The organism is Thalassospira sp. ER-Se-21-Dark, from assembly GCF_017922435.1.
Lineage (GTDB): Bacteria > Pseudomonadota > Alphaproteobacteria > Rhodospirillales > Thalassospiraceae > Thalassospira.
The window spans coordinates 263,692-320,809 of record NZ_VDEZ01000005.1 but is presented as its reverse complement, the minus strand read 5'-3'; the positions used below and the strand labels follow the sequence as shown (position 1 = coordinate 320,809).

At 55.0% G+C, this 57,118-nt stretch carries 56 protein-coding genes (1 of these 56 cut by a window edge); 35 read left to right on the top strand and 21 right to left on the bottom strand.

The genetic code is table 11. The annotated features are described in order from the left end of the window. The 8 genes from FHI25_RS18340 to FHI25_RS18305 form a co-directional block, all read left to right on the top strand. Positions 1–61: the 3' portion of a hypothetical protein gene (locus tag FHI25_RS18340; protein ID WP_210520248.1), read on the top strand. The gene continues 674 nt to the left of window position 1, outside the view; the window shows 61 of its 735 coding nt (coding positions 675–735); its start codon lies off the left edge, out of view; the stop codon is at positions 59–61. A gap of 219 nt (positions 62–280) precedes the next feature. Further along, on the top strand, positions 281–667 hold the full coding sequence (locus FHI25_RS18335) for a response regulator (protein ID WP_008890394.1): 387 nt from the start codon (positions 281–283) through the stop codon (positions 665–667). Positions 668–702: 35 nt separating this feature from the next. Next, a complete protein-coding gene (locus FHI25_RS18330; RefSeq protein WP_063087517.1) occupies positions 703–1,344 on the top strand; it encodes a protein phosphatase CheZ in 642 nt (213 codons plus the stop codon). 11 nt (positions 1,345–1,355) lie between these two features. After that, on the top strand, positions 1,356–2,240 hold the full coding sequence (locus FHI25_RS18325) for a flagellar motor protein MotB (protein WP_231959694.1): 885 nt from the start codon (positions 1,356–1,358) through the stop codon (positions 2,238–2,240). Further along, positions 2,237–2,962: a flagellar motor protein MotB gene (locus FHI25_RS18320; RefSeq protein WP_008890391.1), complete on the top strand. Its 726-nt coding sequence runs from the start codon at positions 2,237–2,239 to the stop codon at positions 2,960–2,962. Before FHI25_RS18325 ends, FHI25_RS18320 begins: the two co-directional genes overlap by 4 nt. A 2-nt stretch (positions 2,963–2,964) precedes the next feature. Then, the gene (locus tag FHI25_RS18315; protein ID WP_210520246.1) at positions 2,965–6,435 is read left to right on the top strand and encodes a hypothetical protein; all 3,471 of its coding nucleotides are present in this window, start codon (positions 2,965–2,967) and stop codon (positions 6,433–6,435) included. 99 nt (positions 6,436–6,534) lie between these two features. Then, complete coding sequence (locus tag FHI25_RS18310; protein ID WP_008890389.1) at positions 6,535–7,854, top strand: tetratricopeptide repeat protein; 1,320 nt, start codon at positions 6,535–6,537, stop codon at positions 7,852–7,854. A gap of 239 nt (positions 7,855–8,093) precedes the next feature. After that, positions 8,094–9,362, top strand: coding sequence for an FAD-dependent oxidoreductase (locus FHI25_RS18305; protein WP_210520244.1), 1,269 nt, complete (start codon positions 8,094–8,096; stop codon positions 9,360–9,362). A 50-nt stretch (positions 9,363–9,412) separates the two neighbouring features. Here the strand turns inward: FHI25_RS18305 and fliP are convergent, their stop codons facing one another. The 5 genes from fliP to csrA all read right to left on the bottom strand — a co-directional run bounded on the left by fliP (position 9,413) and on the right by csrA (position 12,052). Beyond that, positions 9,413–10,237 carry a flagellar type III secretion system pore protein FliP gene (gene fliP, locus FHI25_RS18300; RefSeq protein WP_199679514.1) on the bottom strand — a complete coding sequence of 275 codons (825 nt, stop codon included), beginning with the start codon at positions 10,235–10,237 and terminating at the stop codon, positions 9,413–9,415. Beyond that, positions 10,234–10,620 (bottom strand): flagellar biosynthetic protein FliO, encoded by a 387-nt coding sequence (locus tag FHI25_RS18295; protein WP_210520242.1) that lies wholly within the window; start codon positions 10,618–10,620, stop codon positions 10,234–10,236. Before FHI25_RS18295 ends, fliP begins: the two co-directional genes overlap by 4 nt. 184 nt (positions 10,621–10,804) lie before the next feature. Beyond that, complete coding sequence (locus FHI25_RS18290) at positions 10,805–11,140, bottom strand: flagellar protein FliT (RefSeq protein WP_008890385.1); 336 nt, start codon at positions 11,138–11,140, stop codon at positions 10,805–10,807. Continuing rightward, positions 11,137–11,553 (bottom strand): EscU/YscU/HrcU family type III secretion system export apparatus switch protein, encoded by a 417-nt coding sequence (locus FHI25_RS18285; RefSeq protein WP_008890384.1) that lies wholly within the window; start codon positions 11,551–11,553, stop codon positions 11,137–11,139. The genes FHI25_RS18290 and FHI25_RS18285 overlap by 4 nt, the downstream gene beginning before the upstream one ends. 232 nt (positions 11,554–11,785) lie before the next feature. After that, on the bottom strand, positions 11,786–12,052 hold the full coding sequence (csrA, locus tag FHI25_RS18280) for a carbon storage regulator CsrA (RefSeq protein WP_008890383.1): 267 nt from the start codon (positions 12,050–12,052) through the stop codon (positions 11,786–11,788). A 285-nt stretch (positions 12,053–12,337) separates the two neighbouring features. Here csrA and flgB point away from each other — a divergent pair, with 285 nt between their 5' ends. The 7 genes from flgB to FHI25_RS18245 all read left to right on the top strand — a co-directional run bounded on the left by flgB (position 12,338) and on the right by FHI25_RS18245 (position 18,787). Further along, positions 12,338–12,739: a flagellar basal body rod protein FlgB gene (gene flgB / locus FHI25_RS18275; protein WP_008890382.1), complete on the top strand. Its 402-nt coding sequence runs from the start codon at positions 12,338–12,340 to the stop codon at positions 12,737–12,739. 23 nt (positions 12,740–12,762) lie between these two features. After that, the gene (gene flgC / locus FHI25_RS18270; protein ID WP_063087529.1) at positions 12,763–13,170 is read left to right on the top strand and encodes a flagellar basal body rod protein FlgC; all 408 of its coding nucleotides are present in this window, start codon (positions 12,763–12,765) and stop codon (positions 13,168–13,170) included. Positions 13,171–13,215: 45 nt separating this feature from the next. After that, entirely contained in the window at positions 13,216–13,542 is a 327-nt protein-coding gene (gene fliE, locus FHI25_RS18265) for a flagellar hook-basal body complex protein FliE (RefSeq protein ID WP_008890380.1), read from the top strand. 184 nt (positions 13,543–13,726) lie between these two features. Beyond that, entirely contained in the window at positions 13,727–13,996 is a 270-nt protein-coding gene (gene fliQ, locus FHI25_RS18260) for a flagellar biosynthesis protein FliQ (protein WP_063087530.1), read from the top strand. Positions 13,997–14,047: 51 nt separating this feature from the next. After that, positions 14,048–14,812 carry a flagellar biosynthetic protein FliR gene (gene fliR, locus FHI25_RS18255; RefSeq protein WP_008890378.1) on the top strand — a complete coding sequence of 255 codons (765 nt, stop codon included), beginning with the start codon at positions 14,048–14,050 and terminating at the stop codon, positions 14,810–14,812. A gap of 50 nt (positions 14,813–14,862) precedes the next feature. Beyond that, entirely contained in the window at positions 14,863–15,933 is a 1,071-nt protein-coding gene (gene flhB / locus FHI25_RS18250) for a flagellar biosynthesis protein FlhB (protein ID WP_210520240.1), read from the top strand. A gap of 229 nt (positions 15,934–16,162) precedes the next feature. Beyond that, complete coding sequence (locus tag FHI25_RS18245) at positions 16,163–18,787, top strand: PAS domain-containing sensor histidine kinase (RefSeq protein WP_210520239.1); 2,625 nt, start codon at positions 16,163–16,165, stop codon at positions 18,785–18,787. 17 nt (positions 18,788–18,804) lie between these two features. Here FHI25_RS18245 and FHI25_RS18240 read toward each other — a convergent pair whose 3' ends face one another. Beyond that, the gene (locus tag FHI25_RS18240) at positions 18,805–19,842 is read right to left on the bottom strand and encodes a sodium:calcium antiporter (protein WP_210520237.1); all 1,038 of its coding nucleotides are present in this window, start codon (positions 19,840–19,842) and stop codon (positions 18,805–18,807) included. Between the two features lie 87 nt (positions 19,843–19,929). After that, on the bottom strand, positions 19,930–20,829 hold the full coding sequence (locus FHI25_RS18235) for an EamA family transporter (RefSeq protein WP_210520236.1): 900 nt from the start codon (positions 20,827–20,829) through the stop codon (positions 19,930–19,932). A gap of 442 nt (positions 20,830–21,271) precedes the next feature. Between FHI25_RS18235 and FHI25_RS18230 the strand changes: the two genes are divergently transcribed. From FHI25_RS18230 to FHI25_RS18210, 5 genes are all read left to right on the top strand, one after another. Continuing rightward, positions 21,272–21,949 (top strand): hypothetical protein, encoded by a 678-nt coding sequence (locus FHI25_RS18230; protein ID WP_210520234.1) that lies wholly within the window; start codon positions 21,272–21,274, stop codon positions 21,947–21,949. 168 nt (positions 21,950–22,117) lie between these two features. Beyond that, a complete protein-coding gene (locus FHI25_RS18225; RefSeq protein WP_210520232.1) occupies positions 22,118–22,837 on the top strand; it encodes a hypothetical protein in 720 nt (239 codons plus the stop codon). 366 nt (positions 22,838–23,203) lie between these two features. Next, on the top strand, positions 23,204–23,893 hold the full coding sequence (locus FHI25_RS18220; RefSeq protein ID WP_210520230.1) for an ABC transporter substrate-binding protein: 690 nt from the start codon (positions 23,204–23,206) through the stop codon (positions 23,891–23,893). A gap of 77 nt (positions 23,894–23,970) precedes the next feature. After that, complete coding sequence (locus FHI25_RS18215; protein WP_210520228.1) at positions 23,971–24,648, top strand: ABC transporter substrate-binding protein; 678 nt, start codon at positions 23,971–23,973, stop codon at positions 24,646–24,648. Positions 24,649–24,887: 239 nt separating this feature from the next. Beyond that, positions 24,888–25,787, top strand: a complete 900-nt coding sequence (locus FHI25_RS18210) for a DMT family transporter (protein ID WP_210520226.1) — start codon at positions 24,888–24,890, stop codon at positions 25,785–25,787. Here the strand turns inward: FHI25_RS18210 and FHI25_RS18205 are convergent, their stop codons facing one another. Both FHI25_RS18205 and FHI25_RS18200 read right to left on the bottom strand, forming a co-directional pair. Next, complete coding sequence (locus tag FHI25_RS18205; RefSeq protein WP_210520225.1) at positions 25,788–26,342, bottom strand: hypothetical protein; 555 nt, start codon at positions 26,340–26,342, stop codon at positions 25,788–25,790. After that, positions 26,339–27,127: a DUF4198 domain-containing protein gene (locus tag FHI25_RS18200; RefSeq protein WP_210520223.1), complete on the bottom strand. Its 789-nt coding sequence runs from the start codon at positions 27,125–27,127 to the stop codon at positions 26,339–26,341. Before FHI25_RS18200 ends, FHI25_RS18205 begins: the two co-directional genes overlap by 4 nt. 105 nt (positions 27,128–27,232) lie before the next feature. Here FHI25_RS18200 and nikR point away from each other — a divergent pair, with 105 nt between their 5' ends. Together nikR and recA are read left to right on the top strand one after the other, a co-directional pair. Further along, positions 27,233–27,712: a nickel-responsive transcriptional regulator NikR gene (nikR, locus tag FHI25_RS18195; RefSeq protein ID WP_210520221.1), complete on the top strand. Its 480-nt coding sequence runs from the start codon at positions 27,233–27,235 to the stop codon at positions 27,710–27,712. Positions 27,713–27,997: 285 nt separating this feature from the next. Continuing rightward, complete coding sequence (gene recA, locus FHI25_RS18190; RefSeq protein ID WP_040823385.1) at positions 27,998–29,071, top strand: recombinase RecA; 1,074 nt, start codon at positions 27,998–28,000, stop codon at positions 29,069–29,071. Positions 29,072–29,175: 104 nt separating this feature from the next. On the opposite strand, the gene FHI25_RS18185 is transcribed toward recA, so the two are convergent. Further along, a complete protein-coding gene (locus tag FHI25_RS18185) occupies positions 29,176–30,177 on the bottom strand; it encodes a helix-turn-helix domain-containing protein (RefSeq protein ID WP_210520219.1) in 1,002 nt (333 codons plus the stop codon). A gap of 133 nt (positions 30,178–30,310) precedes the next feature. Here FHI25_RS18185 and FHI25_RS18180 point away from each other — a divergent pair, with 133 nt between their 5' ends. The 6 genes from FHI25_RS18180 to alaS all read left to right on the top strand — a co-directional run bounded on the left by FHI25_RS18180 (position 30,311) and on the right by alaS (position 35,661). Next, positions 30,311–31,363, top strand: coding sequence for a hypothetical protein (locus FHI25_RS18180; RefSeq protein ID WP_210520218.1), 1,053 nt, complete (start codon positions 30,311–30,313; stop codon positions 31,361–31,363). Between the two features lie 216 nt (positions 31,364–31,579). Then, entirely contained in the window at positions 31,580–31,720 is a 141-nt protein-coding gene (locus FHI25_RS18175; protein WP_008890360.1) for an entericidin A/B family lipoprotein, read from the top strand. 53 nt (positions 31,721–31,773) lie between these two features. Then, complete coding sequence (locus FHI25_RS18170) at positions 31,774–31,950, top strand: DUF1328 domain-containing protein (RefSeq protein WP_008890359.1); 177 nt, start codon at positions 31,774–31,776, stop codon at positions 31,948–31,950. A gap of 206 nt (positions 31,951–32,156) precedes the next feature. Further along, positions 32,157–32,300, top strand: a complete 144-nt coding sequence (locus tag FHI25_RS18165) for an entericidin A/B family lipoprotein (protein WP_008890358.1) — start codon at positions 32,157–32,159, stop codon at positions 32,298–32,300. Next, positions 32,287–32,826 carry a GNAT family N-acetyltransferase gene (locus tag FHI25_RS18160; protein WP_210520216.1) on the top strand — a complete coding sequence of 180 codons (540 nt, stop codon included), beginning with the start codon at positions 32,287–32,289 and terminating at the stop codon, positions 32,824–32,826. The genes FHI25_RS18165 and FHI25_RS18160 overlap by 14 nt, the downstream gene beginning before the upstream one ends. A 180-nt stretch (positions 32,827–33,006) precedes the next feature. Further along, complete coding sequence (alaS, locus tag FHI25_RS18155; protein ID WP_210520214.1) at positions 33,007–35,661, top strand: alanine--tRNA ligase; 2,655 nt, start codon at positions 33,007–33,009, stop codon at positions 35,659–35,661. 95 nt (positions 35,662–35,756) lie between these two features. Here alaS and FHI25_RS18150 read toward each other — a convergent pair whose 3' ends face one another. From FHI25_RS18150 to FHI25_RS18115, 8 genes are all read right to left on the bottom strand, one after another. Beyond that, positions 35,757–37,130: a DUF2254 domain-containing protein gene (locus FHI25_RS18150; RefSeq protein WP_210520212.1), complete on the bottom strand. Its 1,374-nt coding sequence runs from the start codon at positions 37,128–37,130 to the stop codon at positions 35,757–35,759. Between the two features lie 188 nt (positions 37,131–37,318). Beyond that, a complete protein-coding gene (locus FHI25_RS18145; protein WP_210520210.1) occupies positions 37,319–38,161 on the bottom strand; it encodes a tetratricopeptide repeat protein in 843 nt (280 codons plus the stop codon). 204 nt (positions 38,162–38,365) lie between these two features. Further along, positions 38,366–39,790: an aldehyde dehydrogenase family protein gene (locus tag FHI25_RS18140; protein ID WP_210520208.1), complete on the bottom strand. Its 1,425-nt coding sequence runs from the start codon at positions 39,788–39,790 to the stop codon at positions 38,366–38,368. Positions 39,791–39,875: 85 nt separating this feature from the next. Then, positions 39,876–40,607 carry an MBL fold metallo-hydrolase gene (locus FHI25_RS18135; RefSeq protein WP_210520206.1) on the bottom strand — a complete coding sequence of 244 codons (732 nt, stop codon included), beginning with the start codon at positions 40,605–40,607 and terminating at the stop codon, positions 39,876–39,878. After that, positions 40,604–41,716 (bottom strand): ABC transporter ATP-binding protein, encoded by a 1,113-nt coding sequence (locus FHI25_RS20820; RefSeq protein WP_210520204.1) that lies wholly within the window; start codon positions 41,714–41,716, stop codon positions 40,604–40,606. The genes FHI25_RS18135 and FHI25_RS20820 overlap by 4 nt, the downstream gene beginning before the upstream one ends. Then, positions 41,713–42,504 carry an ABC transporter permease gene (locus FHI25_RS18125; protein WP_062955517.1) on the bottom strand — a complete coding sequence of 264 codons (792 nt, stop codon included), beginning with the start codon at positions 42,502–42,504 and terminating at the stop codon, positions 41,713–41,715. Before FHI25_RS18125 ends, FHI25_RS20820 begins: the two co-directional genes overlap by 4 nt. A gap of 1 nt (position 42,505) precedes the next feature. Further along, positions 42,506–43,369, bottom strand: a complete 864-nt coding sequence (locus FHI25_RS18120; RefSeq protein WP_210520202.1) for an ABC transporter permease — start codon at positions 43,367–43,369, stop codon at positions 42,506–42,508. Between the two features lie 161 nt (positions 43,370–43,530). After that, positions 43,531–44,619: an extracellular solute-binding protein gene (locus FHI25_RS18115; protein WP_210520200.1), complete on the bottom strand. Its 1,089-nt coding sequence runs from the start codon at positions 44,617–44,619 to the stop codon at positions 43,531–43,533. A 142-nt stretch (positions 44,620–44,761) separates the two neighbouring features. Here FHI25_RS18115 and FHI25_RS18110 point away from each other — a divergent pair, with 142 nt between their 5' ends. From FHI25_RS18110 to FHI25_RS18100, 3 genes are all read left to right on the top strand, one after another. Continuing rightward, positions 44,762–45,385, top strand: a complete 624-nt coding sequence (locus tag FHI25_RS18110; RefSeq protein WP_210520198.1) for a TetR/AcrR family transcriptional regulator — start codon at positions 44,762–44,764, stop codon at positions 45,383–45,385. 208 nt (positions 45,386–45,593) lie between these two features. After that, a complete protein-coding gene (locus tag FHI25_RS18105) occupies positions 45,594–46,589 on the top strand; it encodes an AraC family transcriptional regulator (protein ID WP_210520196.1) in 996 nt (331 codons plus the stop codon). A gap of 82 nt (positions 46,590–46,671) precedes the next feature. Next, complete coding sequence (locus FHI25_RS18100; protein ID WP_008890344.1) at positions 46,672–47,520, top strand: MoxR family ATPase; 849 nt, start codon at positions 46,672–46,674, stop codon at positions 47,518–47,520. A gap of 7 nt (positions 47,521–47,527) precedes the next feature. On the opposite strand, the gene FHI25_RS18095 is transcribed toward FHI25_RS18100, so the two are convergent. Then, on the bottom strand, positions 47,528–48,052 hold the full coding sequence (locus tag FHI25_RS18095) for an isoprenylcysteine carboxylmethyltransferase family protein (RefSeq protein ID WP_210520194.1): 525 nt from the start codon (positions 48,050–48,052) through the stop codon (positions 47,528–47,530). Between the two features lie 176 nt (positions 48,053–48,228). On the opposite strand from FHI25_RS18095, the gene FHI25_RS18090 reads away from it, so the two are divergent. The 4 genes from FHI25_RS18090 (at position 48,229) to FHI25_RS18075 (ending at position 52,375) form a co-directional block, all read left to right on the top strand. Beyond that, a complete protein-coding gene (locus FHI25_RS18090; RefSeq protein ID WP_210520192.1) occupies positions 48,229–49,416 on the top strand; it encodes a VWA domain-containing protein in 1,188 nt (395 codons plus the stop codon). A gap of 125 nt (positions 49,417–49,541) precedes the next feature. After that, entirely contained in the window at positions 49,542–50,612 is a 1,071-nt protein-coding gene (gene glpQ / locus FHI25_RS18085; RefSeq protein ID WP_210520190.1) for a glycerophosphodiester phosphodiesterase, read from the top strand. A gap of 120 nt (positions 50,613–50,732) precedes the next feature. Next, complete coding sequence (wrbA, locus tag FHI25_RS18080) at positions 50,733–51,335, top strand: NAD(P)H:quinone oxidoreductase (protein ID WP_210520188.1); 603 nt, start codon at positions 50,733–50,735, stop codon at positions 51,333–51,335. A gap of 176 nt (positions 51,336–51,511) precedes the next feature. After that, positions 51,512–52,375 (top strand): pirin family protein, encoded by an 864-nt coding sequence (locus FHI25_RS18075; RefSeq protein ID WP_210520186.1) that lies wholly within the window; start codon positions 51,512–51,514, stop codon positions 52,373–52,375. A 113-nt stretch (positions 52,376–52,488) separates the two neighbouring features. On the opposite strand, the gene FHI25_RS18070 is transcribed toward FHI25_RS18075, so the two are convergent. Together FHI25_RS18070 and FHI25_RS18065 are read right to left on the bottom strand one after the other, a co-directional pair. Further along, entirely contained in the window at positions 52,489–55,104 is a 2,616-nt protein-coding gene (locus FHI25_RS18070; RefSeq protein ID WP_210520184.1) for a tectonin domain-containing protein, read from the bottom strand. A 23-nt stretch (positions 55,105–55,127) separates the two neighbouring features. Beyond that, positions 55,128–57,044: a hypothetical protein gene (locus FHI25_RS18065; protein WP_210520182.1), complete on the bottom strand. Its 1,917-nt coding sequence runs from the start codon at positions 57,042–57,044 to the stop codon at positions 55,128–55,130. Between the last annotated feature and the right edge of the window lie 74 nt (positions 57,045–57,118).

Sequence of the window (57,118 nt, the reverse complement as noted above, 5' to 3'; positions counted from 1 at the left end):
GCGCGCGCTGACGTCCGAGCTGGCCTACAAGCAGGATATCAATATGTTACCGCTTCAATAGCGGAATGCTGCAAAGGATTGACCGCACGGCCCGAATGGGAAAGAGTGGCCGTTGGGGGATAATTTTTGAGCGAAGACAACGTGGTGGCGAATTTAATCGTGGGTTAAACATCTTGATTAACCAATATTAAATAGGTACATCACGATTATTAGGGGCCTTGTTACTATGCGGAAGTATGGTAGGCAAGGGTGGGAGATCAGATAGCTGATGGAGTTGTGAATGGCCGTCGATCCGAATATGCCGATCCTGATTGTGGATGATTACAAAACCATGTTGCGTATCATCCGTAACCTTCTGCGGCAGCTCAACTTTACGAATATTGAAGAAGCGACCGATGGTAGCATGGCGCTTCGCAAACTGCGTGAGGCTCCGTTCAGCCTCGTGATTTCCGACTGGAACATGGAGCCGATGACCGGTCTTCAGCTTCTGAAGGAAGTCCGCGCAGACGCAAAACTGAAGGATATGCCCTTCATCATGATCACCGCTGAAGCCAAGACCGAGAACGTGGTCATGGCGAAAAAGGCAGGCGTCTCCAACTATATCGTCAAGCCGTTCAACGCAGAGACGTTGAAAGGCAAGATGAAGACTGTCATTGGTGATTTCTGATCAGGAGCGCGGGGCAGGTGTCCCGCGATACCGCTATGTCTAAGGCGACCAAAGACGAGCTACGTCAGTTGTTGAATGATCTTCAGGCTCGCCTTGACGGTGATGACCTGAAGGTCGAACAATTGTCCGATCTGATGGATCAGTTGTCGCGCTTTATGGGCGATAAACCGACCGATGATCAGAAACGTTTGTTTGGCGAGCTCGATGAGCTTTCCGGCATCATTCGCAAGATGAAATCGGAGATCGCCTCGCTTCGTCCGGACGATATCAAGGCCGAGTATATTCCCAACGCAACCGACGAGCTTGATGCCATCGTCGATGCGACTGCCGGGGCAACGCACGAAATCCTTGATGCCATGGACACGCTTGAAGAATTCGCAAGCACCTTGCCGCCAGAACAGGCCGAAATCGTGACCAGTGCAACGATGCGCGTTTACGAAGCCTGCAACTTCCAGGATATCACCGGCCAGCGCACCACCAAGGTGATCAAAGCCCTGAAATCCATCGAAGAACGGGTTGAAGGGCTTGTGACGGCATTTGGTGATGAAATTGCCAAATATGCTGCTGCCAACCCGCGGAAGAAAAAAGAACCGGAAGGCGAAGAGGCTTTGCTGAACGGTCCGCAGCTTGAAGGAAAAGGCGTAACGCAGGCCGACATCGACGCGATGTTTAACTAAGTGGCGTTATCATGGCGGAGATAGAGGACGATGGACCGACACCACCTTCCCCCCCTACAAACGGGGCAGTGGCGTTGTTTCTGGCGCTCTATCTTCTTCTGCTAGCCTTTTTCATTCTGCTCAATACCATTTCGACCTTTGAAGAGGTCAAAACCCGCGAAGTGCAGGAAAGTCTTTCCTCGGCATTTGCGGCCATTCTCCCGCCGACAACCAGTCTGCAGACCGTGACCTCCATCGAGGGGCCAACGGTATCAGCACAGGAAACCCAGGACAAGCTGGGGCATCTTTTCGAGACAGCCATCAAAGTGGTCCGGGTTGAAGTCATTCAGCCGGGCAAGCTGATGGAGGTCATCATGCATGTCGATCAGCTGTTTGATACCAATTCCATTCTGGTCCGCGAAAGACAGGCCGATTTCATGCGCCAGCTTGCCGAAGTGCTGGCTGATGATGATGGGTATGCCTCCTACGAGATGGAAATGGTCATGGGCAGCCAGATCGAAGACAAAGGCACGATCCAGATTGAAAACAATCTTCAGATCGCCCAGGCTGGATCATTTGCCCGCGAACTGACCGATGTCGGCGCACCCGAAGACCGTTTCTTTGTCGGGATTGATCCGGGTGCCGACCCGTTCATCGTGACGTTCCGCTTTTTCTGGAATTTCGGTCCCAAGGAAGCACCGGAACCGATCAATCGTAACGGCAACGGAAATGAAACGCCCGCCGCAACGCCGACCTCCACGACGCCGGATTCTGGCGCAAATGGCGGTGGTTCGGGCGGGCAGACGGGTGCTGTCGCGCCACAACAATTCATGATCCCGCCGGCAAATGGTGGCGCGCAGCCCTCCATTTCCCAGCCGATCCCGCTTGGACCGCAAGCATCGGGAGGTGGCGGATGAGCGAAGACGCACCACGCAAGCCTGAGGTCAAGGGCCCACCGCCCTGGATGCTTAGTCTGGCGGATCTGATTTCGCTGCTGCTGACTTTCTTTGTCATGCTGTTTGCCATGTCCAAGGTCAAGATCGATCGCTGGGACGAGGTCGTTGATGCCTTGTCGCAATCGATCAAACCTTCGCCGGTTGAAGATACCGACGAGCCGATGGCGAACATGAACATTCCGCGTGTGTATCGCAAACCGGCAATGAACCTTGATTATCTCAGTGCCGTGATTGACGACGCGATTGATGACAACCCGGTGCTGGGGGATGCGCGCATGTCGCGCGAAGCCGACAAACTGGTGATTTCCCTGCCGGGTGATATTCTGTTTGTTGCCGGTAGTTCGGATATGACACCCAAGGCGCAGCAGGCGCTGTTTGTGCTTGGCGGGGTGTTGCGCAATATCGGTAACCGTATCGGTGTTCAGGGGCATACCGATCCGCGGCCGCTTAGCGGGCGCGGGCAATATGCATCGAACTGGGAACTTTCGCTGGCCCGTGCCGGGGCTGTTGCCAACGAGTTAAAGCAATCCGGTTACACAGATTACATAAATATTTACGGATTTGCGGCATCAAGATACGACCAGCTTCCCAAACTCTTGGATGAGGAGGCGCGATTTGCAATGGCGCGCCGGGTCGACATTGTAATCGAGCCTCACGGGGGAAGCGGGATCGGAGGCACGTAAGTATGGCGAAACTTGCCGTGCGCATCCTGCTGGCGGTTGCAATTGCGACCACCACGGCAATGGTTTTGCCTTATAGCGGAATGCGCCCTGCAATAGCCCAGGTGGCGGACCCTGTTATCATCCGCTCCGGGCTTCATAACGGGTATGGCCGAATTGTTCTGCAATGGAACGAGCCGGTCAATTACACCGCCGAGATCATCGGCGACCAGTTGGTCGTGCGGTTCGATCAGCCATTGGTGGCTTCGTTGCGCGGTGTTCTGACGCCGGTTTCACGCTATATTTCCGATGCATTCTTTGATCCCGATGGTCGCACAATCGCCTTTGTGCTGAGTGACGATTACGAAGTGCGCGCGTTTAACGTCGGCAGCAACGTCGTCCTCGATATCCTCGATAAACCTGACGCACCGGCACCCTCCGTACCAACACCCCCGGCGCGTCCTGCACAGGATGACCAAACCCCTGAAATAACCCCGGCGCCGACAACACCTGTTGAAACCGTTGCCGATAACCCGGCAGAACTGGCGGAGCTTGACGTGCGGGTCGGACGCCATCCGACCTTCTATCGACTGGTGTTTGACTGGCCAAACCGCACCGATTACGTCCTTGAAGGGACACAAGGCGCGCAAACCATTGCGTTTGATGCGCCAGCCCGGATCAATGCCAACGATATTTCAAGACGCCTGCCCGAAGGTGTGCGTGTGCGCCAGGGCGATACCAATCCGCTGGATGTCGTTGTCGAAACGACCCCGGCGCGGCAATTGCGGCATTTCCGGTCTGGCAACAAGGTCGTGGTTGATATCATGGGCGTGCAGCGTGCCCCGGCAACGACCACCGCGCAAACCCGCACGACAGACACACCAGAGGCCGGGGTGACAACCCCAGCCCCGCCTGCGCCTGCAACCCGGTCTGCGACTGCGCAGAACGAAGAAGCGGCGCCGGACGTTCCCGATGCAGGCGAACCAACGTCCGAAGAGGGCGCGCTTGACCCCAACTCGCCCGAAGCCCTTGCACAGGCCGCGCAGAACGCTGGCAATACTGTTCGAACCAACGGGCAGGCACCGATCGAACGGCAAAGCATTGGCGATCTTGTTGTCACCGTTGATCAGACCGCGACCGAACTGACGCTTGGTTTCCCGTTCGGTCAGCCGGGCGGGGCGGCGGTATGGTCGCGCGCCGGGTTCTTGTGGTTGGCGTTTGATGTACGTGCCAATCTCAATCTTGATAACGTGCGCCAACAGGCTGCCCAGATCGTCGGCGTTGTCGAACAGATCGAAAGCCCATACGCAACGATTGTCCGCATGACAATCCCCGAGGGCATCGGCCTTTATACCGGCCGGAGTGAAACGGGCGATTGGCGCATCACCATGCAGCAAGGCATCATGCAGCCGGTTGAAAAGCTGGGGCCGTCGATTGAGTTGGATGAACAGACCCGTGCGCGCCTGATCGTACCCCTTGAGGATGTCGGACCGATTATCCCGATTGATGATCCCGAAGTCGGCGACACCCTGCGTGTGACTACGACAACCCAGAACGGCTATGGCATCGAGGTTGCGCTGCGCTATCCGGAATTTGAAGTTCTTCCTTCTGTTCAGGGCGTGGTTGTTGCCCCGATGAATGACAGCGTGCAGGTCGCAGGGCGCGATGATGGGCAGGCGGTGATTGTTACCGCCGAAGATGGCCTTAACATTTCACCGGAAGGCGCACGGTTGCTGGCCTCGGCAACCGGGGTGCGCGCGCAAACAGGTGATGGCCGTGAGGGGCTTATTTTCGAGCTGGATGACTGGCGGCGCGGTGGTCTGGATCAATACAATAAAACCATCCGTGGGCTGCGCCGGAAGATTGCAGAATCCGGTGACGAGCATCGCAACAAGGCGCGCCTTGATCTGGCCCAGTATTATCTGGCCAACGGATTGGGACCCGAAGCCGATGCGGTGATTTCCGCCATGGAACACGATGATCCGCTGATTGCCCAGCGATTGCAGTTCCGTGCCCTTAAGGCAGCGGTCAAGTTCCTGAACCGGGAATACGAAGAGGCCGAACGCCTGCTTGAAGATGAACGTCTGCGCAAGATCCCCGAGATGCAGCTTTGGCGGGCAGTGACCCTGGCGGCGCGCGGGCGTCCGAACGAAGGTGCGCGCGATCTTCTTGAAAGTGTTCATATCCTTGATTACTACCCGCCGGAATTGCTGTCGCGTCTGGTGCCGATTGCGACCGAACAGGCCTTGATCGTTGGCAACCCCGAAGCGGGCATGGATATGATCGAAAAGATGCTGGTGACCCCGGGTCTTTCCGAAAGCAAGATCATGGATATCCAGTACCTCAAGGGTATTTTCGAAGAAGAAGCCGGCGAGCTTGAACAGGCTGTCGCGACCTGGGATCAGGTGGCAGAGGGTGAAAACCGCAAGGCGCGTGCTCACGCGATCTTTGATCGCACCGAACTTCTGATGCGGCTTGAACGCCTGACGGTCGAAGATGCGATCGAACAGCTTCAGAAACTGCGTTTTGCATGGCGCGGTGATGCGTTCGAGATGGCGTTGCTTAAACGTATTGGCGAACTGCAGATCGAGAACAAGGATTTCCGCGAAGGGCTTAATACCCTGCGTCAGGTTGCGATCTTCTTCCCGAATATGCCGGTGGCGACCGAGGCGACCGACATGATGCACAAGACTTTCGAAAACCTGTATCTCGGCGATGAAATCAATAATATCTCGGCGATCAAGGCGGTTGCGCTGTATGACGAGTTCCGCGAACTGACCCCGGCGGGTGACAAGGGCGACGAACTTATTCGCCGTCTTGCCGACCGCATGGTTGATGTCGAACTGTTTGAACGCGCCGAGGAACTCCTTGAACATCAGGTCGACTTCCGTCTGACCGGGGTGGAAAAGGCCCGGGTCGGGGCGCGACTAGCCTTGGTTTATCTTCTTGATAGCAAGCCCGAGGAAACCATCCGCATCATCGACGAGACCGAAGTGCCGGGCGTTTCCGATGAACTTGCCACCCAGCGTCGACATCTTCGGGCGCGTGCCCTGCTTGATACGGATCGCGGGGTTGAGGCAATTGCATCGCTTGAAGGCGACTATTCGCGCAATGCCGAATTGTTGCGGATCGACCATTATCGCAATACCCGCGATTACATGTCCGCCGCCGAGACGTTCCAGCGTCTGGTCGGTGAAGAACCGTTCGATGAAAACGGTATCTCGGATGAGCGTGGCCGATACATGCTCAATTGGGCGGTCAACCTAGCAATGGCCGGGCAGGAACGCACCCTTAACATGCTCAAGCGGCGCTATGGCGAAGTCATGGCCCAAAGCCCCTATGCCGAGGCCTTCAGCCTGATCACGTCTTCGCCGACCCAAGGGTTGATCGATTACCGGACGCTTGCCGATCGCGTCGACGAAGTAGAAGAGTTCCAAGGTTTCCTTGCAACCTATCGAGACCAGTTGGAAAAGTCGCAGCTTAGTGCTATAAATTAACGTTCAATAACTATATCTTGGCGCCTTTTTCGCCCAAAGTGGGTGTAAGCGCTATGATTCTGTTGGGTTTTTTTGAGCGGTGAAGAGTGTAGTGCTGTGATGGATCGTGCACTTAAAATGGTCTATTACGATGAGGCGAATGTCGAAAAGGACATTTTCGCCCAGCTTTCGCTTGCCCAAAAGCATTATCTGGGCGACGGCATGCCGCGTGATGAGTCCGCGACCCGCCGCATCCTTGACCAAATTCACAGACAGAGCCGTGCTTTTGCGGCCGTTTGCTATGGCTATATGCGCAGCAAGGGACTCGGCGTTGCCGAGGATCTTGGCGAAGGCCAGCAGTGGTACCGCGAAGCGGCGTACTGGTTTAACGAAGAAGCTGCCGCTGGTGGTCCGGTATCGGCAAACAACCTTGGTTATCTCTATGCCAAGGGGCTTGGCGTTCAGGAAAATGCCGAAACGGCGGCGCACTGGTTTGAAGAGGCGATCGAGTTCGGCTCTGTCGCAGCACTTTACAACCTTGGTGTTTGCTATCTGAACGGTTGGGGCGTGCCGCAGGACGACGAAAAGGCTGTCTCCTATTTCGAACGCGCAAGCGAACTGAATGACCCGTCTGCTGCCAGCGTTCTGGCATATCTTTACCTTGAAGGCCGCGGTGTTCGTCGCGATCCTTCGAAATCGTTCGAGTTTAACATGCGCGCTGCACGCGCCGGCAGTGTCGAGGCCGCATCGGCCCTTGGCTATGCACTTGGTGTCGGGCTTGGTGCGGAACGCAATATCGCCGAAAGCATCAGCTGGTTTGAACTCGCCGCGAGCGAAGGCGATGCCTATGCCCAGGCCAACCTTGCGATGTATTTCTGCCATTCATCGGATTTGAAGCTGTTTGACCGTGGCTGGAAGATGTTGAGCCATGCGGTTAATCAGGGGGATGCATCTGCAAAATATCAGATGACCCAGATCCAGATTTTCGGTGTGCCGCACCGCGAACCCGATTACGCCAATGCGCTGGACCTTGCTATGGATCTGGCTGAGCTTGGCCATCCGGGCGGCTATCACCTGATCGGTGTAATGTACGAACATGGCCTCGGCGTGCCGGTTGATATGGTGCGCGCGGCAACCTGGTATGAACGTGCCGCCCGCAAGGGATCGGCAAATGGTCAGGCAGCACTTGGACGCCTTTATGCGATTGGCAGTGGCGTCGAACAGGACAATATTCTGGCCTATTACTGGCTGAAAATGTCGGCACCGACCGAAGGCAGTCAGGCGCAGCGCGAAATGGGGGCAATCCATGCCCGCATGAGCGAGGACGAACGCAAGGTGGCCGAAAAATACGTGGCGGAAAATCCCGGTCCGCGTCGCGGCAGCTTTGGCCTCAAGCCGCTTGAACAGGATGTTTTCAAATCCGGCCGCCGCCAAGGTTAGGACCGGATATCCGTTGGGCGCCAAAGCCCAAGTCTAGGGAAGACCAAAAGCCGTCCTGCGCTGCAGGCGGCTTTTTTATTTGCCGATCGGGTTCGAGGGATGGTGTTGTTACCAATGGCGCTGGATACAGGAAAACTAATCCATTGATGCCATCTGAATTTGAGTTATGGTTTTAAAATCAGTTCGTTAACCCCATTAATTTCCGAGTTCCGCCGCAACACCCGGTGACCGAGGTCCAAATGCAAGATGATCTGACGTCGGTCTGGGAAACGACCGCGAATAACGCCCCCGAAACGCAAAAGCCGGAAGGTGACTACGCTTGCGATGTCTTGGTTATCGGTGGCGGTTTCACCGGGATGTCCTGCGCGCTTCAGCTTGCCAAGGGCGGTGCGTCGGTGATTGTGGTCGATACCATCCGGCCGGGGTTTGGCGCGTCCGGGCGCAATGGCGGGCAGGTGATCCCGGGGCTTAAACACGATCCGGACAAGATAGACCGGCTTTATGGCGAATTCTCAACCGCGTTTGCCGGTAAAACCGCCGAGACAACATTCAACCTGATCAAGGAAAACGACATCGACTGCGATGCCACACCAAGTGGCTGGATACAGGGTTCGGTCAAGCGCGATCACCTTGGCTGGTTGGAAACCCGCATGCGCGAATGGCAGACGCGCGGTGCGGATGTCAAAATGCTCGATACCGCCGAAATTCAGGCCCTTACGGGAAGCCAGCGCCTTGTCGGTGGCTGGCTCGATAACCGGGCAGGCCAGCTTCATCCGTTAAAGTATATCCGCGGTCTGACGAGGGCCGCACAGGCGGCAGGGTGTCAGGTATTTGCACCGGCACCGGTTCAGCGCGTTAAAAGCATTTCCGGGAAATGGCATGCCGAGATTGGTGATGGCGCGGCATCGATAACAAGCGACCATCTGGTGGTTGCGACAAACGCCTATTCCGGTGCCCTGTTTCCGAAATTGCGCAAAAGCCTGATCCCGGTAAACAGCTTCCAGGTGGCAACAGCGCCACTCAGTGAAGAGCAGCTTGCGACAGTGCTGCCAACCAAAACCCCCGTTTCCGACAGCCGCCGAATTGGCAATTATTTCCGCATTGGACCGGGCGGACGCCTGATGATCGGGGGGCGGGGATCCTTTGCTGATCCCGTCAGTCGCGCGGCCTTCAGGGGGATCGTCTCGGAACTTCACGCCTATTATTCGTGGACGAAGTCAGTTCCGATTGAGTTTTGCTGGTCGGGCCGTCTTGCCATGACTTATGACCATTTGCCGCATATTCATCGCCCGATGGACAATATGACGATGGCGGTTGGCTATAACGGGCGCGGCGTGGCTTTGTCGACGTCACTGGGCAAGGCAATTGCCGATAACCTGTTGGCACCCGATACGCCTTTGCCCCTGCGTTTTAGTGACATCAGTCCGTTGATTGCCCATGACATGCACCGTGCCTATGCGACGATTGCGATCTGGTATTATCGCCTGCGCGATTATCTCGAAAGCTGAGATAAGCTGTTTTTCTGTTGTCTGGGATGCGACGTTTTTGGCCCGTCGGCCTAACCGCCGAAGCTTTCCACGAGTGACCCGGCAATCAGATACCAGCCATCGACCATGACAAAGAAGATCAGTTTGAACGGCAGGGAAATGATGACTGGCGGCAGCATCATCATACCCATCGACATCAGGATGCTGGCGACAACCATGTCGATGATCAAAAACGGAATAAACAGCAAAAAGCCGATTTCGAACGCACGGCGCAATTCACTGATCATGAAGGCCGGGATCAGCGAGCGCAGCGGGATGTCATCAGGGGATGTGATTTCCTCGATCCCCGCCAGATTGACGAACAGCTGAAGATCACGTTCGCGGACCTGGGTCATCATGAAATCATGAACCGGTTTGACGGACCGTTCGAACCCTTCGAATTCGTCAATGTTGCCATTGATCATCGGCTCCAGCCCCTCGTCCCAGACGCGTTCCAGGGTCGGCATCATGATAAACAGGGTCAGGAACATCGCCAGACTGATCAGAACCTGGTTTGGCGGCGATTGCTGAATGCCAAGGGCGGTTCGAAGCAGGCTGAGAACCACGATAATACGGGTAAAGGAAGTCACCATCATCAGGATGGCCGGCGCGATGGACAGAACTGTGATCAGGCCGATCAACTGGATCAGACGTCCCGATGATGTCACCCCGGGGCCGTCGCCAAGATCAAAGTTGAATGATTGCGCATGAACGGTATCGCCGCCGGCCATGATGGCGATCAGCGGGATCAGCGACCAGATTGCGCAAAGCGTTAACCAGCGCGGCGCGCGCCAACCAGTTTTGGCCGGTTTCACATCCTGAGTGCGTGCTGATGGTGATGGGATGTCACGGTTCATGCAGGCGCATTCCTGTCAGTCTGATCGATGTCTTTTGGGCTGTCGGCCGTGATCGTGCTACCCGAAGATGCGGGGACTTCATCGGCACGGCTCTGATTACCAAGGATTTCGCTGAATTGTGTGCCGATATTACGTTCGATCACGGTGTCGCCATTCGGGCCAAGCATGACAAGATGTTCGGTATCATCACGTTTGAGCAGAACCAGACGGCGTTTGGTATCGACCGGGACAACTTCAACAACGGACAGGCGTCTTTTCACACCACGGCGGTTGATGTTGCGCGCACCGGGTACAAACCGTCGTGCCAGAAGGGCAAACACGCCAATAATCCCCAGCACAAAAAGCAGGGCGGCCACAAACCGGAAATAGGCGCTTAGTTCCATCAGGCAGTTTTCCCCGTCGACAACCTGTGACGCTCAGTTGGCAGGTTGACCTTGAAACGATCACCTGTCTTCGTGTTTCTGTTTACCGTGCCGTGCAAGGTCAGGCAAGGCAGCATCCACATGCGCTGCCCTCAAAGGTCAGTTTCAAGGGCCGGTTTTAAATCAGCACCTTAGTGGGCAGGACCTATTTCGTGCGGGCGGCCTGCGCATAGGCATTTGTTGCCTGTGCGGTGTTGCTGATGCCGCGCAGCTGGCGCTGGATGTCGCTATATTCCTGCTGCATGCGGGTTTCGAACTCTGCCAGTTCCTCGCTCAGTGCAGCAAGCAACGGCGCAACATCCTGGCGCTGGTCCGGGGCCATGGTGCGGGCCTTCTCGCACAAATCGGCAATGCGGCTTTCAAGGGCAGCCAGTTCAACCACCTTGCCGTCTTCAAGGTATCGCTGTCCGGTGCGGATCAATGACAGGACGCGCTTCAGGTCGTTCTTGAACTGATCGGGCTTGTACTGTTCTGGGCTCATGATGGGCCTTCCCCGTTTACGTCATTATTTGGTGTGGCCATGATCTGATCTTCGGGATCGGACTGGCTGCGCGACGGACCGCCATAGATGCGATTGATCCGGTATATATAGTTCAAAATCTCGGCGACGGCTGCAAAGGCTTCAAGCGGGATTTCGCTTTCAACATCCACAGCCATCAGAATTTCGGTCAGGTCACTGTCCTTGCGGACCTTGATGCCGTTGGCAAAGGCGACCTGCAATATCTGTTCCGCAACGCTGCCTTCGCCTTTGGCACTTAATGTCGGGGCATTATCCTTTCCATGCCGATACCGTAGCGCGACCGCCTTTTGGTCATGCGCACCCGGTGCGGCAAGATTTTCCGTCCTGCTTGCCGGGGTGTCGGTAATGTCATAGGTGGGCTTTTTCCCGCTCATTCGGTTCTTCAACTCAGGACGGTTTGCCGTGCCAGTCTGCGGCGATCAACCTCAATAGCGTCGACCATAGACCCAAGATGGTCAACAAATCGTTGTCGCCGACAACTGTGATGTGTCGTCGGGCAAACGACAGTCAGATGACACAGTCGATAATCATCGGGCTGAGATGTTCTGGATGCGGGATGTCAGTGGGGGCGGGATTTAAGGGATAAGCGGGGCGGAGGCATAGTGCCTAATCGTCGCTGGAATCGCTCTTTTTCTCGGACGCAGTCTTGTCGGATGATCCGACAGTGCCGAGATGGCGAATAAGATCTTCGCTGACCGCTGCCGAGCGGTTTTCTTCCTGAATGCGGTCATACAGCTCACGGCGGAGGACCTGCACATCTTCGGGGAAGGTGAAGCCGAGCTTTACGGTCTTGCCGCGCACCTCAACGACAGTGACTTCAATATTGTCATCAATGACAACGGAGTCGCCAACTTTTCGTGTGAGATAGAGCATGCAATGTCCCGGTTTCGATAGATAGATGACAAATATAATTCGTCAGATGCGCTCAATATGCCCGGTTTCATACTCGGGGTCTAGTACCCGCAGTGATTAGAACGAAATGCGGGCAAATTCAACGCTGTTTTTATGTTTGGCACGCTACGTGCATTTGTATTGGCAGGATTTATCGGGGCGGCAAAAACGGCCCTTCGAACGATCCGGGTCCGATCAGGGCGTGATGTTAACTTCGGCTTTACCCGCGTACTCAATACTGCAAGACGCGCAGACAAGGAGCAGGAAATGGATATCGGCAAACTTGGCATGTTCGCCAACCTCAAAGAGAAGATGGACTGGCTGACGCAGCGTCAGGAAGTCATCGCGCAGAATATTGCCAACTCCGATACGCCAAACTACCGCGCCAACGATCTTAAGGAATTCGACCCGAAGAATATCGGCCGCGACCGTCAGTTCATCCTTGCGATGCAGGCGACCACGCCGGGCCATAGTCAGGGTCTTAACAAACCGCAGAACTTCAAGGACGAGGAAGTGCGCAAGAACTATGAAGTCGCACCGGGCAAAAACGCCGTGATCCTTGAAGAACAGATGGTCAAGATGAACGAAAACCAGGTCGATTATCAGACCATGACCCGTCTGTATGCCAAACAGAAATCAATGTTCATTTCGGCCCTTGGCCGCATTTAACCTGTCGTTAGAGAGTAAGAACCATGGAACTTTACAAGGCTTTTAAAATCTCGGCTGCCGGTATGCGCGCACAGGGCACCCGTCTTCGTGTTGCGGCTGAAAACGTTGCCAACGCAGACAGCCTTGCAACGGCACCCGGGCAGGAGCCCTATCGCCGCAAGCTTCTGACGTTTAAAAACGTCATGGACCGCGAAGTCGGCGTCGAGATGGTCAAGGTCAATAAGGTGATGCCGGATCGCTCTGATTTTGGTATGAGATATGAACCAAGCCATCCGGCCGCAAACGATCAGGGCTATGTTCAGACCCCGAACGTTGAAACGCTGGTCGAAATGATGGATATGCGCGAAGCACAGCGTTCATACGAGGCCAACCTCAATGTGATCCAGTCATCGCGCAGTATGTTGCTCAAGACCCTTGATATCCTGCAATAGGCAGTCGATATAACGGGACAAGAACACGCTTAAGGATTGATACCCATGGTCGCAAGCTTCAACGATGCTATTTCTGCCTACCGCAATGCGGCCGCTGGCAAGACCAACACCGTTACGGAAACCGTAACCGGTTCGGGCCAGTCCGTGAATCCGGGGGAAAGTTTTGCCGACATGGTCAAGGGGGCGGCATATGATGCCCGCGATACCATGAAAGTCAGCGAACAGATGACCCAAAAGGCCATTACCGGTGATGCCGAACTGCACGAAGTGGTGACTGCGGTGTCCGCCGCTGAAGTTACCCTGCGTACCGTTGTCTCGGTTCGTGACAAGGCCGTTGAAGCCTATCAGAGCATTCTAAACATGCCGGTTTGATCGGCATTTTCAGACGCCCGTGATAAAACCGCGCGATCATTCGTGCGGTTTTTGTGTTTTTGGGAAATCCGCAAGGAAGCGTTTGATAAGTCAGGAAATCATGGCAAAACCCGTGATAAATCCTGTATGAAGGATAAAGGCCCGAAGCGGCCCGCATGACAAGACGGCGAAACAGGAAGACCCGATGGATCAAGCTGAAATCATGGACGTGGCCTATGACGCGGTGTGGACACTGCTGAAAGTCACCACGCCGTTGATGCTGATTGCACTTGGGGTTGGCCTGATCATCGCCCTGTTTCAGGCCCTGACGCAAATTCAGGAAATGACACTGACCTTCGTGCCCAAAATTCTGGTCATCTTCATCGCCCTTCTGGTTTTGCTGCCGTGGATGATGACCGAGATGGTTGAATTTATGGGCCGAATGGTTGACCACTTTATCGGGCTACCGAATTAGCGTTAAACCCGCCGCCCGCCAGCGTGGATGAATAAGGCAGTCGAAGACGACATGGATCTTCAAGAACTTCTTACGCTGAATGTTTACGTCGTCCTGATGACTTTCGCCAGGGTGGGGGCGGCCTTTGCCTTTATGCCGGGTATAGGGGCGCGTTCAGTTCCGGCACGCGCGCGCCTGTTGTTTGCCTTTTGGGTGGCGGTTGTCATTTCCCCGTTGGCCGGGCCGCTTTTCCCGCCACAGCCCGCTGATGCGCCGTCGCTTCTGGTGGGTATCGGATATGAAGTCACGGTGGGATTGTTCTTTGCCCTGTTTGCCCAGGTCATGATGGCCGGAATCCAGACTGCCGGGTCGATTATTGCCTATCTGTCATCGATGGCGAACGCCTTTACCGCCGATCCGTTGTCCGGGGCACAAAGTGCTGTGACGGGTAATTTCCTGATGCAGGTCGGGTTGGTGTTGTTGTTTGCCACCGGGATGGATCACCTGATGATCCAGGCGGTGTTTGAAAGCTATACCCTGTTTCCGCCGGGCGGTGTTTTGCCGGTGGGCGATATGAGCGAGTTTTTTGCAAGGGCGCTGAATGACAGTTTCGCGATTGCAATGCAGATGTCGGCACCGTTTCTGGTGGTCGCAATCTGTTTGCAGATTGCGTTGGGTCTGCTCAACAAGCTGATGCCGCAATTGCCGGTGTTCTTTGTCGCGATGCCGGTCCAGATCGCGATCGCACTGCTTTTGTTGACCTTGGCCCTGCCATCCATGATGATGGTTTATCTTGCATATTTCGAGAACGGGCTTGAGGCGTTTCTTAGTCCGTAAGGCAATGAGGGGCAGCATTTTCCCCCGCATTGCCAAGCATGGGTTTGCCAATGGCAGAAGAAGACGACAGCCAAAAGACAGAAGACCCCACAAGTAAAAAGCTTGAGGACGCGCGAAAGAAAGGTCAGGTGCCGGTTTCCAAGGAAGTCGGCAACTTCATGATCCTGTTCGGCGGTGGTCTGGTCATGACGATGCTCGGGCCGAGCATGGCCGCAAGCGTGCGCGATCTTGCTGTCGGTTTCCTTGAACATCCGCACCGATTTGACGTCACCCAGGCGGGCATTCCCGGTCTGTTTGAAGACGTGATTTTGGGCATGCTTTGGGTGCTGGGCATTCCGTTTGTGCTGTTGATGTTTTTTGCCGCAGCCGGACACATTGTTCAGAACGGTATCGTCGTTGCGGTGGAGCGGATCGAACCCAAGCCCGACAAACTGAACCCGCTGACCGGGCTCAAGAACCTGTTTTCGATGAAAAGCATGGTCGAGTTTGTCAAAAACGTCAGCAAGATCATCCTTGTTGGCGTTGTGCTTGGCCTCGTGATTGTGCCGGAACTGATGGACGTTGAACTCTATCCGCAACTGTCACTCGGCCTGACGCTGGAACGTCTGTACGACATGATCGTGATCCTGCTGATTGCGACGATCTCGCTCACCGCTGTGATTGCCGGGCTCGACTTTGCCTATCAGAAGTACGAGTTCAATCAGAAAATGAAAATGTCCAAGCAGGAGATCAAGGACGAATACAAACAGACCGAGGGTAGCCCCGAGATCAAGGCAAAGGTCCGCCAGATCAGGATGGAACGCGCCCAGCAGCGCATGATGTCAAACGTACCCAAGGCCGACGTGGTGATCACCAACCCGACGCACTTTGCCGTCGCCCTGCAATATGACATCGATACCATGGGGGCACCGGTTTGTATCGCCAAGGGGCAGGACAATGTCGCGCTTAAAATTCGTGAAGTTGCCGAGGAACACAACATCACGATCATGGAAAACCCGCCGGTTGCGCGCGCCTTGTTTGCCACCGTCGAAATCGATCAGGAAATTCCGCCAGAACACTACAAGGCGGTTGCCGAGATCATCTCGTTCGTGTTCCGTCAGCGCGGCAAGAAACTCGGATAATTATTACGTGTCATTTGATCACAAAAATGACGCGTTCAGAGGACAACATTGTTTGAAAGGCAGGGCCGGATTTGGTTCCTGCCTTTGGCATATCTTGTGGGAACTGCGTTCTGTTTGTCGTGATTGCCGGGCAGTCTTATCGACGATAAACTTGCCGGTAGCCAGTCGGGCGATAAGCAGCTAAAAGTATAGACTATTTTGTTAAGTTATTGTCGTTAAAGGCGGTCGCGTGCTGTTTCGGGGGCTTATCCTTGCTGTAAGTGTCGCATTCGTTGCGTTTGTCTTCGTCCTGATGGACGTCTTGGCAAAGGCGGGGCTTGACGCGCGTCTGATGTGGATCATCGGTGCGATGGTCACCGGTGTTGCGGTGGTCGCGGTTGCGTCATTGTCGCTGTCTGCAAAGCTGCGCAATGGCGGGCATGATGGGCTTGGCCCGCTGATTTCCGGCTTCGCCAAATCCGATATTGGCGTTGCGCTGATCGATGCCTATGGCCGCACCCTTTACGCCAACCCGGCCTTTTCATCCAAGCTCGGCATTGAAGCCGGATCGGACATGTTGTCCGCGCTTGAGGCGCGCCTGTCCTTCCTTGGCATTGGCAGTGACGAACTGGCCGAATTGCGCACCCGTGCGATGCGCGGTGAGGGCGGGCAGATGTTTGTCGATCTGTCGCGTTCTGAAAAGTATCAGGCACATATCGCCCCTTCGGATGCGGATGACGAAACCCCCGAAGAAACCAAAGACGGCGAAGAGGCAGACAAAGAAGCCGACGGCACGCCTGATACGAACAACGCCGCCAATGGTGCCTGTCTTCGCATTTCTGTCACCGCGGCCGATGCGCGTGCGGGTAAGATGCTGTGGACTGTTGACGGTGTCGACAGCGCTGTGATGGCCGATGGCGGATCTTCGTTGCTGTTACCGGCCGAAGAGACCGAGAAACGCTTTGCCCTGTCGGGGCCGCAGGCCAGTGAAATGGTCGCCAACCTCCCGGTCGCCGAGGCGCAAGGTGGCTTTGAACATGCCGATCAGATGATCGAACGCCTGCCGGTCGGGGTGTGTGGTCTGGATGAAGAAGGCCGCATTCTTTACCTCAACCGCCGTCTGGCGAGCTGGCTGGGTGGGGAGCCCGAAGACTTCAACAACGGGTTGGTCGAGCTTGCCGATCTGATCGTTGGTGATGGCGTTAATGGCGAGGTCAAATTCAAGGTCGCCGGTGGTGAGCCCATTCGTTGTTTCGTGACACATTCAATCAATGCACCGGGCACCGGGCCTGTGCGCAGTCAGGCCGTGATCTTCCCCGATCCGATGCCGGCCCACGAATGGGAACATGCACTGGCGGAAACCGAACGTCGGGTGCGCTGGTTCTTTGATGAAAGCCCGCTTTCGATCGTTCTGGCCGATATGTCTGGCACAGTTACGGATGCCAACCGTGCCTTTATCGATACGGCCGGTCAGATGCATCACAAGGTGGTTGGTCGTTCGATCCTGGAGCTGATCGTGCCCGAAGACCGTGATGAAGTAGCGCGTTACCTGTCCAAGGCCGTGATGGGCATGGGCAAAGGGGGGCAGATCGAAGCCCGCCTTTCCGGATCTCGCGGGGTTGCCGCCCAGATTTATCTGCAACGTGTGGCGGGCCGATCGGGCGAAGCCGGTGCGTTGCTGTTGAACTTCCTTGATACGACCGAACAGAAGAACCTTGAGGAACAATTTGCCCAGTCCCAGAAAATGCAGGCTGTTGGTCAGCTTGCCGGTGGGGTGGCGCATGACTTCAATAACCTTCTGACCGCGATGATCGGTTTCTGCGATCTGTTGCTGTCGCGTCACGGGCCGGGTGACCCGAGCTTTGCCGACATCATGCAGATCAAACAGAATGCCAACCGTGCGGCCAATCTTGTCCGGCAGCTGTTGGCGTTCTCGCGCCGTCAGACATTGCAGCCGAAAATCATCAATATCACTGATGCGCTGGCGGAAATGTCCAACCTGCTGCGCCGCCTGATCGGCGAGAAGATCGATCTTAAGGTCAGCCACGGTCGCGACATCGGTCTTGTAAAGGTCGATCCGGGTCAGCTTGATCAGGTGATTATCAACCTTGTCGTCAATGCGCGCGATGCCATGGCGGGCGAGGGCGGGACACTTACGGTTCAGACCAGCACCGAAATTATCGACGAGCCGACCGCAACCGGCACCGAGGTCATCCCGCCGGGCGATTATATCGGCATCAAGGTGACCGATACCGGCATTGGCATTCCCAAGGACAATCTGACCCGCATTTTCGAGCCCTTCTTCTCGACCAAACAACGCGGCGAGGGGACGGGTCTTGGGCTTTCGACCGTCTATGGCATCGTCAAACAGACCGGCGGCTTTATCGCGGTCAACAGCGAAGAGGGCAAAGGGACGACCTTTACCATCTATCTGCCGCGCTATGAGGCGTCCGAGGCCGAACTTGCCGAAACGCAGGCCGTTGTCGAAGAAACCCCGTCGCGCGATCTGACCGGCACCGGCGCGATTTTGCTGGTCGAGGATGAGGACGCAGTGCGGACCTTTGGCGCGCGCGCCCTTCGCAGCAAGGGCTATGACGTGCTTGAGGCCAATAACGGTGACAACGCGCTTGAGGTGTTAAATAACACCGACAAGGTCATTGATCTGGTGATTTCGGACGTGGTCATGCCGGGCATTGATGGCCCGACCCTGATCCGCATGCTGCGAGAGAAAAAGCCGGAACTGAAGGTCATCTTCATCTCTGGCTATGCCGAGGATACCTATCGCGACGAGCTTGATGAAGAAAACGGCGTGCACTTCCTGCCCAAGCCGTTCTCACTCAAAGACCTCGCGACCAAGGTCAAGGAAGTGCTTTGAGGCGTTTGCGCCGCAGACTAGCCCGCCAAATAGAATATTGATCCACCATAAAGTGCCAGCATCGCGAAGCTTTCCCACCCGATATTGCCAATGCCGCGGCGTTCGCGGTTGAGCATGCCTAACAGCAATACCCCGCTCATCAGGATGACCAGCGCGATGGTGAAGATGTGCTGATCGGTAAAGGCGGCGTAGATCGACCCCTCGCGATAGGCAAAGTCAGATGCAGCCAAAAATAGCACATCAAAGGCATTGCCGCCGATGATGTCGCCAACCGCCAGATTGACCGCCCCCATCCGTACCGCTGCAATGGCCGAAACAAATTCCGGGAAGGATGTTGAAATCGCAGTCAGGAAGGTACCGACGGCGGTTTCACTGATCCCGGTCACTGCAACGATTGCAAGGCCAGCTTGCCCAATGACGTGACCTGCAATGGCGGTCAAAAGCGCGAAGGCCAGAAATTCAACCCATAGCCGAGCGGAGCTTTCCGGGTGGGTGTCGGCTTCGTCATGTTTGGCGTCCTCTTCGGTCAGGTCGGTTTTCTTGGGATGCCACATCGGTTCATCGCGGATTTCCGACAAAAGGTTCAGACCAAACGCATAAATGATGAACAAAAGGATCGATGCCGGGTGAATATGAAAAATCATCCATTCCGGCCCGGCATAGGCCAGAAGCGGCACGGACAGCATGCTTAAAAGAAGGGTGGTTTGCGCAAGGCCCGTCGCACTTGCTGCGGCATGTTCGAGATTGCCCTTGCGATAAACCAGATCGGCAATGGCCAGAAAGGTTGTCTGGGCGGCGATCCCGCCAAGGGCGTTGCCAATCGCAAGGTCGGTATGGCCCTGCCATGCGGTAGTGACCGACAGGACACTGCCCGGCAGGCTTGTCGACATGCCGACAAACAGTGCGCCGGCGATGATTTGCCCCATGCCGGTGCGCTCGGCCAGTTTGACGGCAATCCCTGCAAGTCGGGTCCCGGCAAAACCGATAATCAGTGTGCAGACCGCAAAGGTCATCACAATTATGCCGAGCGACTGCTGGCCAAGGTCAAAGGGCATGCGCTGCTTTCTGTCATAAAAGAAGACTACCTAGTCTAACTTCCGGCAGACGTGCATGTTCCCGAGTTGGAATGTTTTCTGAGGTGTTCAGGGGATTTCAGGGGCGCTCGGACGCGGACGCATCCACGCAGGCACAAGGTTCAAAACCAGCGCACAGCCGACCATGATTGTGATACCGCCAATGAACTGCATGGCAGAAAGTTTTTCACCCAGAACGGTCGCACCGATAAAGACGGCTATCACGGTGACCAGAAATTCAACACTGATCGCGCGCGTCGGCCCGATGGAGGCAACCAGTCGGAAATAGGCGATATAGGTACATACACTCATCAACACAGCGGCGATGATCAGATAAAGGTAATCCATCGCAACCGGTGTGCGTTCCAGCGGCACGGCAAAGATCAGCGGCAAGGTCATCAATCCACCAAACAGAAACGCCCCGATGGTTGTTTCCCAGTTGCCACTGTTGCACAGATGGCGGCTGGCATAGTTGCTGCCAAAGGCCGCACACAGGGCGGCAAGGATTGATGCCACACAGCCAAGAGCAAATTCGAATGTGACCGGGACGGCGGGGAACCCGACCAGCAACACAATGCCACTGATGCCAAGCACCAAGCCGGCAAAGCCCTGTCTTGTGGTGCGTTCAAGGCCCCAGAGTTGGCTGATGATCATGGAAAACAATGGAATGGCTGCAACAAAAATGGCGGCCATTGCGGTCCCGATCCGCGGTGCGGCATAGGAAAGGCCGATCAGTTGCCCGGCAACCGTGGTGGCACCGACAATGGCAAAGGGACGCCAACCTGCAGAAAAATCAAGGTTGCGGCGAAACAACCGGGCAAGAAAGTAAAGCGATCCCGCAGCAATTAGGGCGCGGAAGGTGACGGCACCGACCCAGCCAAAGGCCTCAACAATTTTAACAACAACGAGGAATGACAGTCCCCACACGATGGCGAGGAACAGGTAGCGGGCGATATCCCCTGGTTTCATCGAGGGTGTCCGGAATATGGGGCGTCGTGCATCCATTCGGGATGCAGGGCGGCACGGTTGAAAACTTTGGTGGCTTGGTGGCGCTGCTTTCCCGATTTCCGGGCCAGCCGCGCGCAGATGGTGCGCGCCATTTTTTCATCGGTCAAGCGCGGAATGCTTGTAATTCCAAAACATCGGGGGTTGCAGGATGTTGCTCTCGGGACAAGATGTATCGATGCGATGAAGGATATGCGCATTCGGCGCTGGTCACATCATACAATAAGACGTATCGTTTGGTCTGTTGCGGTGCAAACGCCAGAACAAACAAGTTCCAGAGCATTCCGAATTTGTGGAACCTCGGCGAACATAAAAGAAAATAGACCAACGCCTCTTGGGAGTATGTATGGCCCGCTATTCAAGCCACAGGTTTGCCCGAAACTGTGTTTTTGCAACGATATGTTTTATGGCTGTTGTGGTGTCTTTCGGGGTGTTGCCGTCTGCCAAGGCCGATGAGAAATGCCTTCGTATCGCCATGCCTGAACTCCAATCCAGTCCGCAAAAACTCGATCTTTATCGTCATGTGATGAAAGATGAGGGGTTATGTGTATCACCTGTGGCATTGCCGCAAACACGCGCGGTTGTCGCACTGCGTTCCGGGCGGCTTGATGGTGTTTTTGCAGCACGCGATGACCTGCCGGAGCTTGTAAACCTGCCGCTGGTTTCCGGTGATGTCCTTCTTGGGTCGCTGGCAGGATATCTGGTGGTGCGCGAAGGGCCGGTAAATAAGATCGCCGATCTTACCACCGAAGTGGTCGGGGTGCCGCTTGGCGCGACCTGGTGCCCCAAGCTTGTTGAGCAATACGCAAACGTGATCAGGGTGCCGCGCGGTACGGCGATGCTAAAGGAAATGCTGGCCGAAGGACGCATTGATGCCATGCTGGCTGATGCCTATTCGCTTGGTCTTGCGGGCGGGGTGCCCGAAGGATACAAGGCGATTGAGGTTGATCATTTTGATGTGCATAGCTGGCTGACAGCCGAGTTTGCCGATATCAAACCGCAATTTGACCGCGCCACGCGCGCCTTTCTGGCAAAACTTGGTATTATGATATCCTGTTGCGACAAAGCGGCGCCTCCGAATTGAAACCCCCTAAGGCTGATAACTCGCCGCTAGGCAATCAGCAGGTTAGAATATATCTTTTCAATCAACGGATTAAAAAATCTGGAACGACAGAACTTGCCAACCAAGCGCAAGCTGAACTTCCCGGGATACGGTTACTCAACAAACAGTTGGTGCCGTGGGAGACTGAAAATGGCTAGCTTTCAATTGCACACGTTCTTACGAAGCTTTGCTCTGACACTGATCTGTTTGGCGGCGCTTTTGCTTTCCTTTGCCATGCTGCCCGGCGCAAAGGCAAAGCAACCATGCCTGCGCATTGCCATCCCCGAAGCCACAATTGGCGATACCGGACACGACATTTATCAGGCGGCAATGAATGATGCCGGTCTTTGTGTCGAACCTGTTTTGATGCCCCATGCGCGGACGTTCATGGCAATGCGCCATAAACAGATTGATGGCGTCTTTGCCATGCTTGAAACATATGGAAAGACGACCGAAACGCCTGTGATCCGCGGCAGTGTTATTTTGGGGAAACCCGATGGTATGTTTGTCGTTAAAAACGATGGCCCCAAAACCCTGTCAGAGCTTACGTCTGAACAGATCGGTGTCTGGTTGGGAACGGGCTGGTCAGAAAATCTTCTTGAACATTATGACCACGTTGTGCGTATCGCCGGTGGTCCAGAGTTGATGATGGAGATGCTTGTGAAAGGGCGTCTGGATGGTATTTTGCTCAATGACTATTCATTGCGTAGCCAGGGTGGTGCGCCGGAAGGGTTTGTTGCGATCCCTGTTGCCAATCTCGCCGTCTATAGCTTCCTTCGGGCCGAACATGCCGAACAGATGGCGAAATTTGATAATGGCACCGTCCTCTTCCGGGAAAAGATAGCGGCCTTGCGCAAGGACCCCTCCTGAGCCGCATCAAACTTTGGGCCAAAGGGCGTTTCCGCCTTTGCGGCTGAGTGCTGCAATGCGCTGTCAAATCGGCTTTGGCGCCCCGCCAGCTTGGCTTTGTTTCTGTCGCATAATGCTGCAGTGCGACCTATACGTTTGCCTTAAACGATCGGCAAACAGGCGCTTGCACGCGCTTTTGGATTGCACTTATAGTTTTCCCTAACGGCAAAAGCCGAAACCAAAGAACAATGAAAATGACCCGACCGCAATTAATGACGGCGGGCAGATCAGGTAGGCTCGCAACATGTCCCGCAAACACCGGGAAGATGTTGCCTTGGGGGTGATATTATGGCGCTTCGCAAGCCCAATGCGATCGTTCGATCGTGTATGTTCGCTGTCATTTTTCTGGCAGCACTTTTCCTGTCATTTGAATTGCTGCCCTCGGCAAAGGCAGACGAAGAAATTTGTCTCAAGATTGCCTTGCCGGAGATGGCCGATCATGTCCGCTCTGCCGAACGCTACCGTGCCGCCATGGCAGAGGCCGGGTTATGTGTGCAGCCCGTCTGGTTGCCAAACAAACGCACCGCTGTTTCGCTTAAACGGGGCGAAATCGATGGTGTCTTTGCCAGCGGCGAAACCATTCGACAATCGGCTGGTGTGCCGCTTGTTTCCGGGGCGGTGGTTGTTGGACGTCCCAAAAGCCTTTTGATCACGGCTGACGACACCGTGAAATCACTCAGTGATCTTAAAAACAAGGAAATCGGCGTTTGGCTGGGCGATGACCACGGCAAACAGGAACTGGTAGGTCTTGCTGATATCGTCACCGTACCCGGGGGTGCCGGGATGATGTTGCGCATGCTCCGTCTTGGGCGGCTGGATGGTCTGTTGATTGACGATTTCTCGCTTAATCAGACCGAAGGGGTGCCGGATGGCTATCGCACCATCGAACTGGAAACCCTTACGACCTATAGCTGGCTGCGCAAGGAATACGAGGCCCTGTTGCCGCAATTCGATCGGGGAACATACCTTTTTCGGGCTGCACTTGAGCCGGAAATGGAAACCGAAACAAAATCGTGAATTTCGCGAGCTGAACTGATAGGTTGAAGTTATATAATCTTTTCTAATGTATCCAGATCAGGCTTGGAGTCCGCTGTATGCGGTTGTTCGGTACCGCCAGTGTATTGATTGCTCTTGTGATAGTCATATGGCAGCCAATTTCAGTAAGAGCACTACCGTGCTTGCAATTGGCTGGTCTTGAAGACGCCATCGGCAGAGAAGTCGGTGAAAAGCTCGAACACATCTTTGCCGGTCATGACCCCTGCCTTTCAGTACAATATATGCCTGCAAGTCGTTCAGAGGCGCTGCTTCTGAGTGGTCAGATTGATGGTGATTTTCCAAGGTTGCCGGAGTTTGCGCCTTATGTTGGCGCCAAGGCAGTGATGGTTCCGGTCCCGCTTATCTCTGGTGAGGGGGTGTTGGTAACCTCTGACCCGGCGATCAACTCCGTTGATGATCTTGGTGCCGTGACATTGGGCCTTCGTCGTGGCACCAAATGGTCCTCGGAGGCTGCCGGCGGGCATATCAACCGGATATTTTTGCCATCATACGACATTGTCGTTGATATGTTTTTAAGGCGTCGTCTTGATGCGTTTCTGATCGAAAGCAACAACCTGAAACATTATGAAGCGCAATTGGCGTCTGCGACAAAAACGGTGGTCAGGCAGGGGCACGCCTATCTTTGGCTTTCGAAGAAGAACGAAAAATATTTGCCAGAGATCACCCGTGTGCTGACTCAATCTGATTTTCAGACTCTTAATGCCTACGATCAATGAAGATCAAACGTGTCCCGCCTGCCTTGTGTTCTTAAGACAATAATCTGATCTGTCCGTCTGCCATTTTGTGGACGGAAAACGTGTGGGCTTAAGGGCGCTTGCGTCTTTGTAAGGTAATAAAAGCCATTGCAAATGACGTAAAACTCCGCTGTATGACGGAGGCAGGTATGCGCTACCACGACCTGCACTCATAACTGGTGTTAAAGCCAGACAGACAAACTCTCTCGGAAACGCGCCCCATGATTTCCCTTTTTGGCGAGGCTGCTGCCTTTAGTGCTGCGCTCTGTTGGGCGAGTTCCAGCATGATCTTCTCCAATATCGGCGGCAAGGCAGGGGCGCAGACGGTCAATCGCGGGCGTCTGGCCTGTTCGATCTTTTGTCTGACTATTTTGCATTGGATCCTTCAGGGCCAGCCATGGCCGAATGCCGTGACGTGGGAACAGCTTGGCTGGTTGTCGCTTTCGTCTGTATTGGGGCTGGTGATTGGCGATGCCATGCTTTTTCAGGCTTTTGTTCTGATCGGTGCGCGGCTTTCGATGTTGCTGATGTCGACCGTTCCGATCATGGGCGCGGTTCTGGCCTGGGTCCTGTTTGATGAAACGCTGCGCCCGATTGAAATCACTGGGATCGCCTGTGGTGTGGGTGGTGTTTTGATTGTCATTCTTGGCAAAAAAGGCCGCCCGATCGGGCTTGAGGGCCGCAATTACACCATTGGCATTCTGTTTGGTTTTGGCGGCGCGGTCGGGCAGGTTGCCAATCTGATCACGGCGAAATATGCCCTGATTGATGGCTATTCAGCACTTTCCGCCACATGGATCAGAACGCTGGTCGCCGTGATTGCCATGTGGGGACTGGCGGTCATCCTTGGCCGGGTGCGTCGGACTGTTACGGCCTGTATCGCGCCGGATGTTGGCAAATGGCTGTTGCTAGGCGCGCTTGTCGGGCCCGCAATCGGTGTGTGGCTTTCAATGCTGGCGGTTCAAAATGCCAATGTCGGGATTGCCTCAACCCTGATGGCGCTGCCGCCGGTTATTCTGATCGTTTATGAAGGGCTGATCTTGCGCAAGCCGGTTGGCATTCAGGCGGTAATCGGAACCTTCCTTGCCTTTGGCGGGGTGACCTTGCTGTTCATGCCCTGATCAGTTCGACTGTTTCCGAGCCATCTGGCGACGCTGCCAAAGCATAAGCCCGCCAAACAGGTTGGCGAGGATGCTGCAGCCAAACAGGATGCTTGCCCAAAGTGGCAAATCAAACAGTGCGGGCGTGCCCTGGATGGTCGTTGCGCTCGTTGCCGACGTGCCAGCAGCTTTCTGGGCGGCCGCCGGAACGGCAGTGGTATTGGTTAACTGATAGGTCAATTGCACAACATGCCCCATGCCATCGGCCACCTTGATGTGGAGTTCACGCGGCGCATCTTGTGGCGATGTGCTGCCAAGCCCAAGCGAAAACTGACCGATCCGGTCCGTGCGCGCCTTTTGCCAGACCTTGCCGTCCTTGGTTGTGACAACCACCTCGGCAAAGGCCATCGGGGATCCGTCGGTATATCGAAAACCATAGGTCTTTGTATTGGCACTATCTTCGACCTGCCAGCCAGCGCCATGGGCATGGGCGGGGACAGGGACGGCCAATGGCCCTGCAATCAGCAGGGCCACCAGAACCGATAAATATGTAAAGCCGATCCGTGCCATCATCATTCATCAACGGCGAATGATAGGGTCGCGCGGATGTTGTGGTTGCCGACACCTTCCTCCGCATCGGGCATGTCGGCTGCGACACGCACAATCCACAAACCGGGGGCCGATACCCGGACCTTGGCAATGCCACTGCCGGCCTCGGTGCTCAGCGTTTCGGTCGCATAGGCCCAGGAGGACGGTGTTTCGGTAAATCCGGCATAGGTTGCCAGAACCGAGGTCGTCAACGGGTGGCCGTTCAAAAGGATCTGGAATTCGGCATCCTCGCCGACCTTGGTGTCACGCGGATCGCTGAGCGGCACGATTTCAAGCGCATTACCAAGTGGTTTGGTAACAAAATCGGCAGCACCTTCGGTACCCACCAGAAGCTTGGCAAACTTTTCGTAGCGGGTCGATGCGATGGCGTCGGGATGCTCGTCGGCACCGCCAGCCTGCCAGCCATCGGGGGTTTGCGACCAGACAACACCCAGACGATGGCCGGAAATCCAGGCTGCGGTATCGGGCACTTCAAACGTACCGATCAGATTGGGCGCGTTGTCATTTTGGGAAATCGCAATGTCGTTCGTGCCATCGGCGGTGATCAGCGTGGCGCGCACATCATTTACGCCTTCTGCTTCTTCCGGAAGGCCAAACTGATGGGTCGAATCAAGGATAAGTGTCGCATTCTCGCCCGGCTTCGCCGTTGCAGGCGATTGGCTTGCGATGAATTCATGGGCGTTTGCCGACAGACCGATCAGGAGCGTTGCGGCAGCAATCACCATGCTGGTTGCGAACTTTGGTTGAAACATTTGCGTTCCTTTGGGAAATTGTTTTTATGGAAGAACCATGTGCGGGTGTGAACTTTTCAAAAAAGATCATACTCGTCAAGCCGTTGATTGTGAGAGGTAGTCAAAATGACCCGCGTGACCGTATCGATTGAAGACGATCTGATGGAGGCGTTTGACGCGTTTCTTGATCACCGCGGCTATACCAACCGGTCCGAGGGATTTCGAGATCTGATCCGTGAAAAGCTTCAGAACACCAAGCTTGAAGACAATGCCGACGGGGTCGGGATTGCGGCTCTGAACTATGTCTATGATCACGAGGAACGCATGCTGGCGTCACGCCTGATGAGCACCCAGCACGAACACCACAATCTGACGGTCTCCACGGTGCATTTCCATATTGATCATGATACCTGCCTTGAAAGCGTGACATTGCGCGGGCGGCTTTCAGAAATCCGTGCCTTTGCCGACAAGGTTCTGGCGCAGCCGGGCGTGCGCCACGGGCAGCTTTATACCGTGCCGGGCGAACTGCATGTCGAAAGCCATCATCATGGCGATGATCATCACGGACATGCGCACAAGCACGAACATCTTAAAATCACCACATGATGGCATTGCCAAACCGTCACTGACCCCACGCCCCGTTATTGCCGGGCGGGCGGTTGATGCGTCTGTTCTCTAAAGGTTCTGTAGGGTGGAATGAGAACAAACTTGCAACATCCGAATTTTTGTGAGAATGTTCGCATTATGTTCTCAGTTGTTTTGTCGATAAGAACGCAGTGGCAGGCTGCGGCAACAGGCAAAACAGTCTAGCGGTGGCGTTCCGCATTATAGGTCCGGGGAACCGCCTGCGTTGCATCCAACCCGGCCCTGTGGAATAAGAGAGTTCGAGCAATGATTCAGACCGCGCTGCATTTGGTGGATAAGGATACTATGGATAAGCAGAAGGCACTCGAAGCCGCCCTTGGGCAGATCGAACGGGCATTTGGCAAAGGTTCGATTATGAAGCTGGGTCAGCGGGAAAGCGCCGTTGATATCTCAGCCATTTCAACCGGTTCACTTGGCCTTGATATCGGGCTTGGTATCGGTGGTTTGCCGCGTGGCCGTATCGTTGAAATCTATGGTCCGGAAAGTTCGGGTAAAACCACGCTGGCGTTGCACACGGTTGCCGAAGCCCAGAAGCTTGGTGGCACCTGTGCGTTTGTCGATGCCGAACACGCGCTTGACCCGGGATATGCCCGCAAGCTGGGTGTGAATACCGACGAACTCCTGATTTCCCAGCCCGATGCCGGTGAACAGGCCCTTGAAATCGCTGACACGCTGGTGCGTTCTGGCGCGATTGATGTTCTGGTCGTCGATTCGGTTGCTGCCCTTGTCCCGCGCGCCGAACTTGAGGGTGAGATGGGCGATACGCACGTTGGTCTGCAGGCCCGCCTGATGAGCCAGGCACTGCGTAAGCTGACCAGTTCTGTTTCGCGTTCGAACTGCATGGTCATCTTCATCAACCAGATCCGTATGAAGATTGGCGTGATGTTTGGCAGCCCGGAAACCACCACCGGTGGTAACGCGCTTAAATTCTATGCCTCTGTCCGCCTTGATATCCGTCGTATCGGTCAGATCAAGGACCGTGATGAAGTCGTTGGCAACCAGACGCGTGTCAAGGTCGTCAAAAACAAGATGGCCCCGCCGTTCAAGCAGGTCGAATTCGACATCATGTATGGCGAAGGCATTTCCAAGATGGGTGAAATCCTTGATCTTGGCGTCAAGGCCGGCATCGTCGAGAAATCCGGTTCGTGGTTCTCCTATAACTCGACCCGTATCGGTCAGGGCCGCGAGAACGCCAAGAGCTTCCTGCGCGAGAACCCGGAAATGACCAAGGAGATCGAAAACAGCATTCGCGAGAGTGCCGGTCTGATCGCCGAAGCCATGACCAATATGAGCGAAGATGAACCGGTCAACGACGATTGATCTGATTGATCATTCCAACTGATTGCAAAAGGCGGCGCCACAATGGGTGCCGCCTTTTTCTTTACTGCTCACGCTGCCAGGTTGTCATTACCGGCTGAGGGGGGCTAGGTGGAGCCTTGTTGTTGCCATTGGCTTGGCGTTTTGCCTGTAATCCGCAGGAATTCACGATTGAAGTTGGACTTGGTGTTAAAGCCGCTTTCAAGCATCGTGTTGGTCACATTTTCCCCCGCGTCAAGCATGCGACAGGCATGCTCAATCCGGTACTTATTGATATAGCGCGACACGTTTTCACCGGTGGTGGTGTTGATCGCCATTGAAATCTGTTTGAGCGGACGTCTCATGCGTCGGGAAATGCGGGCAAGGGTCAGATCCGGATCAAGATACAACCTTTCCTGTGTCTGTAACGCGTTGAGTTCGTTCATGATGGCCTGACATTGCTCAAAACTCAATGCGGCCTGGCTATCATCGACCGGGTCCTTCAATGCGATATCAATCGCAATGTCTGGCGACAGGCTGAGAAAACCAATTGTCAGCAGCGCGATTGACGAGGTGACGCTGAGAACCACACCGGCAATCTCATCGTTCCCGTCAATCTTGGCCAGCAATATCAGCAGGTCGCTTATGGCTGATATGATCAGTGCAATGGCGATAAAACGCCAGACCAGTGCGGGGATCTGTCCCGATGTCAGACGCATATGTGCAAAATCACCCCGTTGGCGACGAAGCATCACCAAAATTGCCGATCCATATCCGACAAACAGGCTGCACAAGACAGCATCAATCACGACAGGCAAAAAGAAGACACAGAGCGCGACAAGTGCTGGCAAAGAAAAATGCAGCAGATCCCCGCGTTGTAAACGGGCGCGAAGGCTTGCCTCAACAAATGCCATCCACGCCATGACCGGAATGGCAGAAGCGGTGATAGGCTGAAGCCATCTCAGCCCGTCGATGCCGTAATATTGAACAAGCCCGACCAAAAAACTTTGCGCGGCGGCAGCCAGCAGAAGCGCCATCAGCATCTTGGGCGTTTTCTGGCCGACAAGGGCGCGGACAAACAAGAACCCTAAAACCAGCGCCACAATCATCGGAACAGGTAGAACAAGCATCTGATCGCAATTTTCCGCCTAAGGGGTATCAAAACCGGTTTTGAGACGTCCACAAACCCGTTCGAGGACGCAAGGCCATCCTGTTTTGGGCAGAACTTCTTCTGTACTCCAACTTAGGACAAGGATCCTTGTGATGAAACCGATATATCTCGCCTTTGCGCTGTGTCTGTTCGCAGGCCTGAAAACATCGCCTGTGCTGGCGGAACAGCAAACCGATTATGCCGGGTATGATCGTTTTGATGTGCGTGCTGCCCATCGTTCCATGCCAATTGCGGCCTCAGTCTGGTATCCCGCAGATACCGTGATTTACAAGGCACCTGTCGGCAACAATATCATCTGGAAGGGAACAAGCGCCTATATCGGTGCGGCAATTGCACCGGGTAAGCACCCGCTTGTTCTTCTGTCGCATGGTTCGGGCGGTAATATGGATGGACTTGGCTGGTTGTCTTCGCAACTGGCCTTGCGCGGGGCAATTGTTGTTGCGCTAAACCATCCCGGTACGACATCAGGGGATTCTTCACCCCGCCGAACACCATTTATTGGCGAGCGGGCGGCAGATATTCGGGCGACCCTTGATCAGGTTCTGTCAAATCCGTCCTTTGCCCCTTACATCGATCGCCAAAATATCTCTGCGATTGGCTTCTCTTTGGGCGGAACGACGGTCCTAAATCTTATCGGGGTAAGGTTTGATCAAACGCTTTTTGCGCAATATTGCGACCGATTTGGCGATGCCGCACAGGATTGCGACTTTTTGCGCAAAGGAGGCGTCGATCTTGATCATATGCCCAATGACTTCCAAGTTCCCAGCCGGGATGACCGAATTACACGTAGTGTTGCGATTGAACCGGGCATGGGGTTCGCAGCGACGGAGCAAAGCCTTGTAGCGGTGAAATCTCCTGTGCTTTTCATTGGCCTTGGCGAAGAAGAAAAATGGGCGGCTGCCGATTTTGGTCCGACTGGCAGCAATCTTGTTACGCGGATCAAAAATGCATATTCGGCAAATTTTGCGCCTGCATATCACCTGACATTTCTTGACGAATGTCAGCCAAACGCCGCCGAAATACTGAAAGAAGAAGGTAGCGATCCGATCTGCACCGATCCCCCTGGTACGGACCGCGCCCTGATCCACCGCCAGATCATTGATGAAATCAGTGAATATCTGGCGCTTGATGCAAAGGCATCCTGATTTCGCAAGTATTGATGTGAAGGAGGTCAAGCGTGATCTCCTTCACTTGACGTGCCCCAAAATGATCACGATTGAGGAAAGTTCATTTAAAATCAACGGACTGTCGCACTTTTTATGACGGAAAATTTGACCGGGAAGAACAGTGCCGGGAACAATTATGGGTTGTCGCCGTTTGAATTCCTGTGAGCTTTGACACGATCAATCAGGAGAATGAACATGTCGAATACGATGAAAAAGTTTCTCGCGATTCTGATGATTTCGGGTATGGGCCTTGGCCTTGCTGCCTGTGAAACAGCCGAAGGCTTTGGCGAAGACGTCGAAGATGCCGGTGAAGCAATCCAGGACGGCGCTTCCTGATCTGTAACCGATCGTTATTCATTATCTTAAAGCAACAATAGTGGGAGAATCCCATGCTTGGTTGGGCAATATTCTGTTTGGTTCTGGCACTGATCGCTGCCGTTCTTGGCTTTGGCGGACTTGCAGGGACATTTGTCGGGATCGCAAAGATCTTGTTCTTTGTTTTCCTCGTGCTGTTTGTCGTATCGCTTGTCGTCAACGCGTTGCGTGGCCGTCGCCCGCCGGTCTGATGACCAGACAGTTGCAAGACTGCACGAAGCATACATGCCTATAGAAAGGATGCCATTTTGGCGTCCTTTTCTGCGTTCAGTGCGGCAAACGGCCACTGCGTGCGATAACGGTTGCAAGCCGGATGGCCCAAGGCCAGAATATCGCGATAAACAACAAGACAGGCGACATGCCTGTTAACCGGACTTGAATGGAGCATCCTGCAAAGATGGAAACGATGACAAAACGTCTTCTGGCCGTCCTGATGGTTATTGGCTTTGGCCTTGCGCTTGGTGCCTGCGAAACCGCAGAAGGGTTTGGTCGCGATATGGAAAAACTCGGCAAGTCGATCCAGGACAGTGCAAACGACTAGTCCACGAACGGCCCATCTTCAGACCAACCGTCTTCAAACAGACCGCCTCGACCTTTCGGCGGCCAGATTGGCCGACATCCCCGACCTTTATGCCTTCCTTGGTGATAGTGATGCCATGCGGTTCACCCAGTGTGATGAAAGCTTTGCGGCGTGTCGCAAGCGCGTACTGGTCCATGAATGGTTCCGGCGCTGCGATGGATTTGCCCCATGGGTCGTAAGGTTGCGCACGTCTGGCGACATCATTGGATGGGGCGGGCTCTATACCGATCCGTTTGATCCCGGTTGGGGGCCAGAGCTTGGCTATTATCTGGCCCCAACCGCCTGGGGGAAGGGACTTGGCCGGGAACTGGCAAATGCCGCCCTTGACTATGGGCGGGTCAGGACATCAATTTCGTGTCTGACTGCCTTTGCGCATCCGCAAAATTTGCCGTCGCGCAAATTGTTGCTGGGCCTTGGGTTTGAGGCCGCCGGGTTTGTCCAGAAAATGAACCGGGATCGATTCACATTATTGCTGAAAACCGGCTGAATTTCGGCTGCCTTTGGCCCGATTAACCGGCCCCAAATCGCCGAATTGGGCAAAACTTGCGGCAAATCCCCCGGACTCCTTTCGCCTGACTGGACAGGGCAGGGCCGAGCCGCTAAATAGGGCAGTCCGTTCGCCAGTATGGCGCGCGCAGTTGTTCCGCGTTTTCCGGGTTGGAGAGATATGCAGACCGTCAACGATATCCGCACCACGTTTCTGGAGTTCTTCCGCAAGAACGGCCACGAAGTCGTTTCGTCCAGCCCGCTGGTGCCGCGCAATGACCCTACCCTGATGTTCACCAACGCCGGGATGGTTCAGTTCAAGAACGTTTTCACCGGCCAGGAACACCGCGATTACTCGCGTGCCGCGACCTCGCAGAAATGCGTGCGCGCCGGGGGCAAGCATAACGACCTTGAAAATGTCGGTCATACCGCACGCCACCACACCTTCTTTGAAATGCTCGGCAACTTTTCGTTCGGCGACTATTTCAAGGAAAACGCGATTGAATTCGCCTGGAACCTGATCACCAAGGAATATGGCCTGCCAAAAGACAAGCTGCTGGTCACGGTTTATCATACCGATGACGAGGCACATGGTCTTTGGAAAAAGATCGCCGGTCTGACTGATGATCGCATCATCCGTATCCCGACCTCGGATAACTTCTGGTCGATGGGTGATACCGGCCCGTGTGGTCCGTGCTCGGAAATCTTCTTTGACCATGGCGATCACATTTGGGGTGGCCCTCCGGGCAGTGCGGAAGAAGACGGCGACCGTTTCATTGAAATTTGGAACCTCGTCTTCATGCAGTACGAACAGATGGCAAATGGTGATCGTGTTGATCTGCCAAAACCGTCGATCGATACCGGCATGGGCCTTGAACGAATTGCCGCTGTGCTTCAGGGCAAGCACGACAACTATGACATCGATTTGATGCGTGCGCTGGTCGAAGCATCGGCCGATGCCACCAACACCGATCCGGATGGTTCGCATAATGTGTCGCACCGCGTGGTTGCCGACCATCTCCGCTCGACCAGCTTCCTGATTGCCGATGGTGTTCTGCCGTCCAATGCCGGTCGTGGCAACGTTCTGCGCCGTATCATGCGCCGCGCGATGCGCCACCTGCATATGGTTGGAACGCAAGATCCGACGATGTATAAGCTTGTCCCGGCCCTGGTAAGCAAGATGGGCGGTGCCTTCCCGGAACTGGTCCGTGCACAGGCATTGATCGAAGAAACGCTGAAGCTTGAAGAGCAGGGCTTTAAAACCATGCTTGATCGCGGTCTCAAGATGCTTGATGACGCGACCGATGGCATGGATGCGGGCGCGACCCTTTCGGGTGATGTGGCCTTCAAGCTTTATGACACTTATGGCTTCCCGCTTGATCTGACGGCCGATGCGCTCAAAGAACGCAAAATCGGCATCGATGAAGCCGGCTTCACCACCGCCATGGAAGAACAGAAAGCCAAGGCACGCGCAGCCTGGTCCGGTTCGGGCGAAGCTGCGACCGAGGAAGTCTGGTTTGACATCAATGACCGTGATGGTGCGACCGAATTCCTGGGGTATGAAACCGAAACCGCCGAGGGCGTGGTTACCGCACTGATCAAGGACGGTGCCGAAGTCAAATCCGCATCCAAGGGCGACGAAGTTGCCGTTCTTGCCAACCAGACCACCTTCTTTGGGGAGTCCGGGGGGCAGCAGGGCGATGCCGGTGTGATCAAAACCGAACATGGTGCGATCATTGAAATCACCGACACCCAGAAAAAGCTGGGAAGCTTGCATGTGCATCTTGGCAAGGTGACCGAGGGAGACGTCAAGGTGGGCGATGCCGCGGAATTCCGCGTCGATCATACTCGCCGTTCAAGCCTTCGTGCCAACCACTCGGCCACCCACCTTTTGCATGCGGTTTTGCGCAAGCATCTTGGTGATCACGTAACCCAGAAGGGATCTCTGGTGGCGGCTGACCGTCTGCGTTTCGACATCTCGCATCCCAAGGCCGTCACGGCCGAGGAAGCCGCGGTGATCGAAGCCGATGTCAACAGCCTGATCCGCGAAAACAGCGAAGTCACTACCCGCCTGATGACCCCGGACGAAGCGATTGAGCTGGGTGCCATGGCGCTGTTTGGCGAAAAATACGGTGACGAAGTCCGCGTTGTTTCGATGGGCCTGCCGGTCGCCAATGAGCATGCCTATTCGCTTGAGCTTTGCGGCGGTACGCATGTGAAGCGCACCGGTGATATCGGCATGTTCAAGATCGTGTCCGAGGGTGCTGTTTCAAGCGGTGTCCGCCGTATCGAGGCCCTGACCGGTGCCGATGCCGCCAGATACATGTCGGCGCGCGAAAGCGTTCTGACCACGGTTGCAGCAGACCTGAAGGCCGTTCCCGAAGACGTCCCGGCCCGCGTCAAGGCGCTGCAGGAAGAACGTCGTCGTCTGGAACGCGAAGTCTCCGATCTGCGCAAGAAGCTGGCGACGGCTGGTTCGGGTGCGGCTTCTGGCGGTGATGCGTTCAAGGAAGTCAATGGTGTCAAAATGGCACTGCGGTCGCTTGATGGCATTCCGGCCAAGGAACTTAAAGGCATGGTTGACGAGCTCCGCGATCAGATGGGTTCAGGTATCGTTGCCCTTGTTTCGGGCGACGGTGGCAAGGCATCCATCGTTGTCGGCCTGACCGCAGACCTGACGGATAAATACAGCGCCGTCGATCTTGTGCGCATCGGTGTTGAAAAGCTTGGTGGCAAGGGCGGCGGTGGCCGTCCGGATATGGCACAGGGCGGCGGTTCTGATCCGGCGCAGGCGGATGCCGCACTGGCCGCGATTGAGGCACATATCGCTGACTAAGCGATCACCTGCCAAAAAGTCTGATGAATTAAAAGGGCCCCAAACGGGGCCCTTTTCTTTTGTCTGATGATATCGGTTGGTGCCGCGTGTGTTTGTTATGCGTCGTCTTCGGACGCAGAATTTTTGACCGGTTTCTGATGATGCAAAACCCGCGTGGCGGCACGAACGACGGTTTTACGGTCGTTTTCTTCGGGGATGTCGCGCTCCGCGGCATTGGCGATCATGCGGGCGTGGGTGCGCAGCACTTCGCGTTGATGATCGGTCTCTGCCAGTCGCATCAGGCTTTCAAGGATTTCAGTCATCGGCAGCAACACATCCGGCTTTGCCGTCGCAGACTGGCGGATCTGGTCATAGGCTGCCCCCAGCATGCCGCCAAAATCGGACATCAGCGCATGCAGGCGAACTTGATCGTCATCATCGCGCCAGATGCCGACCGGATAGCGGAACTGCATGGCATGTGGAAGAGCGTCCCCCAGACGATAGATCGCGGCAATAGCTGTGAACGGATCGTTGATGCCCGGTGACAGGGCCCTCAGGGCGACTTCGACCAGTTGGCGCAGGGCAAATTCGACATCGAGCATGGCCGTGCGGTGCGATCCAATCATGATCGCCTCAAGAATATCGACATGGCACTGTTCGATATTGTCTTGTGCCTGTTTGAAGACGTCATCCTTCAAGGGGGCGATGTGTCCGACGATATCACCGATCAGCACATGCTGTCCGGCGCGGATCACAAGAACAATACGCGTATCCGTCCGTTTGGCGATTTCACAGATTTTTTCATAGTCGACGCCCTGCACATATCCCGAAGACGCAACGCAAATGGCCTGATCGTATGGGATATCTTGTGGATCGGGCAGCGTGGCCTGTGCCTTTTCGGCGGCCTTGATCGGATCGGTCAGGGTGTTGCTGGCCGATTGAATGGTTTCTTCAAGGTTCTTGCCAACACGCTGAATGACCTCGTCGGCAACGATCGACCGGCCAAGGTGGTGGACAAACAGGATCAGGACAAAAACGCTGATGACAAACAGCGCGATGCCTACCGTCACAGCCAGATGCGGCACCGGGGCAGAATCCGGTTTTTCACCCATCAGCATAAGGGAGGTGATCAAAAACAGGATGCTGCCAACAAAAGTGCCCAGCGCGTTCTGGGTTTTGTTATCGCCCATGAAGTTGCGGATCATGCGCGGTCCAAGTGACCCGGCGGCAAGGGTCAGGACCACCATCGTGATCGACAGGGCAAAGGTCGTCAGGGTGACCAGCGTAGCCAACAGGGTTTCCAGCAAGCCGCGCACCGCCTGGATTTCATTGAACCCGGGCAACAGGCTGGGAAACATGTCACGCAATATATCCTGGGGGCTTGCCATAATGCCGACCGCAAAGGCCGCACCGCCCAGTGCAAAAAGCAAAGGCGATACCCACAGGCTATAGGTCAGAAATTCCCAAACGCGGATCAGGCGTTGAACCATGATGCAAAAACCCCTTTCGGGTCAAAGAGTGTCGCGTGACCCGGATCGGGGGAAAACGCATGAACATCATATGATTAAACGCCGATCAGCGCATGCAGTTCCCGCCTGATCTGTTTTGCCGTCGGCAAGGGGGATTTCAAAATGCGCAAGCAATGAGGAAACGCGCACAGAAAGGCAGGGCAAACGTATCAGATGTCGACTTGTTCGATGGCTGCTTTGCCGATCAGGGCTTCTGCCTCGGGCGTGCCCTTGCGCGCAGTGTCGGGCAGCTTTGCCAGTTGATCGGCAGCCGCCCGGATATCGTTAAGACCATTGATCTCGTCACAGACTTCCATCACCCGGTTCCAGATCGCGTCATGATCCATCCCGCCCATAACGGTCAGGGCGATGGCGCGATTAAGCGTTGCCTGCGGATGGTTGGAATCCTGAGACAGGATTTGTTCAAACGCCTCAAAGGCTGCAATCAAATGGCCTTCGCGCAGATTGATCACACCCAAATCGTTTGATGCAGCAAGCGAGGACGGATTGATCCGAAGTAGCTGTTCAACCGCACGCCGTTCGCCTTCAAAATCCCCGTTGGCGCGGTGGCATGTGGCGATCAGCCGGTGGATGCTTTCTGATCCCGGACAGTGGTGGGCGGCGGTTTGCAGGGCCGAAAGGGCGGCGTCATAGCGTTCAAGCGCGATCAGTGCCTGCCCACGCAAGGTCAGCATTTCCGGATCGGTCGGTTTGGCGCGCAGCACGATATCAATGTGGTTGAGTGCGCTACGTGCGTCACCGTTTTCAAGCAATGCGCGTGCAATGTGATGCAGGCAGTCTTCATGACCCCCATCAGATTGCAGCACCGTGCGATACTCACCGATTGCTTCGATGATCGAACCTTTTTCATGAAGCGCACGCGCCAGCCCGAAACGGGCATCCAGATTATTCATATCTTCGCCAAGTGCCTGGCGCAGCATGTTGATTGCAGCGTCATACTGTCGCTGCTTCAAGGCGGCAAGCCCCATGTCAGAAAAGGACATTGCATTCATAGGAGGTCTCCCAATCCAATCGCAATCCGTTGACCGGACCGCTGAATTTATCGATTAACGATGGGATTATAATGCCCAAACCGATCATTACCAGGCCTATGTCATAACGAATTCATGACGCCGGACCTGTTGCCGTTGTGAGCGCCAAAAAAACAAAGGCCCCGGAATGTGCCGGGGCCTTTGTGTGATCATGATATGCTCGGCTTAAAGCTTATGGATCATCTTGATTTCCATGAAGTCTTCAAGGCCAAACAAGCCACCTTCGCGGCCATTGCCCGATTGTTTGTAGCCGCCAAACGGACTGCCCGCCATCGGCGACGAGCCATTGAGCAACACCATGCCAGCACGCAGTTTGCGGGCAACGCGGTCTGCTTTTTTGGCATCCGGGGTCTGGATATAGGCAGCCAAACCGTATGGCGTGTCATTGGCGATCTCGATGGCTTCTTCTTCGGTGTCAAACGGGATCATCGAGACCACCGGGCCAAAGATTTCCTCGCGTGCGATGCGCATATTGTTGTTCACATCGGCAAAGATGGTCGGTTTGACAAAGTAGCCCTCGTTGGTGTCATCAGGCTTGCCTGCGCCGCCAACAAGAAGGGTGGCACCTTCGTCAATACCAGCCTGAATAAGCGTTTGGACCCGGTCAAACTGGATGTGGCTGACCAGCGGGCCGATATGGCTGCCTTCCTTGGTCGGATCGCCGACGGATGCCTGTTCGCCAACGCGTTTGGCAACCTTGACTGCGTCGTCATAGATTGAGCGTTGCACCAGCATACGGGTCGGTGCATCGCAGGTCTGGCCGGAGTTGTTGAAAACGGCATTCACACTCCAGGCAATGCGGTCTTCGATATCAACATCGTCAAACACGATGTTGGGTGACTTGCCACCGAGTTCCAAGGTCACGCGTTTGATGTTTTCCGACGCATCCTTGGTGATTGCCTTGCCCGCACGGGTCGATCCGGTAAAGGACATCATGGTGATATCGGGATGACGCGAAAGGGTCGCACCGGCGACCGGACCCGCCCCCTGCACCATGTTAAAGGCCCCGGCCGGGAAGCCCGCCTCGTGGATCATTTCGGCATAAAGCATAGCATTAAGCGGGGTGAATTCGGATGGCTTCAACACACAGGTGCAGCCGGTCGCAAGGGCCGGGATGACCTTGAGCACGATCTGGTTGATCGGCCAGTTCCACGGGGTGATCAGGCCACAAACCCCGATGGGTTCGCGCAACAAAAGCTCGCCATTATAAAGGGTTTCCTCGGTCTTGAGCTTTTTCAGCGCAACAATGAAATCTTCGAGATGTGCCGTGCCGGCTGCGGCCTGCTGTTCGTGCGACATGGTGGTCGGCGCGCCGAGTTCCATGGTGATGGTATCGGCAACTTCACCATAGCGGCGCTTATAGATCGCAAGCAGGTTTTCAAGCCAGCCAAGACGCTGTTCGGCGGTCGTCTGGCTGTAACTTTCAAAGGCGCGCTTGGCCGCGGCGACGGCAAGGTCGACGTCTTCTTCGCTGGCCAGGGTGATTTGGGTGATGACTTCTTCGGTGGCCGGATTGATCACGTCCATCTTTTCCGAGGAAATCGGATCAACCCATTTGCCGTTGATGTAAAATTTGCCTGCGTTATCCATAGGAAGCCTTCCTGATCAAGTGTGTGGTTCGGGCCAGCGCATTATCCCTCGCACTGGTGACGCCGTTGGCGCCGGTGGCGCGGTTTCAGGTTCGTTCCCTCAGCCAGTTCTTTATGATTTCCCGGTGGCGTTCGGCCCCGTAACTGGCGAAATGTCCGCCATGCACGACCCGGACCGGCAAATCATAAAGCCGTTCCATCGATCGGACATAGTCAGCTGCATTTGCATGATAAGTGTCTTCGATCAAAGGTCCATCATAAACAATGTCGCCTGAAAAAAGGATGCCGGTGGCCTTTTCCCAAAGCGCAATACCGCCCGGCGAATGGCCCGGTGTGTGGATGACCTCGAAATGGCGGTCGCCCAGATCAATCACATCGCCGTCCTCGACAATGCGGGTTGCCGGTGCGGCCTTGACGGCGTAAGTGGTCGAGGCATAGGGAAGCGGCGGGAGTTTCGTAAAAATCTCGTCGGTCACATAGGGATCGGCAAGCGTGTTTTTACGCGTGGGCGCGGCCAGAAGATCGGCTTCACACCGATGACACACCCGGTTTTCAAATTCGTGGTGGCAGCCGACATGATCAAAATGGGTGTGGCTGGCAACCGCCTGAACGCCGCGTTCGGTGACAAGCGGTACCCATTCTGTAAGCGATACAACGCCCATGCCACTATCGACCAGCATGTCGCCATCACGCCCGCGCACATGCCAGATGTTGCAACGGTAAAATTCCTCGATAAACGGTTCGCCGATATAGGTCACGTCATCGCCGACGGTTTTCAGGCTATACCAGTCTTCGGGTTTGGCGCGGTTGATCGTCATAGGGAAGCACTTTCTGGTGTGGGGCGGGGCGGATGACCATGCAAGACCACCACCGAGGTCGGATCAAGGGTCAGTTCGACCCATGCCCCCGGTTCGATGATGGCCGATTGCGGCATGTGGGCGGTGATCGTCATGTTGGGGTAATCAAGCGGGCTTAGATGGGCGCGATGATGGGTGCCAAAGAACGATCCATCTTCGACCTTGGCTTTGCCGAGCGTGATGCGCGGGCCAGTTCCGGTGCTGGCACGGAAATGTTCCGGGCGGATGGCAAGGGTCACGGGCGCATCGGGCGTAAAGCCGGCATGGTCAAACGCCGGAAGCTCAACAGTGCCGAGCGGCGTCTTGATGGTGAGCGCGTTTTCGCGCGTACTTTCGAGCGTGCCGGGGATGAAATTGACCTCGCCCATGAAGCTTGCCGAGAACAGTGTTTTGGGCTGCATGTATATGCTTTCCGGGCTTCCGACATCTTCGATCCTGCCAGCATTCATCACCACGATCCGATCGGCAATCGCCATGGCCTCTTCCTGATCGTGGGTGACGTGGACAAAGGTGGTGCCAACGCGTTTTTGGATGGCTTTAAGCTCGTCCTGCATCTGACGACGGAGTTTGAGGTCAAGCGCACCCAACGGTTCATCAAGCAACAGAACATCCGGTTCAACTGCAAGCGCACGGGCAAGGGCGACGCGTTGACGCTGCCCGCCCGAAAGTTCGTGCGGTTTCTTGTTGGCCGATGTTTTTAGCCCGACCATATCAAGCAGTTCTTCGGCCTTGGCGTGACGTTCGGCCTTGCCGACGTTGCGCATCTTAAGGCCAAAGGCGACGTTGTCGCGCAGGCTCATATGCGGGAAAAGGGCATAGTCCTGAAACATCGTGGTGGTCGGGCGTTTGGCGGGCGCAACATCACCCATATCCTTGCCATTGATTTCAATCGTGCCACTGGTGGGCGACAGGAAACCGCCCAGAAGCGACAGCAGGGTGGTTTTGCCACAGCCCGACGGGCCAAGAAGAACGATGAACTCGCCGGCCGCGATTTCAAGGCTGACATCGTCCAGGGCAGTAAAGTCGCCAAAGATCTTGGTGGCGTTTCGGATGGATACAGGGGCGGTCATTTCTTTGCCGTCCTTCTAAAGACAATCAATTCAAGAATAAGCAGCAGCGCAACCGAGACTAGGAAGACAACACTTCCGACCGCGTTGGTTTTCGGGTTCAGGCCCGAACGCAACATGCTCCAGATTTCAACCGGCAGGGTGACGTCAAAGCGCGATAGCAAAAATGCGATGATGAATTCATCCCAGCTAAACGTCACCGACAGGAAAAAGGCCGCCAGGATCGATGGCATCAACATCGGGGCGGAGACCTGCGTCATCACCTGCCATTCGGCGGCACCCAGATCGCGGGCGGCCCGTTCGATATTTTTCTGATGGTCCCCCATGGAGGCATAAATAATCGCAAAGCACAGCGGCAGATTGATCACCACATGCCCGATCCCGACCGTCCAGAGCGACAGCGAAACACCCAGCCAGTTAAAGGTCGTGAGCAAACCCAACGCAATGATCAGGTAACTGACCGTCATCGGTGCAATCAGAAGGCCGCGTTGCAAGCGTGATGCCGGCAGGACAAATCGCGCCAACCCGTAAGCCGCACAGAAACCAAGCACACAGGCAACCGTGGCCGAGCCGATGGCAACCATCAGGGAGTTGGTCAGGGCCGACATCAGGCGACTGTCAGAAAACACCTCGCCATACCATTTAAGGGTCGCGCCGTTAAAGGGTGGAACCGGCAGACGGCCATCCTGAAATGAAAACAGCACAAGCACGGCCACGGGCAAAAAGATGAAGCCATAAAGTGCTGCCAGATAAGACCAGGACAGGAGCTTGGAAAAGCGTGAAGAGATCATTTTACGTTCTCTCCATCTTAAGCCAGCGGGCACAGGCAATGTAGGCCAGTGTCACCACCACCATCAGAATGATCGAAAGGGTGGAAGCCATCGGAAAATCAGCCCGGCGCCCGAGTTGGAGCATGATGACTTGCGGCAGGGCGAGCTCGTTGTTGCCGCCCAGGATCTGTGGTGTGATGTAATCGCCAATACACAGCACAAAGGTCAGGAACGCACCGACCATAATGCCCGGCAATGTGAGCGGTAACACCACATGCCAGAACACCTGAAACCCGTTTGCGCCAAGATCGGCCGCAGCGCGTCGACAGTTCGGTGGCATCTGCACCAGATTGGCATAGATCGTGAGCGTCAAGAGCATGACAAAGAAATGCACAAACCCGATGACGGTAGCACTTCGCGTGCTGGCCAGTTCGAGCGGTTCGGAAATTACCCCCAAATAGACCAGAGTGTTATTGATCACCCCGTTTTGTGCCAATACCAGCAGCCAGGAATAGGACCGCACCACATAGCTTGTCCAGAATGGCAGGATCGCCATGATCAGCGCCATGCGTTGCCATTTTTGCGGCACGCGTTCGGTAATGATCCAGGCCAGAGGATAGGCAAGGATCACGGAAATGATCGTGACCGTGAAGGTGATTTCAAGCGAGACAAAAAGTCCCTTAAGCAAATGGGCCTTTTCAAAGAATTCGATGTAATTGTCGAAATTCCAGGCCATGACGATTTCGCGCCCCTTGCGGGTCGCCAAGCTGATCGCGGCCATGACGATAAAGGGAATAACGAAAAACGCGACGGTCCACAGCAGGGCCGGGGTCACAAAGCCCCATGCGCGGCGATTTTCGCGTGTTTCAAGGCTGGCAGTGGCCATAACGGTATCCTTTTCGCAAACCAGCCCGCTTGGATGGGTGGGATGGTTGCTTGTAACTCGCTTGGGATGGTGGGCGCCGTTCGGGTCAGCTTACCGCAAGTTTGGCACCGATGCCCCGCAAAAAGCGGGACATCGGCCGGTGGCAGTAGACAAGGGATTGCTTACTGCTGGAGCATCTCGACCCAGGCATCCTGCATCTCGGCATCGAGATCGGCATCCGGGATCGGGTAAAGCTGCGAGTTTTTGAGGTAGCCGTCCTGATCGTCCCAGCGAAGGGCCGCTTTCTGGGCATCGGTCAGGTTCTCGCCAGCCTTGGCGTTGGCTGGCATACCCCAATAACAAGACGAGGTCGCAAGGCGCGCCTGGCCTTCGGGGCTCATGATGTATTGAACGAATTTAAGCGCAAGATCAGGCTTTTCAGAATCCTTCATCACCCCGATTGACTGGGCCCAGCGCAGGCCACCCTGTTTGGGGATGATCCAGTCAAGGTTCGGTTTTTCTTCGGAAAGAACCGCCGTGATCCATTCACCACCGCCAACAAGGATATCGACTTCACCTGTGGCCAGAGCCGTTTGCGATGAGACAACCTCACCTACCTGTTTGGAGACCTTTTTCATCGCAAACAGCTTTTCCTTGATGGCGGGCATGTCGTCCGCGCCAAGATCAGCCGTATCAATGCCAAGACCCAGGCCAATAAGGCCTATCACCGGTAGGTAATAATCATAAACCGCGATGCGGCCAGCATATTTGTCCGACCAGATCACCGACATGTCTTCCATGTCCTTGGGATCCACCTTGGTCTTGTCGAACGAAATGGTGTTGTAGCCGAACTTCTCGGTGACGGCATAGGTTTTGCCATCCACCACATTGTTTTCGGCCATCACGACTTCGGGGAAGATATCGGATGTCGGCAGGGCATCGGCCGGGATTTCGGCCAGAACGCCCATTTCGACCGCGCGATGGACATCCACCCCATCAATCACAAACACATCCCAGTCACCCGGACGGGATTGTTCAATGATCGAAAGACCGGCACCCGTACCTTCGTACTCCTTGAGATTGACTTTGACGTCGTATTTTTCCTCGAACGGCTCAATCAAGGCCGGATCGGTATGATCGCACCAGACAAGCGCATTCAATTCTTCGGTCGCTTGTGCGCTGTGCGACATGGCAACCGCGCCCAGAATAAAGGTCGCAGTGGTGCTCAGAAACTTGTTGCGGGTCTTCCCCGTGGAAACGTGACGAGACATAGGCTCTCCCTGATTTCATATTTGAGGCCTCCCTTGAATTGGCTTCTTCGGTGCTCGTTTCGGCACCGTTGAAAAAATATTGAACGCGTTCATTTTTTGAGTCAATGTAATTTTTGAACCTGTTCAGTTTTCCGGAGTGATGATGTCAGGACTGCGCGCCCAAAAGAAAGCCGATAAAAACCGCCGTATTCTGGAGGCGGCGACAACCCTGTTTCGCAAGGTCGGTTATGACAGTGCGCGCATCGAAGACATCGCCGAAATGGCCGGCGTGTCTGTCGGGACGTTCTATAACTACTTCAAAAACAAGGGCGATATGCTGATGGCCACCGTCTCGATGGAAGTCGAGGAAGTGCTGGCAGCGGGGGACGCCATCATTGCGCGCGAACATGGAGATTTCGCAACGGCCTTGTCCGAACTGATCGGGAAATATTTCGACCACTCCCTGACATATCTGTCCAAGGAAATGTGGCGCACGGCGATGTCGCTGTCGATTGCACAGCCCGAAACGCCGTTTTCCAAGCGCTATACCGCCCTTGATCATCGTTTGTCCAAACAGGTCTGCGATCTGGTTCGCGCCTTGCAGGATCGCGGTATCGTCCGTAAGGATGTCGATTGCGATGCCACAGGCGAGCTTATCTTTAACAACGTGAACATGATGTTCATCGAGTTCGTCAAGGACGAAGAGATGGATGTCGACGGCCTGAAGGCCAGCGTGGCAAGACAGAATGCCCCGCTGGCATTGCTGATGTCTTGTGATGCTGCCTGAAGCTTACAAGTCTGGCTCAGAAAACAACGTCCAGATCACCCGATCATTCGTCAAACAAGGCGCTTGGACACCCATGCGAAGTTCGACTTGAGGTGCGCACTGTCACAGACAACCCGTTGATTCCATGATATCAGAGACAAAATGCTGTTGATTGCGTCGGCGGATGATCGCATCGACAGTCAGGCAAAAATAGTGGAACGGGCAGAGTATGCAGGAGACCGGTCAGGGCGCGGATGACGCGTTTGACATGTTTTCGGATCGGGACAGCGCAGGCGGTATCGGCGAGCTCAGGCTTGCCGATGGTGACCTGTTTGAATTGCCCGGTGTGACCGGGCGTCTGGAACGGATCGATTTCGGCAACGGCATCTGTTTGCACCGCGCGGAATTAAATGTCCGCGACGATTCCAGATTTGATGTTCAAAACGCTTTGCCGCCGGGCTGGCTCGCAGGATCTGTCAATATTCTCGGCGCCCTTGATTTTGATTGCCCAGATGGCAGCAAACACACCATGTCGCCCGAGATCGGTTTGATGATGCGCGTCGACCGGCCCGGGACGCGCTATTTTCTGCCCGGTGGACAAGTGATCCGCCATGCGGGCGTTACCATTGAACTTGATGCGCTGCGTGCCAAGTTTGGGGATGATCTGCCAGCAGCACTTGATCCCTATCTGTCCGATGATCAAAGCGTGACTGAAGTCAGGGCGCTTGGGCTTAACAACAAGATGAGAAGCATCGTCAGTGCGATGTTCTCCGCCCAAGCGACCGGCGTTGGACGCAAGTTCAAGCTGGAAGGTTTATCAACCCTGTTTCTGGCCGAGATGATTGATGCCTATTGTCTGCTGCATCACGATGGCGAAAAGACGCCGGAACCAAGCGTTCTTGAAAAGACGGTGATCGAAGATACGATGGCCAAAATCACTCGCGATCTGGCGGCCGCGGTCTCGGTTGCGCAGTTGGCAGATGCGGGTGGCATGACGGAAAGCCGCCTTAACGGCCTGTTCAAGTACGAGACGGGCAAAAGCTGTGCGGACTTTATCCGCTCCAGGCGGATGGAGCGCGCCCGGGAATTGCTGGCATCGCGTGATTTCACCGTCAAACAGATCGCAGCAGCGGTTGGCTTTAACCATGTCAGCAACTTTTCACGGTCCTATCGCGACTGGTATGGCGAAAGTCCTGCGCAGGCGCTCAAGCGCAACAGCGCATAGACTGTGCGGTGTTTGGGCCCTTGCTCAAATCAGTTGGACGCCCTAGGTTAACGCAAACGTCAACTTGTGTTGCAGGGCAAAAATGAAGTTTCAGGGTACGGAAAATTACGTCGCGACCGAAGACTTGATGGTGGCGGTCAATGCCGCGATCACGTTGCAGCGACCGCTTCTGGTCAAAGGCGAACCGGGCACCGGCAAGACGGTGCTGGCCGAGGAAATTGCCAAGTCGCTTGGCAAGAAGCTGATTACCTGGTCAATCAAATCCACAACGCGCGCCCAGCAGGGCCTTTATGAATATGACGCGGTATCGCGCCTGCGCGACAGTCAGCTGGGCGACGAGCGCGTCCATGACATCGGCAATTACATCGTCAAGGGCAAGCTGTGGGAGGCGTTTGAAGCCGACGGCGAAGCGCCCGTCCTTCTGATTGACGAGATCGACAAGGCCGATATCGAGTTCCCCAATGACCTGCTTCAGGAACTCGATCGCATGGAGTTCTTTGTATACGAGACCCAGCAGATGGTCAAAGCGACCAACCGCCCGATTGTGATCATCACCTCAAACAATGAAAAGGAACTGCCAGACGCGTTCCTGCGGCGTTGTTTCTTCCATTACATCCGCTTCCCGGATGCGGACACCATGGCCGAAATCATCGAGGTGCATTACCCCGGCATCCAGAAACGTCTGGTGGCTGAGGCACTCAATCTTTTCTATGACATGCGCGACGTCTCGGGGCTCAAGAAAAAGCCATCAACCTCTGAACTTCTGGATTGGTTGAAGCTTTTGATGGCCGAAGACCTGCCGCCCGAGGCCCTGCGTGCCAAGGATGCCAAAACCGCCGTGCCCCCGATGCATGGGGCGCTGCTTAAGAACGAGCAGGACGTGCATCTGTTTGAGCGTCTGGCCTTCATGGCACGGCGCGAAGGGCGCTAGTGGCGGATTAGTAAGTGGGGAAGGTTGCCTTCATGGCGGTTTCCTCAGCCCGGATACGCCGCCACAGGATGGCGGCATAGATCGGCAGACCGACGATCAGCGTGCCCCACGCCTGAAGGGCAAGGCCAAAGCCCAGCATTTCAGGGGCGATGTTCAGGAAGTAATTGGGATGTTTGCAGATTTTGTAAAGGATGCTGGTGCGGATCTCGTGATGCGGGGCGATATACAGCTTGATCGTCCACAGATCGCGCAAGGTTGCGATCACGCCAAACAGCATGACAATCGAAAATGCCCACAGGCCGATCCCGACATAGGTCACGGTATCAATGGGAGCCGCGCGATAGAAGCCTTCGGCAAAGCAGGCAAGGTAAAAGCCGATATGGGCAATGGTCAGAAGCTTGGTCGTTGCGGTGTCATGTTCGGTCGCACCGGCTGCCCGCAGGCGGGCTTCGTTGCGTTTGGAAATACCCAGTGTGACAAAGCGGGTAATGATGGCAACGATTACAAAGCCATAAAGAAAATCAGTTATCAAAAATCTGCTCGCATGTTTTTTGTTGTTGCACCAGGGCAAGGCCGCCCGGTAATTGCGCGCGGAAAGTGCCCGAACGATGCGCATTTGTCCACTATTCGGTTGTATGGAAATCAATCAGATGCCGTAAAGGTTTTATCCGCAGCGGCGGATCACACAGTTGGATTGGGGCGGGTCTGATGTTCACCGGCTTTTTCTATAAGCTGAAAGATGCGCGCGTGCCGGTCAGTTTGCGCGAATACCTGACATTGCTTGAGGCGGTGGAAAAGGGACTGGCGGGCTATTCGGTCGAGGATTTCTATTATCTGGCGCGGTCTGCGCTGGTGAAGGATGAACGCCACCTTGATAAGTTCGACCGCGTGTTTTCCGAACATTTCAAGGGCGTGATCGACCTGACTGACGGCATGGACGAAGTCGAGAAGACTGAAATCCCTGAAGAGTGGCTGAAAAAGCTAGCCGAGAAATTCCTGACCGAGGAAGAAAAGGCCGAGATCGAGGCGCTTGGCGGTTGGGAAAAACTGATGGAGACGCTTAAACAGCGTCTGGAGGAACAAAAGGGCCGCCATCAGGGCGGTAACAAATGGATCGGGACGGCCGGGACATCGCCGTTTGGCGCTTATGGCTATAACCCAGAAGGGGTCCGGATCGGGCAGGATAAATCCCGCCATCGTCGCGCGGTCAAGGTTTGGGACAAGCGCGAATTCAAGAACCTGGATGACAGTGTCGAAATTGGCACGCGCAACATCAAGGTGGCCTTGCGGCGTTTGCGCAAATGGGCGCGGACCGGGGCGGCAGACGAGCTTGATCTGCCGGGCACCATCACATCAACCGCACGCCAAGGCTGGCTTGACGTCCAGATGCGCCCGGAACGCCACAACGCGGTCAAGGTCTTGATGCTGTTTGACGTTGGTGGGTCAATGGATGATCACATCAAGGTCTGTGAAGAACTGTTTTCAGCCGTCAAAACCGAGTTCAAGCATCTTGAATATTATTACTTCCACAATTGCCCCTATGAAGGGCTTTGGAAAGATAATGCGCGGCGCTGGAACGAACAGGTTTCGACCTGGGATGTGATCAATACCTATGGCGCCGATTACAAGCTGGTGATTGTCGGCGATGCCACCATGAGCCCCTATGAAATCACTTATCCTGGCGGCGCGGTGGAATACTGGAATGCCGAGGCCGGAGCCGTTTGGATGCAGCGATTGCTGGATCATTTTGAACATGCCGCATGGATCAATCCGCAACCGGAAAACTGGTGGCGGCACCATCAATCCATCCAGATCATGCACAAGCTGATGGAAGGACGGATGTTTCCGCTGACCCTTGACGGGCTTGATCGCATGACCGGGGAACTTAACCGCTAGGCCCGCGTTCTTTGCTGTAACAGTTTCATGAAGATTGCACCCAAGACGCGGTGACGCGTTTTTGTGCTGCCAATCCGCGCCTATAGTCCTTGATCATAAAAGGACACTGGATAAGGAAACCCGGGATGCTGATACGCAAAATGATCAAGTCGACAATACTGGCGATTGGCGGACTTGTGGCCGTCTCGTTAATGCCTGTTACAGGCGCGATCAATTCGGCTGATGCGCAGGCACTTGATCAGGAAATGGTGGTGATTGCCCATCGCGGGGCGTCGGGGTATTTGCCTGAACATACTCTGCCGGCCAAGGCGTTGGCCTATGGCATGGGGGCGGATTTCATCGAACAGGATGTTGTTCTGTCCAAGGACGGCGTTCCGGTCGTACTCCACGATATCCGTATTGATACCACCACCGACGTTGCGGAAAAATTCCCGGATCGTAAACGTGAAGACGGGCGGTACTACGCGATTGATTTCACCCTTGCCGAACTCAAGACACTTAATGTGACCGAACGGTTCAAGGCCGATACCGGCAAACAGGTCTATGCAGATCGCTTTCCGGCTGAGTTTGCCATCTTCAAGATACCGACCCTTGAAGAAGAAATTAAACTGATCCGCGGACTGAACCACTCCAGCGGGCGCAATGTTGGCATCTATCCGGAAATCAAGGACCCGGCGTTTCATCGTGCGGAAGGCCAGGACATCGCCAAAACCGTGATCGCGGTGATGGAGAAGTGGGGATATAATAACCCGGACTCAAATGCCTTTGTGCAGTGCTTTGACTGGTCTGAAACCAAGCGTATCCGTCAAGAGCTTAACTATCAGGGCAAGCTGGTGCAGCTTATCGGTGAAAACCGCTGGGGCGCGCCAGAGGGAACCGATTACGATTATCTGAAATCTGACGACGGCATCACCGACATGGCCAGTGTCGTTGACGGTATCGGGCCATGGTTGCCGCAAGTTATTGAAGGCCTCAGCGAAAACGGCACGGCGATCATGACGTCAACCCTGATTGCCGCCCAGCGCGCGCAATTGAAGGTTCATCCCTATACCCTGCGGGCCGATCAGTTGCCGAAATGGGCGGGGGATATGCAGATCGCGCTTAAGGCCATTTTTGATGATGCCGGAATTGATGGCATTTTCACCGATTTCCCTGATCAGGTCGTGCAGTATCTGGCCCGGAATCCCGATGCTTAATCCCGATGCCTGATCGGGTTCGCATCCGATAACGAACAGACTGTTTCCAAGCTGGCCGTTATCAGGGGTGTATTCTTAAGTCACTATGCAAGCCGACGAAATTCAACCAAGGAGGATGACGTGGCGAAAGTACTGGTACTTTATTATTCGATGTATGGTCATATCGAAACCATGGCCAACGCCGTTGCCGAGGGCGCACGCGGTGTTTCCGGGACGCATGTTGATGTCAAACGTGTTCCTGAAACCATGCCCGAAGACGTCGCGAAGGGCGCAGGTGCCAAGCTTGATCAGGCTGCCCCGGTTGCCGAGGTTTCCGATCTTCCGGAATATGACGCGATCATCTTTGGTGTGCCGACCCGCTTTGGCAACATGCCAGGCCAGATGCGTACCTTCCTTGACCAGACCGGTGGTCTTTGGGCCGAAGGCAAATTGATCGGCAAGGTCGGTTCTGTCTTTACCTCGACCGGCACCCAGCATGGTGGTCATGAAACCACCATCACCTCGACCCATACCACCTTGCTTCATCAGGGCATGGTGATTGTCGGTGTGCCTTATAGCTGTGCTGGCCTGACCAATATGGACGAGATCACTGGCGGTTCACCTTATGGTGCCGGCACGCTTGCGGGTGCCGATGGTTCACGTACACCCTCCCAGAACGAACTTGATATCGCCAAATTCCAGGGCAAGCACGTGGCAGAACTTGCCGCCAAACTTGCAGTCTGATTTTCAAGTCGTCTGATCTGATCAAGGCAGTGCAGGGTTCCTGCGCTGCCTTTTTTGTTGCGATTTGATAAACAATCAGGTGCCTGATTGGGCCTTGTTTGGCGACAGTTTTGTGCGACCATGCGGGGTATGAAATGGTGTCTGGCAGGAATGCCGACAGGCAGAGGAGTTTTGAAATGTCTGAGTCTGTGAAAAACGCACGCGGTGTTGAACGTGTCTTGCGCGCGATGGATACGTCTGATGGTGCGGGCGTGTCGCTGCGACGGTCCATTGGGACGCCACAGCTTGATATGCTTGACCCGTTCCTGATGCTTGATTCACTTTCGACCGATAACCCGGACGAATATATCGCAGGCTTCCCGGAACATCCCCATCGCGGCTTTGAAACTGTGACCTATATGGTCGAAGGGGCGATGCGCCATCAGGACAGCATGGGCAACGAGGGCATTTTGCGTTCGGGCGGTGGACAGTGGATGACCGCTGGTAGCGGGATTGTGCATTCCGAAACGCCAGAACAGGAAAACGGTCTTTTGCAGGGTTTCCAGCTTTGGATCAATCTGCCGGCCAAGGACAAGATGATCGACCCGCGCTACCAGAATATGGAGCCCGATGAACTGCCGGAAATTTCCCCGGTGGATGGGGCGCAGCTGCGCTTGCTGGCAGGGTCGATGCATGGGGCAACCGGCCCGATCAACGGGATTTCGACCGACCCGGTCTTTGTTGATGCCAAACTTGATGCCGGTGCGGAAATCACTGTCCCGCTGCCCGAAGGTCATACCGCAGTGGTGTATGTCTTTATCGGCGATGCGGTTGTTGGCGGCAAAGATGTCCCGACCCATCATCTGGCGATCTTGAAAGACGGTGATGGTGTGACCCTTAAAGGCGGTGCCGATGGTGGCCGCATGCTGGTAATTGCCGCACGTCCGATCCACGAAGAGGTCGTGCGCTATGGCCCGTTTGTCATGAGCAGCAAGCAGGAACTGATGCAGGCGTTTGACGATTACCAGCGTGGCAATTTTGTCCGCAAGGCTGCTTCCTGACGCCAGAGACCTGACAAAATACGATCTGGACGATCTGGCAAAACGCCCTGAGCCAAATGAATGGTCAGGGCGTTTTTCATTTCACTTCGTGATGAATGCGCAGCGAATGAAACCTAATCCTTGGCGCGTTTAACGTCAGTGCCGGAACTGGTATTCGTGATCCAGGGACGGCCATCTGACAGCACATCCACCCTGTTGGCAGTTACGTTGTTAACCTTGTCAAACGAACCGTTTGTTGCATTCCATTTTTTCAAGACGTACGCATTGTTTTCGTACAGGGTGACATAGACACTGCCATCCGTCCCGGCACCTATATCTTCGACAGTTACACTTTGACCCAAAGGGCGTTTTTCAAACCGTGTCCCCGTGTATTGCTGGACAATGTTATTGTCGTCCGCGATCCACAAATCACCTGCACGTCCAATAGCCACCTTGCGTACGTCATCATTGCTGAATTTGGCAAAGGCATTGGTTCCGGATTTAAGGTGATAAAGCTTGCCGCTGATGACGACATAAACCGTGCCATCCGGACCAATCGATATATTTTGGATGTTGCCCGACGTTACAGAATAGGTCCGCTGGATCGTGCCCGTTGATGACAGCTTATAGATCGAGTTCGAACTGTTTCCGTTTGTCCAGATGCTGCCATCAGTCGCAACATCAAACTTCTCGACATCCTGGTTAAAGGACAGAGAGACTTGTTCGAGCTTCTTGGTCTTGGTGTTGAACTTCTGGAACTGGTTTGCTCCCTGATTTAAGGGGGTTCCATACAGGTAGAAACCATCATCTTGTCCGACGGCAATTTCATCAATTGTATTGAGGTCCGCGGTGAATGTTTCAAAAGTTATGTTTTTTGAAAAAGTAAACGCGCTTGGGGATGTAACATCCACAACAGCCGCGGTATCGCCACTGCCGGTGGTATCCCCGACGGTTGAGGCCGCAACAAGACGATCATTCTGTTCGTCACGCTCAAAGAACTTTGATGCAAGCACAACAGTGTCAGTTGTAACAACCCAGGGAAAGCCATTGGGGCCGACCGCAACACTTTCCGGGCTATGACCCGGCGTTTGAACGACTTCAAAGGTTTTGCCATCCGCAGTCAAACGCATCAGGAATTGATTGGCGGAAACGACATAGAGGCTGCCATCCGGACCGATCGAGATGCTTTTGGCCTTTTGCGATAAAACCTCGCACGGTGATTGTTCGCATCGCTGGACAAGGTTGTCAGAACGAATTGTCCAAGGCGTTCCATCCGGGTCGACTGCAACCAAGATGCCCTGACCGGGAATGCGATCAAACCGTGTCATGGCGTCATTAAGTTTGGATAGATTGCCGCTGGCATCGGCAATGACAACCGATCCGTCCCCGCCAATCGCAATGTCTGAACCGGTTGCTCCGGGGATTTGCTTCCACAATTTTCCGGTATGACGGAATACCCGGCCCAAGGTGGAAATGCCCCAAGGGTCGCCATTTGCATCAACGGCCAAACGCACCAGTGTTCCCGGAAAATCTTCAAACCGTTTGCGGCTGTTGGACCAGCGGAAAACACTTCCGGCCGCGTTCAAAGCAAACACACTTCCATCCCGACCGATTGCCAAAGCCGTGGCATTCTCGCGGGTGTTGGTAAAGGTAATGTCTTCGGTCGTCGTTACCGTCGTCGGATCAAGACCAGGATCGTCCCCGGTTGACGGGGCCACGGTTCGGCTGGTGCCTTGCGCAGTTGCACCTGCAGTCGGTGTAACAGGTGACGCGGTTGCGCCAGTTGCTACCGCGACTGGCGCCGTTGACGGTGCTGCTTCTGCTGCGGGTGGTGCAACAGCTGCTGCTGGGGGCAGGGGCGGGGCTGTAACATCCGGGGCAATTGCCGCAGGCGCACTATCAACAGGGGCAACGGCATCGGGCGCGCGAATTTCCGGTGCCCGGCCTTCTTCAGTTTTGATTTTTTCCGGTGCAACCAGCAATGTCGTTGCCATGATGGCACCACCGGCGACAACCGCCCACGGCCCGCCATCGGGTGTGGCGGCGGTGGCTGTCGCACCACTGATACCGGCGACAATACGCCAACTGCGTTGTGTTGCATTCCAGGTCCTGATCTGACCTTCGGCATCAACAATTACAACCCTATCGTTACCGGCAATGGCAATGTCGAGGGCACGACCGGGCATACTGGTCCAGGTCTTTCCGTCATAGGACCGAATGCCGCCATCGCGGGCCACCGCCCATGGATTTCCCGTACTGTCGAGTGCAATGCGATACGCACTGCCGTCGATCGGCCGCCATTCGCTGCGCAACGGATACCATTTTTTGATTTCGCCACTGACTTTGGCAATAAAGACATTGCCAAGCGTATCGGCGGCAACATCGGCAACGTCGGTGTCCTTGTTTTCCCACCACAGCCCGTTATAGCGATAGACCACGCCGTCGGCGCTGATTGCCCACGGGCGATTTCCCTCGGCTGCGGAAATGCGCACAAAATTGCCCGACATTTTGCGCCAACGCTGTTCTATCGCGTCCCAGCGCCACGGCGTACCATCCGGGGCAACGGCATAGGCCTGCCCGTCACCGTTGATCGAGATGTCAACAGCCGTGCCGGGCAAACGGGTCCAGTTTGATGATGGGGCGCTGTCTTGCGCGTGTGCGCCGGGGACCGGATGAACTGTCGTAAAGGCAAAACAGTACAAAACCAGACAGAACCGCATGATGAGCGGTGTCATTGGACGACTTCGCATCGCAGTCTCCGAATACAAAAAAGCTATAGACCAAGCAACCGGTCACGCACCATCGCGATATGCTGCTGGCCGTTCTCGTCGTTCTGCCAAGACTGAATTTTCACATCTCCATTCCTGAACTCTTCGAAGAATTCGCGCCCCTGAAGCTTTTCAATGACTTCGCTAAAGGTTGCGCGCGGCGTAAACCAATCCTTGTGACGGTTTTCCAAGCGTTCAATGTCCCGTTCAAGATCCGACATTTCTTCGATCATGGTGTCACGGTCTTCCTGAGCCCGACGGGCATAAAGCGGACGGCGTGGCGTCATCAGGATCAATACAGATCGTTCAAACTGGCGTTCAATGCGCTGTGAGAACAACAAATTGACAATCGGTATATCCATCAGGCCCGGTACACCATCGGCTGATTTGGATGTTTCGCGCTCACTGAGGCCACCCAAAACAAGCGTCTCGCCAAACTTCATGGTGACGGTCGAATTGACATTGGTTTTGGTGGTGTCGAGGCGGAATTCAAACACAACCGAATTGGACGGGTCGGTCAGGAAGGTACGTTCTGCAACCACGTGCAAACGGATCATGTCGTCTGGCAGTATTTCCGGCGTGACAGCCAGTTTGACGCCAACCTCTTTTTGCACCGAAACGCTGTCGCCGTTGCCGCCGGAAACGGCAGCAGCCAGAATTTCAGTCCCCGAGAAGAATTCCGACGTTTGCCCGGTCTGGGCCACCAAACTTGGTTTGGCCAGAACCTGATTGTCGGCATCGGCAGAGTTGGCAATATTGAGCGAGTACGTCACCGCAGGAATACTGATGGCCCGGGTAATTGTTTGCGTACTTTGTTCCAGCCCGGTGTTCAGATAATCCTTGGTCCGTGTGGACTCATAGCCAAATCCGGACGTTCCGCTGAGCGGGTCGCCAAACTGCAACTGCAACCCGTTCAACAGGTTGATGCCACGCGAATTACGGACATCTTCCTGTGTGCCGATCAGCACCACATCCACGACCACCATGCCGGTATCTGCAAAGCCCTGTTGTGCAGGGCTTGCCGCACCATACGGGGCCTGCTGCTGAGCGGCATAGGGATCTGGGGCTGCGGCTGCGCCGTAAGGATTGCTGGAACCGTAAGGATCTTGGGAACCGTATGGATTTGCCGAGCCATAAGGATCACTGCTGCCATAGGGATCATTTCCATACTGCGCCAGCATGACCTTGGCGTCACTGTCATAAAACGACTGCCACCCTTGAACGCGACGTTCGAGATATTCGATGTTTTCCGGTCCCAGAACCGCCTTGCGATAGGCTGCCAAAAATGCCGATGCGCCTGTTCGGTCATCCATTGCCGCCAAAGACAATGCCGCAGCTTTGAGCACTTCGGGCTGTTGTTTGGCCTCGGGTGCGACATCCATCAAACGTTTTAATGCGGCTTCCGCCGTTAGGGGATCACGCGCGTAGTATGACGCCGAAGCCAGACTATACAGTACTGCCGGGTCATCACCGCGATGAAGGGCGACCGCGGCAAAATAGGCCTGTGCAAGGCCATAGCGCCGTTGGTCCATATACAAAAGGCCCAACTGGTAACTGGCCGACAGGTTGCCCGGATCGAATTTAAGCGCCTGTTTGTAGCCTTGCTCTGCCAGATCAAACTTGCTGGCGTCACCCTGCACCCCCATCAGGTGGTAGGTCAAGCCATTGAGAAACTGCAAATCCGGATTGGTAACATCAAGCTTCAAGGCCAGATTGATCAAGCGGGATGCTTCATCCATTTCTTGGGCTTCGAGGGCCAGATTACTTGCGTGCACCAGTTCCGAAACAGCATCCGCTTCGACCCCGGAATTAACAACAAACTGATTGCCTAGCTTTGTCTGTGCGTTGTTTAAACCCACCGTCTGGCACCCGGCCAGAGTCACCAAGGCACAAACCGCAACCGTGCTGCGAAGAGACGTCATAAACAATCGCATCAAATACCTATTCCTGATGTTTCTTGTGCACGCTAGGTGCATAAATTCGGCGTGCGGGCGGG

What these genes read in the sequence shown, in the direction of transcription:
- FHI25_RS18335 (WP_008890394.1), top strand. Translation starts at nt 281, where the DNA reads ATGGCCGTCGATCCGAATATGCCGATCCTGATTGTGGATGATTACAAA.
- FHI25_RS18330 (WP_063087517.1), top strand. Translation starts at nt 703, where the DNA reads ATGTCTAAGGCGACCAAAGACGAGCTACGTCAGTTGTTGAATGATCTT.
- FHI25_RS18325 (WP_231959694.1), top strand. Translation starts at nt 1,356, where the DNA reads ATGGCGGAGATAGAGGACGATGGACCGACACCACCTTCCCCCCCTACA.
- FHI25_RS18320 (WP_008890391.1), top strand. Translation starts at nt 2,237, where the DNA reads ATGAGCGAAGACGCACCACGCAAGCCTGAGGTCAAGGGCCCACCGCCC.
- FHI25_RS18315 (WP_210520246.1), top strand. Translation starts at nt 2,965, where the DNA reads ATGGCGAAACTTGCCGTGCGCATCCTGCTGGCGGTTGCAATTGCGACC.
- FHI25_RS18310 (WP_008890389.1), top strand. Translation starts at nt 6,535, where the DNA reads ATGGATCGTGCACTTAAAATGGTCTATTACGATGAGGCGAATGTCGAA.
- FHI25_RS18305 (WP_210520244.1), top strand. Translation starts at nt 8,094, where the DNA reads ATGCAAGATGATCTGACGTCGGTCTGGGAAACGACCGCGAATAACGCC.
- fliP (WP_199679514.1), bottom strand. Translation starts at nt 10,237, where the DNA reads ATGAACCGTGACATCCCATCACCATCAGCACGCACTCAGGATGTGAAA.
- FHI25_RS18295 (WP_210520242.1), bottom strand. Translation starts at nt 10,620, where the DNA reads ATGGAACTAAGCGCCTATTTCCGGTTTGTGGCCGCCCTGCTTTTTGTG.
- FHI25_RS18290 (WP_008890385.1), bottom strand. Translation starts at nt 11,140, where the DNA reads ATGAGCCCAGAACAGTACAAGCCCGATCAGTTCAAGAACGACCTGAAG.
- FHI25_RS18285 (WP_008890384.1), bottom strand. Translation starts at nt 11,553, where the DNA reads ATGAGCGGGAAAAAGCCCACCTATGACATTACCGACACCCCGGCAAGC.
- csrA (WP_008890383.1), bottom strand. Translation starts at nt 12,052, where the DNA reads ATGCTCTATCTCACACGAAAAGTTGGCGACTCCGTTGTCATTGATGAC.
- flgB (WP_008890382.1), top strand. Translation starts at nt 12,338, where the DNA reads ATGGATATCGGCAAACTTGGCATGTTCGCCAACCTCAAAGAGAAGATG.
- flgC (WP_063087529.1), top strand. Translation starts at nt 12,763, where the DNA reads ATGGAACTTTACAAGGCTTTTAAAATCTCGGCTGCCGGTATGCGCGCA.
- fliE (WP_008890380.1), top strand. Translation starts at nt 13,216, where the DNA reads ATGGTCGCAAGCTTCAACGATGCTATTTCTGCCTACCGCAATGCGGCC.
- fliQ (WP_063087530.1), top strand. Translation starts at nt 13,727, where the DNA reads ATGGATCAAGCTGAAATCATGGACGTGGCCTATGACGCGGTGTGGACA.
- fliR (WP_008890378.1), top strand. Translation starts at nt 14,048, where the DNA reads ATGGATCTTCAAGAACTTCTTACGCTGAATGTTTACGTCGTCCTGATG.
- flhB (WP_210520240.1), top strand. Translation starts at nt 14,863, where the DNA reads ATGGCAGAAGAAGACGACAGCCAAAAGACAGAAGACCCCACAAGTAAA.
- FHI25_RS18240 (WP_210520237.1), bottom strand. Translation starts at nt 19,842, where the DNA reads ATGCCCTTTGACCTTGGCCAGCAGTCGCTCGGCATAATTGTGATGACC.
- FHI25_RS18235 (WP_210520236.1), bottom strand. Translation starts at nt 20,829, where the DNA reads ATGAAACCAGGGGATATCGCCCGCTACCTGTTCCTCGCCATCGTGTGG.
- FHI25_RS18230 (WP_210520234.1), top strand. Translation starts at nt 21,272, where the DNA reads ATGGCTGTTGTGGTGTCTTTCGGGGTGTTGCCGTCTGCCAAGGCCGAT.
- FHI25_RS18225 (WP_210520232.1), top strand. Translation starts at nt 22,118, where the DNA reads ATGGCTAGCTTTCAATTGCACACGTTCTTACGAAGCTTTGCTCTGACA.
- FHI25_RS18220 (WP_210520230.1), top strand. Translation starts at nt 23,204, where the DNA reads ATGTTCGCTGTCATTTTTCTGGCAGCACTTTTCCTGTCATTTGAATTG.
- FHI25_RS18215 (WP_210520228.1), top strand. Translation starts at nt 23,971, where the DNA reads ATGCGGTTGTTCGGTACCGCCAGTGTATTGATTGCTCTTGTGATAGTC.
- FHI25_RS18210 (WP_210520226.1), top strand. Translation starts at nt 24,888, where the DNA reads ATGATTTCCCTTTTTGGCGAGGCTGCTGCCTTTAGTGCTGCGCTCTGT.
- FHI25_RS18205 (WP_210520225.1), bottom strand. Translation starts at nt 26,342, where the DNA reads ATGATGATGGCACGGATCGGCTTTACATATTTATCGGTTCTGGTGGCC.
- FHI25_RS18200 (WP_210520223.1), bottom strand. Translation starts at nt 27,127, where the DNA reads ATGTTTCAACCAAAGTTCGCAACCAGCATGGTGATTGCTGCCGCAACG.
- nikR (WP_210520221.1), top strand. Translation starts at nt 27,233, where the DNA reads ATGACCCGCGTGACCGTATCGATTGAAGACGATCTGATGGAGGCGTTT.
- recA (WP_040823385.1), top strand. Translation starts at nt 27,998, where the DNA reads ATGATTCAGACCGCGCTGCATTTGGTGGATAAGGATACTATGGATAAG.
- FHI25_RS18185 (WP_210520219.1), bottom strand. Translation starts at nt 30,177, where the DNA reads ATGCTTGTTCTACCTGTTCCGATGATTGTGGCGCTGGTTTTAGGGTTC.
- FHI25_RS18180 (WP_210520218.1), top strand. Translation starts at nt 30,311, where the DNA reads ATGAAACCGATATATCTCGCCTTTGCGCTGTGTCTGTTCGCAGGCCTG.
- FHI25_RS18175 (WP_008890360.1), top strand. Translation starts at nt 31,580, where the DNA reads ATGTCGAATACGATGAAAAAGTTTCTCGCGATTCTGATGATTTCGGGT.
- FHI25_RS18170 (WP_008890359.1), top strand. Translation starts at nt 31,774, where the DNA reads ATGCTTGGTTGGGCAATATTCTGTTTGGTTCTGGCACTGATCGCTGCC.
- FHI25_RS18165 (WP_008890358.1), top strand. Translation starts at nt 32,157, where the DNA reads ATGGAAACGATGACAAAACGTCTTCTGGCCGTCCTGATGGTTATTGGC.
- alaS (WP_210520214.1), top strand. Translation starts at nt 33,007, where the DNA reads ATGCAGACCGTCAACGATATCCGCACCACGTTTCTGGAGTTCTTCCGC.
- FHI25_RS18150 (WP_210520212.1), bottom strand. Translation starts at nt 37,130, where the DNA reads ATGGTTCAACGCCTGATCCGCGTTTGGGAATTTCTGACCTATAGCCTG.
- FHI25_RS18145 (WP_210520210.1), bottom strand. Translation starts at nt 38,161, where the DNA reads ATGAATGCAATGTCCTTTTCTGACATGGGGCTTGCCGCCTTGAAGCAG.
- FHI25_RS18140 (WP_210520208.1), bottom strand. Translation starts at nt 39,790, where the DNA reads ATGGATAACGCAGGCAAATTTTACATCAACGGCAAATGGGTTGATCCG.
- FHI25_RS18135 (WP_210520206.1), bottom strand. Translation starts at nt 40,607, where the DNA reads ATGACGATCAACCGCGCCAAACCCGAAGACTGGTATAGCCTGAAAACC.
- FHI25_RS20820 (WP_210520204.1), bottom strand. Translation starts at nt 41,716, where the DNA reads ATGACCGCCCCTGTATCCATCCGAAACGCCACCAAGATCTTTGGCGAC.
- FHI25_RS18125 (WP_062955517.1), bottom strand. Translation starts at nt 42,504, where the DNA reads ATGATCTCTTCACGCTTTTCCAAGCTCCTGTCCTGGTCTTATCTGGCA.
- FHI25_RS18120 (WP_210520202.1), bottom strand. Translation starts at nt 43,369, where the DNA reads ATGGCCACTGCCAGCCTTGAAACACGCGAAAATCGCCGCGCATGGGGC.
- FHI25_RS18115 (WP_210520200.1), bottom strand. Translation starts at nt 44,619, where the DNA reads ATGTCTCGTCACGTTTCCACGGGGAAGACCCGCAACAAGTTTCTGAGC.
- FHI25_RS18110 (WP_210520198.1), top strand. Translation starts at nt 44,762, where the DNA reads ATGTCAGGACTGCGCGCCCAAAAGAAAGCCGATAAAAACCGCCGTATT.
- FHI25_RS18105 (WP_210520196.1), top strand. Translation starts at nt 45,594, where the DNA reads ATGCAGGAGACCGGTCAGGGCGCGGATGACGCGTTTGACATGTTTTCG.
- FHI25_RS18100 (WP_008890344.1), top strand. Translation starts at nt 46,672, where the DNA reads ATGAAGTTTCAGGGTACGGAAAATTACGTCGCGACCGAAGACTTGATG.
- FHI25_RS18090 (WP_210520192.1), top strand. Translation starts at nt 48,229, where the DNA reads ATGTTCACCGGCTTTTTCTATAAGCTGAAAGATGCGCGCGTGCCGGTC.
- glpQ (WP_210520190.1), top strand. Translation starts at nt 49,542, where the DNA reads ATGCTGATACGCAAAATGATCAAGTCGACAATACTGGCGATTGGCGGA.
- FHI25_RS18075 (WP_210520186.1), top strand. Translation starts at nt 51,512, where the DNA reads ATGTCTGAGTCTGTGAAAAACGCACGCGGTGTTGAACGTGTCTTGCGC.
- FHI25_RS18070 (WP_210520184.1), bottom strand. Translation starts at nt 55,104, where the DNA reads ATGCGAAGTCGTCCAATGACACCGCTCATCATGCGGTTCTGTCTGGTT.
- FHI25_RS18065 (WP_210520182.1), bottom strand. Translation starts at nt 57,044, where the DNA reads ATGACGTCTCTTCGCAGCACGGTTGCGGTTTGTGCCTTGGTGACTCTG.